The following is a 56,160-nucleotide window of genomic DNA, read 5'->3' on the forward strand; positions in this document are numbered from 1 at the left end:
AAGTCGATCGGCGGTCACATGCGCGAGGCCATGACGCGGCTTCGCCCGGGCGGTGGGTAGGATTTACCCTTTCGTCAGGGCATTGCTCACGAAGGCGACAAGATTGCGGACGTCGTCTTCAATCGGCTTGCCGCGTAAATAGTTGGACTTCATGCCCTCCATCGCCTGCATCACGATGGATGCGACGGCATGTGCGTCGACACCAAGAGGTTCGAGTGAGACCTCGCCAGTTCGCGCGGCTTCTTCAATCCCCTTGGCAATTACTCCGATCAGGGACTGACACCATTCTTCCTCGATATCGCTGGCAATCTCCTCGTTGACGCCGATTAGCTCCATGCCGTGCGGCGTGGCGTCGATCTTGCGATGCATGGAAAGTATGCTGACATCCAGTGCGTCGTAGAGACGCTCGGAAAATGGCTTGGCGCCGTGGAACGCCGAAATTGCCTCTGTCGCAGTAGATTCCAGGAGACTACGGCTCAGGCCCCGGAAGATCTCCGACTTGTTGCGGAATATCTGGTAAAGGGCCGGCCGCGACATGCCTGCAGCCCGAGCGATATCGTCCATCGACGTCTTGCGAAAACCGTAGTTGATGAACACGTCGAAGGCGGCCGAGAGAATCGTCCCGCGTTTGTCCGGTGAAGTTTGAAGCATCATGACTTGACGATATGACAGTTTTCGTTATTTTGTCAATTTGTCAGGTTGCCGATCCACAGAAGGTCGGACACCGCACGTTCCCGCAAGTCACCTTGAAATGAGCATGTCGATGAAACTGGTTGTCAATGGAGAGACGCTCGATCTGGATGTCGATCCGGAGATGCCGTTGCTCTGGGCTCTGCGCGACGTCGCGGGGGTCAAGGGCCCGAAATTCGGGTGCGGCGTGGCGGCCTGCGGTGCCTGCACCGTGGTGATTGACGGTATGGCCGTGCGGTCCTGCTCGTTACCGGTCGGTGACGTCGATGGGGACGTGCGGACGATCGATGGTCTGGTGAGAGACGGCAGAATGCATCCGGTGCAGAAGGCCTGGATGGACGAACAAGTTCCGCAGTGCGGCTACTGTCAAGCCGGCCAGATCATGAGCGCTGTTGCGCTGCTCGAGGAGATCCCCCATCCAAGCGACGCTGAAATCGACGATGCCATGCAGGGTAATCTCTGCCGTTGCGGGACCTATCCCCGCATTCGGTCGGCGATCAAGAAAGCCGCGGCCGCGATGCCGGTAACGCTGGACGCGGAGACCTGATCTTGGGCAAGATTCTTCGGCGAACGTTCCTGGTGGGCACCGGCGTCATCGCTGGCGGCCTTGCTGTGGGCTTTTACACGGGATTCCGTCCACATGAAAATCCACTGGAGGCCGGGTTGGCGGACGGCGAGTCGACGTTCAACCCGTTTGTTCGCATCGATGCCGGCGGGAAAATTCATGTGATCGTGCCGCGCGCTGAAATGGGGCAGGGCGTTACTACGACACTAGCCGCGTTAGTGGCCGAAGAACTGGGTGTAGGGTTGTCGGCAGTCGAGGTCGAGCACGGTCCCGCCGCCGGCGCTTATTATAACAGCGTCATGCTCGAAGAGAGCGGACCATATCCGGTTTTCGCCAAGACGCTTCTGGCTGAAACCACGCGTGCTCTGTCCGGGGCGACCGGCCGGTTACTCGGATTGCAGGTGACTGGCGGTTCCTCGTCGGTGCGCGACGCGTTCGAAAAGATGCGCCACGCTGGCGCCGTCGCGCGGTATCTTCTCCTACAGGCGGCATCCGAAGAGATGGGCGAGGCAGTACCGGACCTGTTAATCGAAGGGACCGAGGTCGTATCCGCCAGTGGCGAGCGCGTTTCGCTGGGCGTAATCGGACCGAAGGCGGCCCTGATCAAGCCACCGAGCGACCTGGCATTGAAGGATCCATCCGAATGGACCCTTCTCGGTAAGCCGCAGCAGCGCACCGACCTGCTCGCCAAGGTAACAGGGGCGCCGATCTTCGGCATCGATACCGATCTTCCAAACATGGTTTACGGCACGGTCAGAATGTCGCCTCGCTTGGGTGCCGGCATCCGATCTTTCGACATGGCAGCAGCGGAAGCAATGCCGGGCGTGATCAAGATCGTGCGGATGGACACCCAGACAGGCACGGGATTTGGCGTCATCGCGGAAAACACCTGGGCGGCTTTCCAGGCGGCGCGGGCGATCGACGTCGAATGGGAAGATGCGCCTTATCCGGACGATACGAACGCGATCATGGAGGTTTTCAGGGGGCGGCTGGACAGTGGCGCTGCGGGTTCGTCCTATCGGGATGATGGCGATGTTGAGGCCGCATTCGCTGACGCGCCGGCGGATTTGGTGCTGACAGCGGATTATGAGGTTCCCTATCTCGCGCATGCGGCGATGGAGCCCATGAATGCAACGGCATGGTTGCGAGACGGAAAGCTCGATATCTGGGCTCCGAACCAGGCGCCGACGGTTATCCAGACGGTTTGCGCCGGAATTGCCGGAATCGACGCCCAGGACGTCGCGGTCAATACAACCTACCTTGGAGGTGGCTTCGGACGCCGCGGTGAAGTCGATTTCTCGATCTATGCGACTTTGATGGCCATGAATTCCGACGGGCGGCCTGTCAAGGTGACGTGGACCCGCGAAGAAGATACCTCCCACGACACCTACAGGCCTGCGGCTGCAGGACGGTTTCGCGCGCGTGTCGACGCCGACGGCGCCGTTGAGGCCCTGGACATGCGAATTGCGACGCCCTCGATAATCAAGAGCGTCGGTCGACGCACGTTCCCGTCTTTGCCAACGGGCGGTCCGGAGCGGCTGCTGACCGAAGGCGCTTTCGACCAGCCGTATACAATTCCTAATTACCGGGTCACGGGCGTCGAAACCGAAATGCCGGTTCCGGTCGGTTTTTGGCGTTCGGTTGGCTATTCCTTCAACGGATATTTTCACGAGAGCTTTCTCGACGAAATCGCGGAGAAGACCGGACAGGATCCGATCGAGATGCGGATTAGGCTGATGAGCGCCCATCCCGAAGCGGTGATGGTGATGAAGAAGCTTGCCCAGATCTCGGGATGGGCGCGCCGCCTGCCGGACGGCCGGGCAAAGGGCGTGGCGTTCACGCTGTCTTTTGGTTCGTATGTCGGCGAGGTCGTGCAGGTGGCACAAACACCGAGCGGCATCCGGGTCGAAAAGGTCTGGGCCGTCGCGGATGTGGGCCGCGCTCTTGATCCCGGCATAGTGAAGTCCCAGATCGAATCGGGAATTGTCTTTGGGCTTTCCTCGGCCCTCGGTCAGGAGATTACCATCTCCGACGGAAGGGTAGAGCAACAGAATTTCTACGATTATGACGCAATGCGGATTCACCAGTGTCCGGAATTCGAGGTGGTAATACTGGAAAATGCGGAGACAATAGGGGGCGTGGGCGAGATAGGCACGCCGCCTTCGATTCCCGCGCTAGCGAATGCCATATACGCGCTGACTGGTGAGCGTATACGAACGATGCCCTTGGGCAATCACATCGCCTTTACCTGAAACGTAGATCCGATCCCGGCGATCGGCTCAACCTTGGGGAAAGATGATCGATTTCGCGATTTTTCGGAATCGCGCGGCCAATAGGCCAAAAATGTGAAACCTCATCGTGTCGCGCACACGCTGCAGTCACTCAAGCCGCCCGCACGGGCGATCGGAAAGCCGATGAAAGCAAATCGTTATGTCGCCATACTGGTGTTCCTCGGTTCGGCCGCATGGATTGCAACCGGAGAGTTTTCCTTCGTTGGCAGTGCCATAGGCAACGAGGAAGAGAAGCCTGTCGAGGTCACCGCTACGGCCGAACAGGCGGACGATGCGCTCGCGATCGTCGGCACAGCCGTCATTCCGCAGGTTGAGCACGCTCGATCGGTAAAGGTGTCCGGGGTAACCAGGGCCGACAAGGAGACCGTGCTCACATCGCGCACGGGCGGAGTAATCGGCGAGTTGAATGTCGAACAGGGTGATGCGGTGAAGAAGGGCGATGTGATTGCTAGAATCGCACCTGAAGGCCGCGATGCTGCTGTCCGAACAGCGGAGCAGCAACTGGAGCAGGCGAAAGCCGAGGCCGATGCCCGATTGCGCCTCGTGGAGCGGGGCACCCTGCCCAAATTGCAGGCTGATGCGGCAGTATCGGCTTTGCGGGCGGCCGAGAGCCAGGTCGAGGCGGCCAAGGCCGAACTGGAACGCCTCGAAGTGGTCGTTCCCTATGACGGCGTGATTGATGTCCTGCAGATTGAGGAGGGTGCTTCAGTGAACGGAGGCACCCCCGTCGCGACGCTTATCGCGCTAGATCCGATTGTCGGCATCGGCGAAGTCAATGAGGGCGATCTTGGCGTGGTCGAAGTCGGCGATGACGCGCAGTTGCGCCTGGTTACGGGTGAGACGGTTGCAGGCAAGGTGCGCTATGTCAGCCGTGTCGCGCAGAAAACGACGCGTACATTCACTGTGGAAGTCGAAGTTCCTAATCCGGATCTGGTGATCCCTGCGGGAATGACCGCGGAAGTCATTCTGCGGGGCCGGCCGGTGCTGGCAACTCCTGTTCCGCGGTCGGTTATCGCACTGAACGACGACGGAGAGCTGGGTATCCGGTCGGTCGATGATCGTGATCGGGTCGTGTTCCACCCGATCGACATCGTTGACGATTCCACAAGCGCACTGATCCTCGGTGGCATCCCCAAAGGTGCTCGCGTCATCGTGGCCGGCCAGAATTTCGTCGCGGATGGAGAGAAGGTCAAGGCTGTCGAAAGTGACCGGGAAACGATCGAGCGGCTGATTGAGGAAGCCAGGACGGGAGCGTTATAATCGTGATGAGTTTTCTCGACGTTGCGGTGAAGAATGCGCGGCTGACCGTTACCGCGCTGCTGTTCTTTCTTGTCGCTGGTGCTGTCGCCTATGTGAACATCCCAAAAGAGGCCGAGCCAGACATCCAGTTTCCGGTGATCTACGTCTCGCTGTCACTACAGGGTATTTCGCCGGAGGATTCCGAGCGCCTGCTTGTCCGGCCGGTCGAAACTCAGGTGAAGAGCATCAAGGGAATCGATAAAATCACGTCAAGCGCGTACCAGGGCGGTGGCAACGTATTAATCGAATTTGATCCGGACTCCGATCTTTCGACCGCGCTGGAAGACGTGCGCTCGAAGGTTTCGGACGCCAAGAGGCAGTTTCCCGCCGGTGCCGACGAACCGACGGTGAACGAAGTCAACATCTCCGAATTCCCAGTCTTGGTGGTCACGCTTTCCGGCAATGCGCCAGAGCGCCTTCTAACCCGCACGGCCAAAGATCTGCGTGACCGGATTGAGGAAGTGACCGGCGTGCTCGAGGGCAAGCTGCAGGGCTCGCGCGACGAGATGGTGGAAGTGATTATCGACCCGGTCAAGCTGTCCTCCTACGATCTGCAGCTCGACGCGCTGATTGGCGGCGTCGTTGCAAATAATCAGCTGGTTGCCGCCGGAACGCTGGAAGGTAGCGAAGGCAAATATGCGGTCAAGGTTCCCGCACTTATCGAAACCGTCGAAGATGTTGCCAATCTGCCGATTGCTGCCTCCGGTAATGCGGTTGTCCGTGCACGTGACCTCGCCTTGATCCGATCGACTTTCGAGGACGCCGAATCGATCGCCCGACTTAACGGAAATCCTGCCATCGCGATTGAAGTCTCGAAGCGCGCGGGTGCGAACCTGATCGAGACTGTCGATGCAGTGAAGGCGACCGCGGAAGCCTTTAAGCCGTTCCTCCCCGCCGGCGTTGAGGTGAGTTATAGCCAGGATAAGTCGACCGATATCCGCAACATGCTCGACGACCTGCAGAACTCGGTTCTGACGGCCGTTATTCTGGTGTTCATCGTTATTTTGTTCTTCCTCGGGTTCCGATCGTCGATTCTTATCGGAATGTCCATCCCGACGGCCTTCCTGATCGGCATTCTCGGCATCTCGCTCGCCGGGTTGACGGTCAACATTGTGGTGCTCTTCAGCCTGATCCTCGCCGTCGGAATGCTTGTTGATGACGCCATCATCGTGACAGAGTACGCCGAACGAAGGATGAGCGAGGGCATGAAGGCCGGCCCGGCCTTTTCGGAGGCGGCGCGCCGAATGTTCGGCCCGGTCGTCGTCTCGACGCTCACCCGTATTGCCGCTTTCTCGCCGCTCCTGTTCTGGCCGGGCATCGTGGGCGAGTTCATGCGCTATCTGCCGATTACCCTGATTGCCACGCTGACAGCCTCGATGGTGTATGCGCTTTTGTTTGCGCCGACGCTCGGATCGATCTTTGGCAAGGCGCATGTCGAAGAACGCCAACCGGATGGCCCCTACATGATGCTGGTCGGACGAGCCGTCCGACATCCGTTCGTCACGATGGGTTTCGTCATGACGCTGATGGCCGCGGTGATCTTTGCCTTCGCCAGCAACAACAAGGGCGTTGAGTTCTTCCCGAACGTCGAGCCGGAATATGGCCTCGTCTATGTTCATGCGCGGGGGAATTTGTCGCTTGAAGAGCAGGACGAGGCGGTTCGCCTGGTTGAAAGAAAGATGCTTCAGTGGCCTGGGGTCGAGACCGTCTATTCGCGGGTTGGAAGAACGCTTGGCGGCGGGGGTGGGTTCGGCGGCAGCGTCGACGAGGATGTCATCGGCACGATCCAGTATGAGTTCGTCGACTGGCGCGAGCGCAAGCCGGCGAGCGAGATTCTGACCGACTTGCGCGGGGCCTTGGCCGGTTTGCCAGGTATCGAGGCCGAAGTCTCGGTTCCGGATGCAGGGCCCCCACAGGGCAAGCCAATCCAGGTTGAATTGTCCGCCGACGACCCGTCGGGTCTTGACGATGCGGCAAAACAGGTAGCGAATTATCTGGCATCGATACCGGAAGTGATAGACCTTTCGGACGGCCTTCCCCCACCGTCAATCGACTGGGAATTAAGAGTCGACCGCACCGAAGCGGCCAAATACGGCATCGGACCGAACTCTGTTGGAACGGTCGTCCAGTTGGTGACAACCGGCTTGAAATTATCCGATTACCGTCCTGCGGGCGCCGACGATGCGGTTGACATCCGCCTTAGGCTGCCGGAAAACCGGCGAACCCTTTCAACGCTCGATCAATTGCGCATCGAGACGCCGCAAGGTGCGGTGCCGCTCGCCAATTTCGTGTCCCGCGAACCGGCGCGCAGCCTCGGAACCCTGACCCGCCTCGATGGCACGCGGACGATCACGGTTTCGGCTAACCTGGTCGAAGGCTCGCAGGATTCGGTTTTCCAGGCGAAAGTTGCGGACGCGATCCCAACTCTCGATCTGCCGGAAAACGTACGCTGGAAACTGGCGGGCTCAAATGAAGAAAGTGCCGAAGCATCGGCATTTCTGAGCCAGGCATTCGGCGTTGCGATCTTCCTGATCTTCGCGCTGCTGCTCGCCCAGTTCAACCGCTTCACCTATGTGTGGCTGGTGCTGACAGCGGTGGTGATGTCAACGGTGGGCGTGCTGCTGGGCCTCTTGGTTATGCAAATGCCGTTCTCGATCGTCATGACAGCAGTTGGCACGATCGCGCTCGCGGGCGTGGTGGTGAACAACAACATCGTCCTGATCGACACCTATGCCCATTTGCGCAATGAGGGCTGGGACAAGCTGGAGGCCGTGCTTGAAACCTGCCGTGAGCGTGTGCGGCCGGTGATGCTCACGGCTGTGACCGCCATTCTCGGCGTGCTGCCGATTGCTTTCGGGGTCAATCTCGCTTTGCTCGGACACGAGGTTACGATCGGCGCTCCGTCGACCCAGTGGTGGATTGCGCTATCCAGCGCGATCGTTTTCGGCCTCGCCTTCTCGACCTTGCTGACGCTTGTGGTCACACCAGCCGCGCTGATGGTCTTCACCCGGGATAACGAATGGATGGCCGACGAGCGGCCACTTCTTACCAAGCTGATTGGGCGCAGAACAAAGGTGGTGAAGAAGAGTACCAGCCCAGCGAAGGGCGAGCCGCAGACGGGGGTCGCTTCTCCGCGGCCGCCGCAAGTCGAGGACCCGTTCGAGGACTATCCCGAATATCCGAAGGCGGCGGAGTAGAATCAACAAGGCCGACGTTCAACGTCGGCCTTCCTTGTTACCCGCGCGGACGTTTTCTCACCGGACCGTCACCGGCGCGGTTTCTCTCAGGCCGCTTGCTTTTTGGGTTGGATCAGGCTGCGATTGACGAGCACCTCAGCGATCTGGACGGCATTAAGCGCCGCGCCCTTTCGCAAATTGTCGGACACAACCCAGATGTTGAGACCGTTCTCGACAGTCGCATCCTCGCGAATGCGGCTGATGAAGGTCGCATCCTCCCCGGCGCTCTCATAGGGGGTTATGTATCCGCCATCCTCGTGCTTGTCGATGACGAGACAACCCGGCGCCTCACGCAATATCTGGCGCGCCTCGTCTGCAGAAATCGGATTCTCGAACTCGATGTTGACCGATTCCGAATGACCGATGAAGACAGGCACGCGCACGGCGGTGCAGGTCACCTTGATCTTCGGATCGAGCATCTTCTTGGTCTCGGCCAATACCTTCCATTCTTCCTTGGTGTAACCGTCATCCATGAACACATCGATGTGCGGAATGACGTTGAAGGCGATGCGCTTCGGGAACTTCTTGTTTTCCAGCGTATCGGCGACGAACACCGCACGGGTCTGCTGGAACAGTTCGTCCATCGCATCCTTTCCCGCTCCGGAGACCGACTGGTACGTCGAGACGACGACACGCTTGATTCGGGCTCGGTCGTGGAGCGGCTTCAATGCGACGACGAGCTGCGCCGTCGAGCAGTTCGGATTGGCAATGATGTTTTTCCGTGTGAAACCCTCGATCGCGTCGGCGTTGACCTCGGGTACGATCAGCGGCACGTCGCTGTCGTAACGATAAGCCGACGAATTATCGATCACCACGCAGCCCTTGGCCGCGATCTTCGGCGACCATTCCTTGGAGACGGTTCCGCCAGCAGACATCAGGCAGATGTCGGCTTCCGCGAAGTCATAACTTTCCAGTGCGCGGACTTTCAGCGTTTTTTCGCCATACGATACCTCCTGGCCGATCGAACGGCGAGAGGCGAGCGGCACGATGGTGTCCGCCGGGAAGCCGCGTTCTTCAAGAATATTCAACATTTCGCGCCCGACATTGCCGGTTGCGCCCGCGATAGCGATGGTGAAGCCCATGGCTTGTCTTCCTGCTCTTCTCTCCCCGTCGCTTGGAAAGCACCACTCGTCCCGCCCCCGGGAGAGTGTGGGGCGGAGCGGTCAGTACGTCTTGGTGGTCTTCGACGATGCAGTGCTCATGGTGTCGGCGTTTTGCTGCAGACCGAGGCGAATGTCAATCGGACGCGCCAAGCGCGCGCTTGGTGCGTACCGGCTTCGCGGTTGCCGCTCATGCCGTGGCGTATGCCTTTACGATGGCGTCGCCCATCTGCGAGGTGGAGACCTTCGTACAGCCGTCCGACATGATATCGCCGGTGCGGAGGCCCTGGTCGAGGACATTCGAAATTGCCTTCTCGACCCGATCGGCAGTCTCGATATCGTTGAACGAGTAGCGCAGGCACATTGCGAATGACGCAATCATTGCGATCGGATTTGCGATGCCTTGTCCGGCAATGTCCGGAGCCGAGCCGTGCACCGGCTCGTAGAGCGCCTTGCGCTTGCCGGTCAAAGAATCGGGGGCGCCAAGCGAGGCCGAGGGCAGCATGCCGAGCGAACCGGTCAGCATGGCTGCGACATCGGACAGCATGTCGCCGAAGAGATTGTCGGTAACGATGACGTCGAACTGCTTGGGCCAGCGCACGAGCTGCATGCCGCCGGCATCCGCGAGCATGTGCGTCAGTTCGACATCGCTGAATTTTTCCTTGTGGGTCGCCGTGACGACCTCGTTCCAGAGGACGCCGGATTTCATGACATTGCGCTTTTCCATCGAGCACACCTTGTTGGAGCGTGTGCGCGCCAATTCGAAAGCGACACCGGATATCCGCTCGATCTCGAAGGTGTCATAGACTTGCGTATCGATGCCGCGTTTCTGACCGTTTCCGAGATCGATGATCTCCTTGGGCTCACCAAAATAAACGCCGCCCGTAAGCTCGCGAACGATCAGAATATCCAGGCCCTCGACCACGTCGGGTTTGAGCGAGGATGAGTCGGCAAGCGCGGGATAGCAGATCGCCGGACGCAGGTTGGCGAACAGGGCCATATCCTTGCGCAGCCGCAAGAGCCCCGCTTCAGGCCGGACCTCGTAGGGCACGCCGTCCCATTTCGGGCCGCCGACGGCTCCAAACAGCACGGCGTCTGCCGCCATCGCCTTCTTCATGTCATCGTCGGAGATCGCCTGGCCATGCGAATCATACGCCGATCCGCCGACCAGACCTTCATCGATGGAGAAACGTGCCTCCTCTACCTCATTCATGTGCGCGATCAATTTGCGCACCTCGGTCATTGCCTCGGGGCCGATGCCGTCGCCGGGCAGCAGGAAGAGAGAACGCGTTGTCATGAAAAGCACCCGTTATGTCTGATGTGGCTAGCGCAATAGATGCAGGCGCACGGGAATTCAACCGCTCTGTGGTATCGACAAGGCGACAACGCCCGGTCAGCGCCGAAGGGCCGTGACCTCGATTTCGATTCTCATTTCGGGCCGGACAAGGGACGCGACGATCATGGTGGCCGCCGGACGAATACCCGCGAAATACTCGCCGAGAATCGGGAATACGCTTTCTGCGTCGGCGGGGTCGGTAACGACGTAGTGGGCGCGGATAATGTCGGACCGCGCGAATCCGGCCTCGGCAAGTGCGGCGTCGATGGTCGCAAGACAATTGGCGGCTTGCGTCTCCACATCGCCCGGCATTTCCATTGTTTGATAATTATATCCCGTCGTGCCCGATACGAAGCACCATGGTTCCTGCACGACGGCGCGCGAGTATCCGGCCTGTTTCTCGAAAGGCGAGCCGGTAGAGACAAGCCTCCTGGTTGCCGTCAAGCCTTCTGCTCCTTCCGGGTCCTTGTCGCCATGCCGATCTTGTCGCGTTCCAGCATCAGCGCCGTCATCCTGCGCATAGCATCCCCAATGATTTCGCAGTGTTCCGGCGAGGAGACGGACATGACCTCGTCGATCAGATCGGACTGGATGGCAATGGCGCGTTTGGCCAGGGCCTTACCCTGGGCGGTCAGATGAAGCCGGAGGACCCGTCGGTCGGCCTGGTCCGGCCTGCGCTCGATCAGTCCGCGCTCCTCCATCTGCGGCAGCAGCATCGTCATGTTGGAGCGGCCGACCAGAAGCTTGTGCGCAAGGTCCTGCTGGCTGATGCCTTCCGAGCGCATCAGATTGACGATGATGTCGAGGTGAGGGGGCTTCAGATCAAGCGGTTTCAACTCCCGGGCCAGAGCCTGCTGGACAAGCTGGCAGGCGCGCGCCACAGCCACCCAGTTGCGAAAACGTGGGTTGTCCCACATCTGTACTTGCATTTCGTTCATAGTTGTACAATTCTGTTCAGTATTGAACATGAGGGATCTGAGCCGATGTTGCACGTCATAGATGTCATTGCAAAGCGGGCGGTCGGATTTTGTGGGCGTGTCTGGCCAAAGACCACCGCCAATTTCGCCTTCAGCGTTTTCACCAGAACCGCGCGAAGGAAAAACAGGAGATATCCCGGTGATATACCGGAAAACGCCGAGCAGGCAATGCTGCCGGTTCCCGGGGGCGTCGTCTCCACGTGGCTCCTCCCGGCAACGACGGCTTTTCGGGGCCGGGTGCTGTTGGTTCACGGCTGGAATTCCCGGTCGGCTCACCTGGTCCAGCTGGCGGCCGCTTTAACGAGCAGCGGAATGGAAGCTGTTCTTCTGGACTTGCCCGGCCATGGCGCTTCGAGCGGGCGGCATTTGCACATGGGCAAGGGGATCGAGGCTATCGATGCAGCCTGGCGGCACTATGGCGGGTTTAATGCCTTGGTCGGCCATTCTTTCGGAGGGGCGGTTGCGCTTAACGCTGCCGTCGGCGCTTTGATATGCGTACCGGCCCGCGTGCCCGAAACCCTTGTTATGCTGGCCGCGCCAAATTCCCTGCCGGCGTTCTTCCGCTGGTTCGGCCGGCAGATCGGACTTCCTCGGGCCGCACAGGAATCCTTCGAGCGTAAAGTGCTCCACATTCTGGGCCGGTCCATCGAAACGATCGTGGGCGCCGAGCAACTGAAAGAGTTCCACCGGCCCGTATTGCTTGTTCATGACATGGACGACAAGGACGTGCTCTATGCCGACGCGCTCAGAATGGCACGGGCGGGATCCCATGTGCGACTGCACACGACGAATGGGCTGGGCCACAGACGAATACTCAAGAGCGCGGATGTTCATCGTGTCGTGTGCGACCATCTGAGGGGCGCCGGCGCAGGCACAACACCGCTCGAATTAGCCGGGAACTGCGCGTAACTGACGTTATGCGGCCTTGAAGGCTATGACCGCGTTGGTCCCGCCGAAGGCAAAAGCGTTCGACAGGGCGACTGACACCGGGCGACGCCTCGCCTCATTGGGCGTTACGTCGAGATCGCAGTCGGGATCAGACTCCGTGTAGTTCACCGTGGGGGGTACGATACCGTAACGGATTGCATTTATGCAGGCGATCGCTTCCAGCGCCCCGGATGCCCCAAGGCAGTGGGCGTGCATCGACTTCGTGGAGGATAAAGAGAGCGCGTCGGCATGTTTGCCGAATACCGCCCGGATCGCCTCGGTCTCGATCTTGTCGTTCGCCTGAGTAGACGTGCCATGCGCATTGATGTAGTCGACATCCTCCGGCGAAAGCCCGGAATTCTCCAGGCAATCGCGCATGGCAGCAACCGGCCCCTCCAATGTCGGCGAAACAATGTCGCTCGCATCCGCGGAGAAACCCGATCCGGCGATTTCGGCAAGAATCGTCGCGCCGCGCGCGTTGGCATGTTCGAGGGTTTCGAGAACGAGGGCCCCCGCGCCGTCGCCAAGCACCAGCCCCTCACGATCGGCGGAAAACGGGCGGCAGCCAGTCTTGGCAAGGATGCGCATGGATTCCCACGCCTTCAGCACTCCGTAGGAAAGTGGTGCCTCCGACCCGCCTGCGACCACCGCGTCGGCGCGTCCGAGAACCAGAAGGTCGACTGCGCTCGCGATAGCGTGATTGGACGACGAACAGGCGGAGGTGACGCCGAAGACGGGGCCGGTGAGGCCATGGGCCATGCTTGTCTGCACCGAAGGCGAAGCAGGCATAGCCTTCGGGACGGTAAAGATATCAGTCCGCTTCTTGCCTTCGCGGAAGACCGAGCGATAGCTTTGTTCGACCGCGTCTCCGCCATATACGCCGGTTCCGATCACGGCACCTATACGCATTTCCGGCATTTGACCGGCGTCGAGACCGGCCTGACGCAACGCCTCGCCGGACGCGAGTACGGCGAGAAGTCCGAAGCGTCCCATCGTCGCAAGCTGACGCCTGTCGAGATCATGACCGGGGAGTTCCGCAATTTCGCCCGCAATGGAGACCTTGAGGTCGTCCTTATCGGGAATCGTCAAAGGGCCGATGCCGCAGGTGCCCTTCCGCATCGCGGCCCAGATCTCGTCGGTATTCTTGCCAAGGCAGCAAAGGCCACCCATTCCGGTAACGACGATGCGGGGACGAGTCATCAGGCGTTGTGGGTCACGAGTTCGGAGACCGCGTCGGCGACGTCGCCCACGGTCTTCAGCTTTTGCCAGGCCGCGGCGGCGTTGAGTTCGATCTCGATGTCGAATTCATCCTCGAGATCAAAGATAATTTCGGCAAGTTCAAGCGACTGGACATCGAGATCGGCAAGGACCGTCTCGGCCTTGATTGCGTCGGCATCGAGTTCCGCCTTCTCCGCAATGATGCGTTTTGTCGTATCCAGTACTGTGGTCATTGCGATGAAAGCTCCGTTGGCCGGTCGCCATGGCGATGGCCGGTCCCAGACGCTCCTTTTGCGACGAAGGTAAACACGCTGTCAATCAATCCGGGGCCTCGCCGGACAAGCATGTTCGCGAGCGCTTGCCGACGATTCAGGCCCAGGGGCGGTTCTCGTTCAATTGCTTTTCGAAGCGATCGATTTTGGCCGCCTTTTCCATCGTCAGGCCAATGTCGTCCAGTCCGTTCAGGAGGCAATGCTTCTTGAATGCATCGATTTCGAAGGTGACCACGCCGCCGTCAGGTCCGCGGATTTCCTGCGCCTCGAGATCGACGGTGAGCGTGGCGTTCGCCCCGCGCTCGGCGTCGTCCATCAGCTTGTCCAGATCCTCCTGGCCGACCACGATTGGCAGGATGCCGTTCTTGAAGCAATTGTTGTAAAATATGTCGGCGAAGCTGGTGGAGATCACGCAGCGGATGCCGAAATCGAGCAACGCCCAGGGCGCATGTTCGCGCGACGACCCGCAGCCGAAATTGTCTCCGGCGACGAGTACCCGGGCATTTCGGTAGGCGGGTTTGTTCAAGACAAAGTCCGGGTTCTCTGTACCATCTTCGTTGAGACGCATCTCGGCAAAGAGTCCGGCGGAAAGCCCGGTCCGCTTGATCGTCTTCAGGTAATCCTTGGGGATGATCATGTCGGTATCGACATTGATGATCGGGAGGGGCGCAGCAACGCCGCTCAGCGTGGTGAATTTGTCCATCGAGTCCGCTTTCCGCTTGGAATATGAGGCGGACTTAGCAAAGCATGGGCGAAAAATGAAGCGCTCTGAAGTCATATGATGTTGCGCTCGGCAAAGGGGCGCCGTTCCGCGACGCGGAATGGCGAAAACGCCGCGCAGTCTGTGGTACGGTACTCGCCGAAAAGCAGCAATTCGGCGAGCGCTTCTCCCCCGGCGGGTGCCTGCTGAACGCCATGGCCCGAAAATCCGGTAATTGCATATAGTCCTTCGACTTCGGCGAGGGGACCGATGAGGGCGTTCTGGTCGAAGGTGTTGTAGTCGTAGTGACCCGCCCAGGCGGATTGCAGCTTGAGCGTCTCGAAGGCGGGAATGCGCGCTGCCAGAAGTGGCCACAGGATTTCCTCGAAGATTGCCCACTCGGGTTCGAAATCATCGGGGTCGGCGCGGCGATCCATCTCGGCGCCAGGCGAAATTCCGGTGATATAACCCTCGCCTTCCGGCCGCACATATAATCCGCTCGGATCGACGGTGAGCGGCATATCCGCAAAACAATCCCTGGCCTTGAAAAAGAATACGGTTCGCTTGCGCGGCTCGACCGGAAGATTTGCGCCGGCGGACCTCGCCAGATCGCCTGAGTTCGCGCCGGCGGCGATGACGACCCGATCGAACGGCCGAACTCCCTCGGCAAGGCGCAGGCCCGTGACATGTTCGCTGCGCGTCTTGATCTCCAGAATCTCAGCGCGTTCGAATGTAACCTGCGGCGCCTCCCTAAGATCGGTATGCATGGCGGACAGGAGCGCCATTGCATCGAACCAGCCTTCGCCCGAGCAGCCGTAGGTCCCGGCGGCGATATCGCCGGTGTCGAGCCAGGTGAAGCGTTGCTTCAGTTCGGCTGGCAGGAGGAGCTCGATATCCGCACCGCATCGCCTCTGTATTTCGTGATTGCCCCGCAACGTGGCGAGGCCGGCTTGGGAGGCAAGGAGCAGATAGCCGTTCTCCCTGAACGAGAAATCGCACGCAGCAGCGAAAGACGTTTTTCTCCCCCTTATGAGCCGAAGCGTCCTCTGCGACAGGAGGATGTTTTCGGCGCGCGAAAACTGCTGGCGAAGACCCGAGGCGGACAGGGCGGTTGCGGCGCGCGCAAAGCCGGGGTCACGCTCAAAGACCGTGATCGGTCCCGGATACCCAAGCCGCACGAGATGCCACGCGGTTGCGGCGCCGGCGAGCGCGCCACCGACGATTGCTATACTGGAACGGTTCGGGTCGATCCTTTTCATTCCGGCGACGCTGGCCTGCGCCGGCTCAACGCGTCAAGCGGATTTGCAGCTTGTCGCCCCTGCCGCGTTCGTGGCAGAGAAAACCATGTCCGTGCGTCCTCTTCGTCTCCGCCGCTCCGTTCTCTTCGTGCCCGGCAGCAACGCCAAGGCCATGGCAAAGGTCAGGTCGCTTGCTTGCGACGCGCTCATCTTCGATCTGGAGGACGCGGTGGCGCCCGATGCCAAGGACGCCGCACGGGAAGCGCTGCGGGCGTATTTTCACGAGAACCCGGCGATACGGTCCGAGCGGATCATACGGATCAACTCCCTGTCGACGCGAGACGGGCCTGAAGACCTGCTCACGGCGCGCGCCTGCATGCCGGATGCGATCCTGATTCCGAAGGTCGACGTGCCAAGCGATGTGGCGGATGTCGCCGACATGCTGGCCGAGGCCGACGCCGGCGAGGAGCTCCGGCTCTGGGCGATGATCGAGACGCCGAAGGCAATTCTCAATGTGGCGGCGATCGCCGAACGGGGCGAGACGACGGGTTCGCGGCTGGATTGCCTGGTGGTCGGGCCAAATGATCTCGCGAAGGATCTGCGTATGCCCGGAAGTTCGCGCACGGCGCTGACGCCGATGCTGAGCGAGGTCGTGGTTGCGGCAAGGGCTTTTGGTCTGGATGTGCTTGATGGGGTCTTCAATGCTTTCAGGGATCCCGAAGGCCTAAGAGCCGAGTGTGACGACGGCGCGCGCATGGGTTTTGACGGCAAGACGCTGATTCACCCGGGCCAGATAACGGTGGCGAACGAGGCATTCGGCATGTCGGACGCCCGGATCGAGGAAGCTTCCGCCATCGTCGCGGCCTACGACCGGCCCGAAAACGTTACCGCCGGCGCCATCGCGCTTGACGGCCGGCTGGTGGAACGGTTGCATCTGGAAGAAGCGCGACGGACGCTGGCGCTGGCCGCAATGCAGGGCCGCAACGAGGAGTAGATAGCGATGCAGCTTTACCGCCTGCTCACCGGACCCGACGATTCGAGTTTCTGCCACAAGGTCAGTGAGGCGCTTGCGAAGGGCTGGACGCTGCATGGTTCGCCGGCTTACGCGTTCGACGCTGTGACGCATCAGCTGCGTTGCGCGCAGGCAGTGGTGAAATCCGTCGAGGGAAAGTCCTACGATCCCTCGATGAAGCTCGGCGAGCAGTAGGCATGGCGCGATTGCCACGGGTTTTATTGCGAGCAGCGATAACCGCGCTCCTGTTGACCGGGGCATCGCCCGCAGCTACCCAGCCACGATGCGGCCTGGCCCTGGTGTTGGCGATCGATGTTTCCGCCAGCGTGGATGCAACGGAATATAGCCTGCAGATGAATGGTCTCGCGGACGCGCTGCGCGCGGATATCGTTCGCGAAGCAATCATCGAGGCTGGCGGCATACAGGCGACCGCGTTCGAGTGGAGCGGCCGGAACCAGCAGATCGAGATCGCGCCATGGTCCTTTGTCGCCACCGATACCGACATTCTCGATTTCGCTTCCAGGATCGCGGCCCATGAGCGGCGTTTCGACGAGTTTCCGACAGCGCTCGGTTTTGCACTCGGGCATGCAGCGATTCGCCTGTCGCAGGCCCCTATCCAGTGCGAGCGGAGCGTCGTCGACGTCTCCGGCGACGGGGTGAACAATGACGGATACGAGCCGCCGCTTGCCTTCGCGAATTTCGATTTCGAGAATGTCACGGTCAACGGACTGGTGATCGCGGGCGAGCAACCCGACCCAGTCGCCTACTACCGATCCAAGGTTATCCATGGCCCAGGCGCTTTCGTCGAGGTTGCCGCCGATTTCGCGGACTACGAGGCGTCGATGAAGCGAAAGCTGCTGCGCGAAATCAACGGCGCCGCCCTGTCGATGGCACAATGAACGAAGCCGCGTAACCATCCGAGCAACAATGTCCGAAAACGCCTATGTCACGCTCGTCACCAATCACGATTATGCCGATGCGGCGATCGCGCTCGTGCGCTCGCTGGCGCTGACCGCAACCGATGCGGACATCGTGGTGATGCATACCGGGGCGGTGGCCGACAGCGATCTCGAACCCTTGAGGGCACTCGGCGCACTCTGCGTAGAGGCGGCCCTGCTCGACACCTCCCCCGCCTTCAATGCGCGGCATGGACGCGCCCGCCTGCACGCCAATGCGCCATTCACCAAGGGGGGAAAGCCCGCCTTCCATACGCCGCTCGACAATTTCGCCAAGCTGCGGCTGTGGCAACTCGATACCTACCGCAACTGCGTATTCATCGACGCCGATGCGATCGTGCTGCGCAACATCGACCGCTTGTTCGGCTATCCGGAATTCTCCGCCGCGCCGAACGTCTATGAAACCCTCGCCGATTTCCACCGGCTCAATTCCGGCGTATTCACCGCCAAACCGTCGCAGACGACATTCGCGTCGATGATGGAGCGTCTGGACCAGCCGGACATCTTCTGGAGGCGCACCGACCAGACGTTTCTCCAGTCGTTCTTTCCCGATTGGCACGGCCTGCCGGTGTTCGACAACATGCTGCAATATGTCTGGTTCAACATGCCGGAACTGTGGGACTGGAAGTCGGTGCGCGTCGTTCACTATCAGTATGAAAAGCCGTGGCAGGCCGATCATCCGAAGCGCGACCGCCTGCGGCCGCTGATCGATCTCTGGAATGCCTATCGAACGGGCGAGGATATTCCCGATATCGACGCGCTGGCCCATCCGGAACCCGGAAGTTGAAAACGGCACTGGTGAGCGGCGGGACGGGCTTTGCCGGACGCTTCATCGTAGAGGCCCTGCTTGCCGCGGGATACGCAGTCACGGTGACGGGGCGCACCTCCCCGGAAACCGGGTTCTTCTCCCAGCCGGTAAGGTGGATCGAAGCCGGTCTCGAGCCGGATCTACTTCCGGCCGGCATGTTCGACGGCGTCGACGCCTTCGTTCACGCCGCATTTCACCACGTGGCTGGAAAATACCGCGGCGGAGAAGGTGCAGATCCCGAGGCTTTCCGCCGGCTCAATGTCGGCGGATCGGTCGCGATGTTCGCGGCTGCAACGGCGTCTGGCGTCCAGCGCGCCGTCTTTCTTTCCAGTCGCGCCGTCTACGGCACCCAGCCACCCGGCGCGGTGCTCAAGGAAGACACTACAACTCGGCCCGACACGCTTTACGGACAGGTCAAATGCGAGGTCGAACTGGCGCTGCAGGAGCTCTCGAATTTCGCCTCCTTACCGGTTTCCCTGCGGGTCACGGGGGTCTACGGCCCCGCCGGACAAGGAAGGTTTCACAAATGGCGCGACCTTTTCGACGATTACCTGGCCGAAAGTCCGATCGCGCCGCGCGCCGCCACGGAAGTTCACGGCGAGGACATGGCGGCGGCCGTTCGCCTGATGCTGGAGGCGGATCCGGACGACATCCGGGCCGCAAGTCCCGGCCTCGTCTTCAATGTCTCCGACATTCTTCTCGACCGGCGCGACCTGCTCGGCGAATATGCGCGGCTGACGGGCTGCAAGGGCCCGCTGCCCGGCCACGCGGAGGCGCCGGGCTTCAATGCGATGGACTGCACGCGTCTGCGGGGCCTCGGCTGGCGGCCGCGCGGACATCTCGATCTGACCGGTCTCGTCTGAGCGCTTGCGCACGATGAACTGACGACGCTGATGGCGAAGGCGGGGCGCTTAACCGGCCGGATGGCCAGTGTGCCGTTGAAGCGTTTCCGGTCGGGTGACTTGCGGAAGCGCCCGCTTTGCCGCTTAGTGACGCCGAGAGCACCAGGCAGGCATGATGGAACACGTACTTACACCGGAAAATCTCGCAGAGCATCTGCGCATGGTTGTGGCCACCGGGAAGATCGGTGTGTGGGATCTCGACCTGACGACGGGCCATGCCTGGCGAAATGCCCGGCACGACGAGATATTCGGCTATGAGGAACAACTTCCGGAATGGACGTACGATCAGTTTCTCGAGCATGTCGTCGAGGCTGACCGCGAGCGCGTCGACGGATTGAACAAGGCGGCGATGGAGGCGGGGGAGCCCTGGTCCTTCGAATGCCGCATCGATACGAGCACGGGCGAGCGCCGCTGGATTTTCGCCCATGGCGAGCCGTTGCAGGACCACTCCGGCGCGACGATCAAGTTCATCGGCCATGTCATCGATATCACCAAGACCAAGGAAGCGGAGGAGCAGCTCAGGCTGGTGACGGACGAGTTGAACCACCGGGTGTCGAACTTCGCCAACATGCTGCTTTCGATCATCAAGCTTTCGGCCAAGGGCTCCCCGGCCGTTGAGGAATTTGCAGCAACGCTTGCGGACCGAATCAAAGTGCTGGCGCGCAACCAGGTCATTCGCCCGGACGAGCAGTCCGCCGGGGTCACGGCCGCACGGATTATCGAAGCGGAGATCAGCCCGTTCGTGACCGGCGAAGACCGGTTCGTGGCCGATTTCGACGAGGACATCCTCTTGCGGGAGAGGATGGCGCAGAACTTCTCATTGGTCGTGCACGAACTGCTCACAAACGCCTGCAAATACGGAGCCCTTTCCTCCAGCCAGGGGATGGTGGCGATCACCTTGAAACGCACCGAGAATCCGAGACGAGCGCGTTTCCGGTGGACGGAGACCGGAGGCCCGGAAGTCACAGAGTCCGGCATGCCCGGCTTCGGAACCAAACTCATTCGGACCGTGCTGGGCGGAGCCGTCGACATCGACTATTGCAAAACGGGATTTCGCTGCGAGTTCCTGGTCGACGTTCTTGCCTAGCATGCGGTGCGCGGCCCGTGTCACGCATTCTGCGATCAGGAGCGCCGGGCGCTCCGTCGGGGGGTTGTGCGAGGCGGCGAAGCCGGTGCCGCACCGTGACAGGCCGCCTCCCGCCAATGTTTCGTGCCGCCCAACCTTGACTCCCGCCCCCGTTTCCGCCATAGGCGCGCCCGAATAGCGAAGAGTTGAAACTCCGAGCCACCGACCGGGACGCCGCCAAACGGACGATCCCGGAGGTCAACACCCGGCAGCGCGATGCGCCCCCGGGTGCTTTCCGGCTTTGGGGTTTCGAACGCCTCCGCTGATGCCTACCTTTCGGGAGAGACCGAAAGTGGAGAGAAACGAATGTTTGAATCGCTTCAGGACCGCCTTGGTTCGATCCTGAATAATCTGACCGGGCGCGGCGCGCTGTCGGACAAGGACGTGTCGGCTGCGCTGCGCGAGGTGCGGCGCGCGCTGATCGAGGCCGATGTGGCGCTCGAGGTCGTGCGTGCGTTTACGGACCGCGTGCGCGAGCGGGCCGTGGGCGCCGACGTTCTCAAGAGCGTCAAGCCGGGCCAGATGGTCGTCAAGATCGTTCATGACGAACTGGTGGAGATGCTGGGCGCGGAAGGCGAGGTCATCGATCTCAATGCGCCGGCGCCCGTCGTCATCATGATGGCCGGCCTCCAGGGTTCGGGAAAGACGACGACAACAGGCAAGATCGCGAAGCGTCTGTCCGAGAAACAGGGCAAGAAGGTCCTGATGGCATCGCTCGACACCCGCCGTCCGGCTGCCCAGGAACAGCTCAAGCAACTCGGCGAGCAGACCGGCGTCGCTTCCCTGCCGATCATTGCCGGTCAGTCGCCAGTCGACATCGCCAGGCGCGCCGTTCAGGCGGGCAAGCTTGGTGGCCATGACGTGGTCATCCTCGACACCGCCGGCCGCACCCATATCGACGAGCCGCTGATGGTCGAGATGGTCGATATCCGCAAGGCGGCCAATCCGCACGAAGTGCTGCTGGTGGTCGACTCGCTGACCGGTCAGGATGCCGTCAATCTGGCCAAGAGCTTTGACGAGCGCATCTCCGTTACAGGTATCGTGCTGACCCGCATGGATGGCGACGGCCGCGGCGGCGCGGCGCTGTCCATGCGCGCTGTGACCGGCAAGCCGATCAAGCTGATCGGCACCGGCGAGAAGATGGATGCGCTGGAGGAATTTCATCCCAAGCGCATCGCCGACCGCATTCTCGGCATGGGCGACATCGTCTCGCTGGTCGAAAAGGCCGCCGAGAACATCGACGCGGAAAAGGCCGCGGCGATGGCCAAGAAGATGCAGGACGGCAAGTTCGACCTGAACGACCTCGCCGACCAGCTGCGCCAGATGCAGAAGATGGGCGGCATGGGCGGTATCATGGGCATGATGCCCGGTATGGGAAAGATGAAGGACCAGATGGCCGCCGCCGGCATGGACGACAAGATGTTCGGCCGTCAGATCGCTATCATCCAGTCGATGACGCCGAAGGAACGCGCCCACCCGGAACTGCTCAAGCACAGCCGCAAGAAGCGCATCGCCGCCGGCTCCGGCACCAACGCCGCCGAGATCAACAAGCTTTTGAAGATGCAGCGCCAGATGGCCGACATGATGAAGTCCATGAGAGGCAAGAAGGGCGGCGGCGTGATGGGCAAGATGATGGGCGGCCTGGCCGGCAAGATGGGTCTGCCGGGCGGCGGGATGGGCGGCATGCCCGATTTCGCCAACCTGGACCCGAAGCAGCTCGAGGCCCTGCAGAAGCAGGCACAGGCGGCCGGTCTCGGCGGTCCAGGCGCAGTGCCGAAACTGCCGGGCCTCGGTGGTCCGTCCCTGCCAGGCATGGGCACGGGCCCGGGCCTGCCCGGCCTGCCGAAGAAGAAGTGAGGCGCATGCGATGAACGTCACCGGCACCTCCGATCACGCGGCCGAATTGCTGAAGGATCTGCGCCGCTCGATCGACAATTTCGACGCGATCCTCATCCACACGCTTGCCGAGCGGTTCCGCTGCACGAAGGCCGTCGGCGAATTGAAGGCGTCGCACGGCCTGCCGGCGTCCGATCCGGAACGCGAAGCAAGACAGATCGAGCGGCTGCGGCAGCTCGCCCATGACGCCGATCTCGACCCCGATTTCGCCGAGACGTTCCTTGCCTTCATCGTCAGGGAAGTCATCCGTCATCACGAGGCGATCGCCGGTAGCGCGAGTGCAAGGAACGAGGGGGGCGAACAATGATCGCGGCGTTGCGCAGCGAGCGCCTCATCCTGCGGGCGTGGCGTCCGGAAGACTTTCCCGCCTACGCCGCCTTCGTGGCGGACGAAGCGCGCACACGCTTTATCGGCGGGCCGAAGGACGAATGGCAGGCATGGACCGCCTTCGCCTCGCTCTCCGGCGAATGGGTGCTGAACGGTTATGGCATTTTCGCGATCGAGATCATCGAAACCGGCGAGCTGGCCGGATATGCCGGGCTCTGGCAGCCGCATTACCTCGACGAGCCCGAACTCGCCTGGGGGCTCTTCGCCGGTTTTGAGGGCCGGGGAATTGCGACCGAGGCGGTCCTTACGGTGCGCGAATGGGCGGCCGACACCCTGGGACTGCCGCCGCTGATGAGCTTTGTCCATCCGCGCAACACGCGCTCGCACAAGCTGCTCGATCGGCTGGGTGCAACCCCTATGACACCAACGACCTTGCGGGACGAACCCCGTCTTAGATTCCGGCACATCTCGCCGGCGACTGAACGCCGTTATTGAAAGGAAACGAGAAATGGCACTGAAAATCCGTCTGGCCCGCGCGGGCTCCAAGAAACGTCCCTACTATCACGTCGTCATCGCCGACGTGCGTTCGCCGCGCGACGGCCGCTTCATCGAGCAGGTCGGCTCGTGGAACCCGATGCTTCCCAGGGACGGCGAGCGCGTCACACTGAACGAGGACCGCATCAAGCACTGGCTTGAAGTCGGCGCGCAGCCGACCGACCGCGTGGCCCGCTTCCTGGACGCCGCCGGCTTGGTGAAGCGCGAGGGGCGCAACAACCCGAAAAAGGCCGTTCCGGGCAAGGCCGCCCAGGAACGCGAAGCGATGAAGAAGCAGAAGGAAGAAGATGCCAAGGCCGCGGAGGAAGCGGCCACCGAGGAGAAGAAGGCGGCAGCCGAGGCACCTGCAGAGGAAGCACCGGCCGAAGAGACGCCCGCGGAAGCTCCTGCCGAAGAGGAAGCGGCTTCTGCGGAATAAGCGCCCTTACGCGCCAATATCATCAAGCGGGGCCGGGCGGCGAACGTCTTCCGGGCCCGCTTTTCTTTTGCCGGTTTTCGGGCAATCCTTCGTGCAAAGGCGCAGATTCGACTGCGTCGGGGAACGCCATTCAAGGAGCTTGCGGGCGGCCCATGGCGAAGACCGAGCGGGAAAAGATGGAGGCCGGCGAGTGGTATAGCTGCATCGATCCGGAACTCGAAAGCCTGCGGACCCGCGCTCGCGCGGCGATACACGAACACAACACCATGGCGCCCGGCCGGAGAGGAAACATCGGCCCGGCCCTCGCCGGACTCCTCGGCGCCGCGCCCGCGGACGTAGTGATCGAGACGCCGTTCCACTGCCCCTACGGCTTCAACATCTTTCTCGGGGCCGGTGTGTTTCTCAATGCCGGATGCATCATTCTCGATACCGCGAAGGTGAGGATGGGCGCGCGGACCATGCTCGGTCCGGGCGTGCAGATCTATTGCGCGGAACATCACCTCGATCCGGTCAAACGTCGGGAGGGCCTGGAGGTCGCAAGGCCGGTCACGATCGGCGAGGACGTCTGGATCGGCGGCGGCGCCATCGTGCTTCCGGGCGTTGCGATCGGCGACCGGTCGATCGTCGGCGCGGGAAGCGTGGTGACGAAAGACGTCGCCCCCGAAACCACGGTCGTGGGAAATCCGGCACGATATGTTTCCCGGCAGTGACGCCGGAAAAGTACGCCCGTGCGAGCACGAGCTCGTCAGATCAGCGTGCACGATCACCTCACGTTGTGCGCAATCGCCGGTAGCGCATTCGGCACGACCCCGCTATTAAGGTTGTGTTTTCGTTATTTCGCCATTTTACTGCGCGACTGAAGGGCGATTGTGTCGGCGGCGAAGCTGCCCGGCAAACAGGAGATTGTGATGCAGAAATCCGCGCTTGCCACGGTGGCATGTGTGATTGCGGCGGGCGTGTTCGTCAGCGGTTGTACAAGTTCCCGGTTCAACACGTTCAACACCCGTCCCGCGCCTGCGCCCGCGCCGATTGCAGCAGCGCCTTCCGGCACGGTGACCAGCGGTCAGCTACCGCCGCCCGTTCAACCCGACGCGGCGACGCAGACGGATTTTCCCACGCCTCCGGGCGAAGACGCGACGGTCGGCGTTGACGATAGCTCTACGGTCCAGGACAGCAGCGTTCAGCAGGTGGCTACGGCAGCGCCGGTGACCCGCGAATCGCTCGTTGGCGCTTGGAAAGTCACGACAGGGGGGTCGTCCTGCCAGATGTTCATGGCCCTGACGAAGTGGACCGGCGGATTCCGCGCGGCGTCACGCGGTTGTCCCGGAGATGCGGCGAGCGTCGCCGCCTGGGATGTGCAGGGCCAGCAGGTCGTGCTCAGCGATTCCAGCGGGAACAAGGTCGCCACGCTGTTTGCATCCGGCAACGGTCAGTTCAACGGACAGACGACTGGCGGAAGCGCGATATCGCTGTCGCGCTAGGCCGCTTCCCTCATGCCTGACAAGCTCTTTCCGGGCGATTCCGTCCGGGTGCGCTATGACGATCTCGTGGCGGAGGGGAAACTTGAGCCGGACACCGCCCAGGCCGCGCTGGCCAGCCGTTTCGACGCATTGAACGAGAAAATCGGCTCGCTCAGGCTGGCATCAAAATCGAGTTCGCTCGGCTGGCTGTTTGCCAAGCGCGCGCCGAAGCCCGATGCGGTCAAAGGACTCTATGTCCAGGGTGGCGTGGGTCGCGGCAAGACCATGTTGATGGACTTCTTCTACCGGGCCTGTCCGGCGCAGAGGAAACGCCGCGCCCATTTTCATGACTTCATGGCCGATGTTCATGACCGGATCGGCGCCTATCGCAGCGACCTGAAGAATGGCAGGGAAAAGGGCGACGATCCGATTCCGCCTGTCGCCCGCGCGATTGCAGCCGAAGCCCGCGTGCTGTGCTTCGACGAGTTTTCGGTGACCGACATCGCCGACGCGATGATCCTCTCGCGGCTTTTCGATGCGCTGTTCTCACAAGGAGTGATTCTGGTCGCGACTTCCAATGTCTTGCCCGAGGATCTCTACAAGGACGGTCTCAACCGGGGCCTTTTCCTGCCCTTCGTCGAGACCCTGAAGAAGCATGTCGATGTCGTCAGTCTCGACGCCGAACGCGACTACCGGCTCGACAAACTGTCGAACACCCGCCTCTACGTGACGCCGCTCGGCGGCGCCGCCGAGATGGCGATGGACGAGGCCTGGTATCTCCTCACCGGCGGCACCGGCGGCGGCGGCGACGTGATCGAGGTCAAGGGCAGGGAGATCGCCGTCCGCGAAGCGGCCAAGGGGGCCGCGCGCTTCACCTTCGCCGAACTCTGCGAGCAGCCTCTCGGCAGCCGCGACTATCTCGCGATCGCGCGTGCGTTCCATACGGTCTTCGTCGAGGACGTGCCGGTGATCCGCGACGGTCAGCGCAACGAGGTCAAGCGCTTCATCAATCTCGTCGACACGCTTTACGACAATTGCGTCCGTCTGGTCGTCTCGGCCGCGGCCGAGCCCCACGAACTCTACCAGGCGGATTCGGGCACCGAGGCGTTCGAATTCGAGCGCACGGTTTCCCGGCTTGTCGAAATGCGGTCCGAGGCCTGGGCCGCGCAGTGCGGTCGAGCCGCATGAGCGCGGACGCCGCCGGCGCGCGGAGCGGGTAGATCTCGTGACCCGGCACATCGCCACCGCCACTCTCGTCGTGCCGGATTACGACGAGGCGATAGGGTTCTATTGCGGCGCGCTCGGGTTCGAACTGCTGGAAGACACGGCCCTTCCGGACGGCAAGCGCTGGGTTCGCGTCGCGCCTGGTCCCTCCGGCGCGGCTCTGCTGCTTGCACGCGCCGACACTGACGAACAGCGCAATGCGATCGGCAACCAGACCGGCGGCAGGGTGTCGTTTTTTCTCCAGACCGATGACTTTGACCGCGACTGCGCCAGATATGCTGCGGCGGGCGTGGCGTTTCTGGAGGATCCGCGGCAGGAAGCCTACGGCAAGGTCGCGGTGTTCCGCGATCCGTTCGGCAACAAATGGGATCTGATCCAGCCCGCCTGAGGAGCGGCGGCAACGAGGAGGGTGCGGCAGGCGTGGAGTTGAGACCGGTCGACAAGGCGTTCGAGCTCCTGACGGATGATGCCGCGCGGTCGCTCGATCATCGAAAAGCCGCAATTTCGATTGCAAATTCTTACGTTTACGTAAGACCCAAATAGTCTAACCGATTGAAAATATTGATTACAAAATTTTCAGTTGATTTTTCAACGCGGGTAGGCCACGTCCAAGCGCCGAGATTTCACGGCGTTCCTTTAAGGAAGCTGCACGCAGTTCGCAATTTTATCTGAACGGAAACATCCCAATATGGCACGCAACAAGATTGCACTCATCGGTTCCGGCATGATCGGCGGAACCCTTGCCCACATGATCGGACTGAAGGAGCTTGGCGATGTCGTCATGTTCGACATCGCCGAGGGCATTCCGCAGGGCAAGGGCCTCGATATCGCGCAATCCGCGCCGGTCGACGGGTTCGACGCGACCTTCACGGGCGCCAATTCCTACGAGGCCATCAAGGGAGCTGATGTCTGCATCGTCACCGCCGGGGTGCCGCGCAAGCCGGGAATGAGCCGGGACGATCTTCTCGGCATCAACCTCAAGGTGATGGAGCAGGTCGGAGCGGGCATCAAGAAATACGCGACCGACGCCTTCGTCATCTGCATCACCAATCCGCTCGACGCCATGGTCTGGGCGCTGCAGCAGTTCTCCGGCCTGTCGAAGAACAAGGTGGTGGGCATGGCCGGCGTGCTCGACTCCTCGCGTTTCCGCCATTTCCTCGCCGACGAGTTCGACGTCTCCGTGGAGGACGTCACGGCATTCGTGCTCGGCGGCCATGGCGACACCATGGTGCCGCTGGCGCGCTACTCGACGGTGGCCGGCATTCCATTGCCGGATCTGATCAAGATGGGCTGGCTGTCGAAGGACCGCCTGGAGGAGATCATCCAGCGCACCCGCGACGGCGGCGCAGAAATCGTCGGCCTGCTGAAGAGCGGATCGGCCTATTACGCCCCGGCCGCGTCGGCGGTGTCGATGGCGGAAGCCTACCTGAAGGACAAGAAGCGCGTGCTGCCCTGCGCCGCGCATCTGGACGGCCAGTACGGCGTCAAGGACATGTATGTCGGTGTGCCCACGGTGATCGGCGCCGGCGGGGTCGAGCGTATCATCGAGATCGACCTCAACAAGACCGAACAGAAGATGTTCGACAAGTCGGTCGAGGCCGTCGCCGGGCTTTGCGAAGCCTGCCGCGGCATCGCGCCAAACCTGAACTAAGGGCCCGGGAGAGCATCCGCGTGGCAGCAAGCGCCAGAATGACCGGTCGCGGGGAGATTGTTCCAGCGGCCCTTTCAACTCGATCCATGACACCATCGAGGGGCGCGTGGCGGCGATCGGCGCGAAAGAGAGTTTTGCATAGGGCCTTCCGGGCGCTCCCCCGGAAGGAGAACGAACGCTTGAAGATCAACAGAGGCAATTGCCATGAACATCCATGAATACCAGGCCAAGCGGCTGCTGCACTCCTACGGCGCGCCCGTCGCCGGGGGCGTCGCGGTCTACTCTGCCGAACAAGCCGAGGAATGGGCGAAGAAGCTGCCCGGACCGCTCTATGTCGTCAAAAGCCAGATCCATGCGGGCGGCCGGGGCAAGGGCAAGTTCAAGGAACTGGGCGACGACGCCAAGGGCGGCGTCCGGCTGGCGAATTCCGTGGAGGAAGTGGTCGAGAACGCCCGGGAAATGCTCGGCAACACCCTCGTCACCAAACAGACCGGCCCCGCCGGCAAGCAGGTCAACCGGCTCTATATCGAGGACGGGGCGGACATCGACCGCGAACTGTACCTGTCGATCCTCGTCGACCGCACCGTCGGGCGTCCGGCCTTCGTCGTTTCGACGGAGGGCGGCATGGACATCGAGGCGGTCGCCGAGGAAACCCCGGATAAGATCGTCACGCTGCCGATCGATCCTGAAAAGGGCGTCACCGATGCCGACTCCAAGAAGCTCAACAGGGCACTGAAGCTGACCAAGGCCGCCGCCAAGGACGGGCTGAAGCTGTTCCCGATCCTCTACAAGGCGTTCACCGAGAAGGATATGAGCCTGCTCGAGATCAACCCGCTGATCGTCATGAAGGACGGTCATCTGCGCGTGCTCGATGCCAAGGTGTCGTTCGACGGCAACGCGCTGTTCCGCCACGACGACATCATGGCGCTGCGCGACAAGTCGGAGGAGGACGAAAAGGAAATCGAGGCGTCGAAGCACGATCTCGCCTATGTCGCCCTCGACGGCGACATCGGCTGCATGGTCAACGGCGCCGGCCTCGCCATGGCGACGATGGACATCATCAAGCTCTACGGCAAGGAGCCGGCGAACTTCCTCGATGTCGGCGGCGGCGCATCGAAGGAGAAGGTCACCGCGGCCTTCAAGATCATCACCGCCGACCCGAACGTCAAAGGCATCCTCGTCAACATCTTCGGCGGAATCATGCGTTGCGACGTGATCGCCGAGGGTGTCGTCGCGGCGGTCAAGGAGGTCGGCCTCAAGGTGCCGCTGGTCGTTCGCCTCGAAGGCACCAATGTCGAGAAGGGCAAGCAGATCATCAACGAATCCGAACTCAACGTGATCGCCGCCGACGACCTCGACGACGCGGCGCAGAAGATCGTCAAAGCGGTCGAGGGGAACTGAGTTTCATGTCCATTCTTGTAAACAAAGATACCAAGGTTCTCGTCCAGGGCCTGACCGGCAAGACCGGCACCTTTCACACCGAACAGGCGCTTGCCTATCACGGCACCCGGATGGTCGCAGGCATCCACCCGAAGAAGGGCGGCGAAACCTGGACGGCCGGAGAAGGCGCGGGCGAAGCGACCGGCAAGGAATTGCCGATCTTCGCCGCCGTCGGCGAGGCCAAGGAAGCGACCGGCGCCAACGCGTCGGTGATCTACGTTCCGCCGGCGGGCGCAGGCGCGGCGATCATCGAGGCTATCGACGCCGAGATCCCGCTGATCGTCTGCATCACCGAGGGCATTCCGGTGATGGACATGGTCAAGGTCAAGGCGCGGCTGGAAAAGTCGAAATCCCGCCTGATCGGCCCGAACTGCCCGGGCGTCCTGACGCCCGAGGAGTGCAAGATCGGCATCATGCCGGGCTCGATTTTCAAGAAGGGCAATGTCGGCATCCTGTCGCGTTCCGGCACGCTGACCTACGAGGCGGTCTTCCAGACAACCAATGAGGGTCTCGGGCAGACGACGGCGGTCGGCATCGGCGGCGATCCGGTCAAGGGCACCGAGTTTATCGATGTCCTCGAGATGTTCCTCGCCGACGACGAGACCAGGTCGATGATCATGATCGGCGAGATCGGCGGCTCGGCCGAGGAAGACGCCGCGCAGTTCCTCAAGGACGAGGCCAAGAAGGGCCGTTCGAAGCCGATCGTCGGCTTCATCGCCGGGCGCACAGCGCCTCCCGGTCGCACGATGGGCCATGCCGGGGCGGTGATTTCCGGCGGCAAGGGCGGCGCGGACGACAAGATCGCGGCGATGGAGGATGCGGGCATCCGCGTTTCCCCGTCGCCGGCCCAGCTCGGCAAGACGCTGGCCGAAGTCCTCAAGGGCTGACAAATTCAGGCGGGGGGCGGCACGTTCGCCCCCGGCCATAAAGCGGGAAAAGGCGGCGCAGACCGTCTCGGAAACACGGACGCCCAAAGGGCGCAACAACCCAAGGACGGACTATCGGTCCAGGCAAGGTGACGCAGATGGCACGCACCGATGATTTGAACGACATCTTTCTCGCGACCTCGTTCCTCTATGGCGGCAATGCCCACTATATCGAGGAGCTCTACGCGAACTATCAGGACGATCCGGCATCGGTGCCGGACGAGTGGCGGGAATTCTTCGGCGATCTGAAGGACGAGCCTGACGACGTCCGCAAGAACGCCAAGGGCCCTTCCTGGGAGCGTGACAACTGGCCGCTGATCCCGAACGGCGAACTTACCTCGGCGCTCGACGGCAACTGGGCCGAAGTCGAGGACCATATCGGTGCGAAGCTGAAGGAGAAGGCAGCCAAGGCGGGCGCGCCTGCATCCGGCCAGGACGTGCTGCGGGCCCAGCGCGATTCGGTTCGCGCCATCATGATGATCCGCGCCTACCGCATGCGCGGCCATCTGCACGCCAATCTCGATCCTCTCGGGCTTGCCGGCCCGAAGGAGGATTACAACGAGCTTCACCCCTCTACCTACGGCTTCACTGAAGCCGATTACGACCGGCAGATCTTCATCGACAACGTGCTCGGGCTGGAATACGCGACCATCCCGGAGATGCTCGACATCCTCAAGCGGACCTATTGCTCGACGATCGGCGTCGAGTTCATGCACATCTCCAATCCGGAGGAAAAGGCCTGGATCCAGCAGCGCATCGAGGGTCCGGACAAGGGTGTGGCTTTCACCGCCAACGGCAAGAAGGCGATCCTCCAGAAGCTGGTGGAAGCCGAGGGCTTCGAGCAGTTCATCGACGTCAAGTACAAGGGAACGAAGCGCTTCGGACTCGACGGCGGCGAATCGCTGATTCCGGCGCTGGAGCAAATCCTCAAGCGCGGCGGTGCGATGGGCCTTAAAGACGTGGTGCTGGGCATGGCCCACCGCGGACGTCTCAACGTGCTCAGCCAGGTGATGTCGAAGCCGCACCGCGCCATTTTCCACGAGTTCAAGGGCGGCTCCTTCGCGCCGGACGACGTCGAGGGCTCGGGCGACGTGAAGTACCACCTCGGCGCATCCGCCGATCGCGAATTCGACGGCAACAACGTTCACCTGTCGCTGACGGCCAATCCGTCGCATCTGGAAATCGTCGACCCGGTGGTCATGGGCAAGGCCCGCGCGAAGCAGGACCAGTATGCCGGAGGAACGCAGCGCCCGGAGATCGTCCCCCTCGAGGACCGCGCCAAGGTTCTGCCGCTGCTGATCCACGGCGATGCCGCCTTCGCCGGCCAGGGCGTCGTTGCGGAATGTCTCGGCCTGTCGGCGCTGCGCGGCCATCGTGTCGGCGGCACCCTGCACGTCATCATCAACAACCAGATCGGCTTCACCACCAATCCGCGTTTCTCGCGTTCCTCGCCCTATCCGTCGGATGTCGCGAAGATGATCGAGGCGCCGATCTTCCACTGCAACGGCGACGATCCCGAAGCGGTCGTCTACGCCGCCAAGGTGGCGACCGAATTCCGGATGCTGTTCCACAAGCCGGTCGTGATCGACATGTTCTGCTACCGCCGGTTCGGTCACAATGAGGGCGACGAGCCGGCATTTACCCAACCGATCATGTACAAGAAGATCCGCGCCCACCGTTCGACCGCGCAGATCTACTCGGACCAGCTGATTAGCGAGGGCCTGGTCACGATCGACGAATACGAGAAGATGAAGTCCGATTGGCGCGAGCATCTCGAGGTCGAGTTCGAGGCTGGCGATTCCTACAAGCCGAACAAGGCCGACTGGCTGGACGGCAAGTGGTCGGGTCTTTCCAAGGCTGACAACCAGGACGAGCGGAGGCCCGGAAAGACCGCCGTATCGATGAAGTTGCTGAAGGAAGTCGGCAAGAAGCTGACGGTCGTGCCCGAGGGTTACAACGCCCACAAGACAGTCAAGCGTTTCATGGACAACCGCGCCAAGATGATCGAGACCGGAGAAGGAATCGACTGGGCGACGGCCGAGGCGCTGGCGTTCGGATCACTCGTCCAGGAAGGCTACGGCGTCCGGCTGTCCGGTCAGGATTGCGAGCGCGGCACCTTCTCCCAGCGGCACTCCGTCCTGTACGATCAGAAGACCGAGGAACGCTACGTTCCGCTCAACAATATCGGCAAGGGGCAGGGCCGCTACGAGGTCATCAACTCGATGCTGTCCGAGGAAGCCGTCCTCGGGTTCGAATACGGCTACTCGCTTGCGGAGCCGAACGGCCTAACGCTCTGGGAAGCCCAGTTCGGCGATTTCGCCAACGGCGCACAAGTGGTCTTTGACCAGTTCATCTCGTCGGGCGAGCGCAAATGGCTGCGCATGAGCGGCCTCGTCTGCCTGCTGCCGCATGGCTATGAGGGCCAGGGTCCGGAGCACTCGTCCGCGCGCCTCGAGCGCTTCCTCCAGATGTGCGCCGAGGACAACATGCAGGTTGCCTATTGCTCGACGCCGGCGAACTATTTCCACATCCTCAGGCGCCAGCTGACTCGCGATTTCCGCAAACCGCTGATCCTGATGACGCCAAAATCGCTGTTGCGCCACAAGCGCGCGGTTTCGACGCTGAACGAGATGTCGGGCGAAAGCGCTTTCCACCGGCTGCTGTGGGACGACGCGGAGTACCGCAAGGACGAGGCGATCAAGCTCGTCACGGATTCCAAGATCCGCCGCGTGGTGATGTGCACGGGCAAGGTCTATTACGATCTCTACGAGGAGCGCGAGAAGCGCGGCATCAACGATGTCTACCTGCTGCGGCTGGAACAGCTCTATCCGTTCCCGGCGAAGGCTCTGATCACCGAATTGTCGCGGTTCAAGAATGCCGGGATGGTCTGGTGCCAGGAAGAACCCAAGAACATGGGTGCATGGGCGTTCATCGACCCCTATCTTGAGTGGGTGCTCGCGCATATCAACGCCAAGCATCAGCGCGTCCGCTATACCGGCCGCGCGGCGGCGGCTTCGCCGGCGACCGGCCTGATGTCGAAGCACAAGGAACAACTCGCGGCGTTTCTCGACGACGCGCTTTCATGATCATCCCGCATTTCCACGGCTGAACAGGTTGGAAGACTGAAACATGGCAAAAGAAATTCGCGTACCGACACTCGGCGAATCAGTCACTGAAGCGACGATCGGCCAATGGTTCAAGAAGGTTGGGGACAGCGTCAGCGACGGCGAGACCCTGGTCGAACTCGAGACCGACAAGGTCACGCTCGAAGTTCCGGCACCTGCTGCCGGAACGCTCGGCGAGATCGTCGCCAATGAAGGCGATACCGTCGAGGTTGATGGCCTTCTCGGCATGCTGAACGAAGGCGAAGGCGGTTCTGCCGGCGCGAGCGACAACGGCAAGGGGGAGCAGACCAAGCCTGCCGACCCGAAATCAGACATGCCGAAGACGGCCGAACCGGGACCGTCCGCCTCCGAGGTCGACACCAAGGCGATGGAAGAGGCGCGCAATGCCGTTCCGCCCGCCCCCTCGGCGGCCAAGATGCTGTCGGAAAACAACATCCGGAGCGAGCAGGTCTCCGGGTCCGGAAAACGCGGCCAGGTGCTCAAGGGCGACGTTCTCGCGGCGCTTTCGTCGGGCGCCGCCTCGTCGCCGGCCGAGGCGCCGAAAGCCGCCCGTGCGCCCGTCGCCGAACAGGATCAGGACCGCGAGGAACGCGTGCGCATGACCAAGCTGCGCCAGACCATCGCGCGGCGCCTGAAGGACGCCCAGAACACCGCCGCCATGCTGACCACCTACAACGAGGTGGACATGACCGCGGTGATGGAGCTTCGCAAGAAGTACAAGGAACTGTTCGAGAAGAAGCACGGGGTGAAACTCGGCTTTATGGGCTTTTTCACCAAGGCGGTTTGCCGCGCGCTAGAAGAAATCCCCGCGGTCAACGCCGAGATTGATGGCACCGACTTGGTATACAAGCACTTTTGCCATATAGGTGTGGCCGTCGGCACCGATAAGGGTCTCGTGGTTCCCGTTGTGCGGGACGCGGACCGCATGAGCATTGCCGAGATTGAGAAGGAAATCGGACGTCTGGGCAAGGCTGCGCGCGATGGCAAGCTCGCCATGGCCGACATGCAGGGCGGCACGTTCACGGTATCGAACGGCGGTGTCTATGGCTCGCTGATGTCCTCCCCGATCCTTAACGCGCCACAATCGGGCATCCTCGGTATGCACAAGATCCAGGAACGCCCGATGGCGATTGGTGGCCAAGTCGTGATCCGTCCGATGATGTATCTGGCGCTTTCCTATGATCACCGGGTCGTCGACGGTAAGGAGGCCGTCACATTCCTCGTGCGCGTCAAGGAAAGCCTTGAGGATCCGGAACGGCTCGTTCTAGATCTCTAGGGCCGTCCGGAAGGGACGAAGGCATGTGCCATGTGCGCCAGTGCCACCATGAATGTGGGTAGCGGTCCGGTTTCGGCCACGCGGTCGACGACGCTCAGCCCGCGGCGGGACGGGTCGCGTGACCCGGGAAGCCACAGCCCATGGCCATCATAGCGCTCAGTTCATTGCGCAGGTGGATCGGCGCCGCCGCCCGCCATCTCAAGCGCACGACCGCCATCCTTCTTGTGATGATCGTCGCCGGTGCAGCGATCTCGTTTTGGGCCAGATCCCGTATCGATGCGCTCTTGAGTATTGACGACGGCGCCGTGCTGGCCTTTTCGGTCTCGGATATCGAGGGCGACTGCGGCACGCCGTCAGTCTATGTCGTGCCCGAGTCCGAGGGCTCCGCCAGCCGCTACCGGTTGCTGGTGGATTTTCTCGGCGGTCCGAACAGGTTTCCGATGCTCGGCGGCGGCGATACGGTTCCCGTCCTGGCCCTTCCCGCCTCGCGCGCGCCCGGCGTGGGTCTGGGGCGTGGAATTCCCGAGACATGTGAACACGTCGCTATGACGATCACCGGAGATTTCAGTTCGTATCGTTTCGAAGATGATTTTCCCGGCGTCGGGAAAATACCCGCACGCAGCGCGCCGCACATGGCGCTCGAGGCTGGCGATGGTGGAAAGCTCAATTTTGCCTACCGCAAGCCCGACGCGCCGTCAGAAGCCGCTGCGCTTGCCGCCGTGACGCTATCTGGCGTCGAAGACCGCTGGCAGCAGGGATCTCGCCGCGTCGCGCTGATCAATGAAGGCGCGCGCGACATAAACGTCTTTGTGCACGAGGAGCCGGGCTTCCAGTTCGTCAACGAACAGAACGCGCTTGTCCGCCCGGTGGGCGTGCGGCGCGCCTTCGTCGATGCGCATCTGGGCCCGCGCGGCGGCAGCGCCGACGACAGCGTCGTGGTCTACTGGCGAAAGCCTACCTCCGAGATCGAACTGCAGCATGCTCTGGTCGGCATCTCCACGATCTTCGGCATCGGCGTATCATTGCTCGTTGAAGGTATGATAGTTCTCGTCATATCAATCGCATCGGCTGGCGGCGCGGGGTCCCGCCGTTCAGCGGCCACAAGGCAAAATCAGAACGAAACCACAGGGGAAAGTCAGGAAACCTCATGAGTAAATACGATGTTGTCGTGATCGGCTCGGGACCCGGCGGCTATGTGTGCGCGATTAAATGCGCCCAGTTGGGCCTCAAGACGGCGATTGTGGAAAAGCGCGCGACGCTCGGCGGAACCTGCCTCAACATCGGCTGCATTCCCTCCAAGGCGCTTCTGTACGCCTCCGAGATCTTCCACGAAGCTGAGCACAACCTGCCCGCGCTGGGCGTGAAGGTTGGCAAGCCTAAGCTCGACCTAAAGGCCATGTTGGCGCACAAGGACGAGACGGTAAAATCGAATGTCGATGGCGTGGCGTTCCTGATGAAGAAGAACAAGATCGACGTTCTGCATGGTGCTGGCAAGGTACTCGGCGAAGGCAAGCTCTCTGTCAACGACGGCGATGGCAAGACGGAAGAAATCGAGGCGAAGTACATCGTCATTGCAAGCGGCTCTGATGTCGCCGGGATTCCGGGTGTCGACGTCGAGTTCGACGAGAAGACCGTCGTGTCTTCGACCGGCGCGCTCGAACTGGAGAAGGTTCCCGAGCACATGATCGTCGTCGGGGGCGGCGTGATAGGGCTCGAACTCGGTTCGGTCTGGAAGCGGCTGGGCGCGAATGTCACCGTCGTTGAGTATCTAGACACCATTCTCGGCGGCATGGACAAAGACGTTTCAAAACAGTTCCAACGCATGCTCGCCAAGCAGGGCATCGAGTTCAAGCTGGGGGCCAAGGTAACCGGCGTGAAGAAGTCGGCGAAGGGCGGCGAGGTTACTTTCGAGCCCGTGAAGGGGGGCAACACCGAGTCGCTTACCGCCGACGTCGTGCTGGTGGCGACCGGGCGCAAGCCGTACACCGAGGGTCTCGGCCTCGAGCGGGCGGGTGTCGTCCTGGACAATCGCGGCCGGGTGGAGATCAACGAGCACTGGCAGACTTCGGTCACCGGAATCTATGCCATCGGCGATGTTGTGAGGGGTCCGATGCTCGCGCACAAGGCGGAAGACGAGGGAATGGCGGTGGCGGAAATTCTCGCAGGCCAGCACGGCCACGTGAACTACAACGTGATTCCCAACGTCGTCTACACCGAGCCGGAAGTCGCGTCCGTCGGCAAGACCGAGGAAGAACTCAAGGCGGACGGCGTCGAATACACCGTGGGCAAGTTCCCATTCACGGCGAACGGGCGTGCCCGCGCTATGCTGGCGACGGATGGTTTCGTGAAGATTCTCTCTGACAAGAATACGGACCGGGTGCTCGGCGTTCACATCGTCGGCAAAGGCGCCGGCGACCTGATCCATGAATCGGCCGTGTTGATGGAGTTCAGCGGCTCATCCGAAGATCTGGCGCGGACCTGTCACGCCCACCCGACCATGTCGGAGGCCGTGCGTGAAGCGGCGCTGGCGACCGCGTTCGGCAAGGCCATTCACATCTGATTTGCCAGAGATCCCGAGAGCGATACGGCACTCCCGGATCACCCTTTTTGCGATCAGGGAGTGCTGGTACGAACCAGGCCGGTTAAGCCGAAGAGCTTAGTTTGCCGGTGCGGGCGCTTCCGGCGCAGGTGCTTCGGGAGCGGGAGCGTCCGGGGCATCTATCGTGACGTTGACACTGTCGCCGCCTGAGAACGTCCCGGCGCTGAAAAGGTACCACGCGCCGAAGGCGAGAACGAGTACCAACAAGATGGCGACGAACCAGCCGGCGCCGCCGCCACTGGAAGTCACAACCGTGGTTTCGCGTGTTTCGTGATCGTGATTGGCCATCTTCCCGGCTCCTTCGATTGACGATGGCTGGAGAACGTGAAGAGGTGTCGTCGGGTTCCACCAGAAAATTTTCCTGGAAAACGGGGCTCGGCGCCGTGATCCCCCATGGACTGGCGGTCGAACGGGGGCGGGGCGCTATCCGGCGCCCCGGTCAGTCAGTTGTAGACCGGGGTGACCGTGAATCCGTCCTGCTCGAAAAGCGCTGGAAGACCTTTCTCGCCCGGCAGGTGTAACGCGCCTACCGCGATGAAGGCGCCGCCCCGCTCGACCAGATCGCGCGACCGGTCGACCATCGTCCTGTTGCGTACGTTGACGAGCGCCTCCTCAAACGCCGCGTATCCTTGGGCCACCTTCTTGCCTGCGTCACCGGCGTCGTCGATTTCGGGCGTCATTGCGCGCAGCAACGGCCAGATCGTCCCGGTCTTTCCGTCGACGTAGAGCTCGGTCATGGTCTCGAGAACGTCATCGACCGTCTCGCCGAGCGTGATCGTGTCGACGAGCCCGCGCACATGGAACTCGATCGGCAGCGACGCCATCGCGTCGAATTGTTCAACAAGTGTTTCCAGGCCCACCAGGGACTTGCCATCGCGCTCGGCATCTTCGGCCAGCTTCAGGTCGAGGAAGGATTCGCCTGCCTTCTTGCGATCGAGTTCGCAACGCGGCAAGGCAACCATTCCTGTGATCAACCACGGCTTCATCCGGTCGACCAGCGCGAGCTGGATACCCCGCGCGCTGAGTCCGTCCCGGAGGATTTCGCGCTGTTCGGCGGTGAGATAATCGGAGAGACGGTTCCCGTCGGTGAACATGGTCAGTTCGGGTCGCGAAAACAGCGCCAACTGCGCCTTGGCGGGATCGAGAATCTCGACGCTCTCGATGGCGACGGTGGATGCGGCCTTGAACGCCTCGCGGGCGTGGGGCGGCAGATCGATCACCCGCTTGTCGGTCAGGTGCATCGTCCCGAAAAGCCAGGAGGGCACCCCTTTGTCGTTCTCGACCCGAAAGAGGGTGGTATCGCCATTGACGACGTTGGCGGCCTCGGCCTCGATCTCGCGCAGCAGGCCGGGGTCGTTCTGCCGCATCGCCTCAAGCAGGTTTTTGCCGGTGCAAGCTTCGGCCGATTGCGCGGGCGCCGCCTGTACAGCGAACGCCAGCACCGCGAAAAACGACAGCGCGAAGAGAGCGTTGAGAGCCCCGAGAGCGGCCAGGGCCGCCGCTGAAATACGGTCGATTGATAGGGTTTGTGCTTTCATCGCGGCAGATTACCGCGAAACCGCGACGATTCCGTTAAGAAATCGTCACACATTCACGCCATCGGCCTGTCTTCTGGCCCTCGGATGCGCCCTCCGGAAGGCGTCGAGCAGCCGCGCCGTGTCGACCCCGGTGTATACCTGTGTCGTCGAAAGGCTCGCATGGCCGAGCAGTTCCTGAATGGTGCGCAGATCGCCGCCATTGCCGAGCAGATGGGTGGCAAATGAGTGGCGAAGTGCGTGGGGCGTCGCCGTGTCCGGCAGACCAAGCGCGCCGCGAAGCTGCCGCATGTCGCGCTGCAGCACGGCCGCCTGCAAGGCTCCTCCGCGCGCACCCCGAAACAATGGCCGGTCGTCGGACAGGTCGTAAGGGCAAAGCCCGCGATAGAGCGCCACGGCGTCGAAAACGACCGGCAGAAGCGGTACCATCCGGGTCTTGTTGCCCTTTCCCGTCACCGCCAGCGCTCGTTCGGAAGGGTCGTGCAGGTCGCCGCCTCTGAGCATCAATGCCTCGCCGATACGCAGGCCGCAGCCGTAAAGCAATGTCAGCACCGCGGCGTTGCGGGCCGCGATCCACGGTTCCTCGCTCAGTTGCTCCGCGCGGTCGACCACGCGCCGGGCATCGGCGACCGTCAGCGGCTTCGGCAAGGATTTGGGTTGTCTCGGGGCGCGCAGACCTTTCACGGCAGCGGCATTGGCGAGGCCCCGGTTTTCGAGGTCGCGAATGAAGGAGCGGATCGCGGCGACGCCGCGGCCGAGCGTGCGCGGTCCCGCGCCGGCGTTGCGCCGCCGGGTCAGAAACGCCCGGAAATCGAGCGTTTTGAGGTCGCGGACATCCTTCAGGCCGGGCGTTCCGCCCAAGTGCTGCGTCAGGAACAGCAGGAACTGGCGCGTGTCCCGTTCGTAGGCCTCGATCGTTTTCGCGGCAAGCCGGCGTTCGCCGGCAAGCTTCTCCAGCCACGCCTTGCGGGCCGCGGCAAGGTCGGGTTCGGCGAAGGCGATCAGCGCATCATCGGTCTGCATTCGCCCATCTTGCGCGTCGATTGGTTACCTTTCGCTTTCCGGTGCCCTTGGCGCAGGCCCGAAAAATCAGTATCCGAGCCTGTGATGACCAAGATTTCCGAAACAAAATCCGTACTTGTCGGCGTGATCGGAGCCCCGCACGGCGTCCGCGGCGAACTGCGGGTGAAAAGCCATACCGGCGATCCGCTGGCGCTTGGCAATTACGGTACGCTTCGCGACGCTGCCGGCCGCGCCTTCGACATCACCGAACTGCGTTCGTCGAAAAATGTGCTCGTGGTGCGCTTCGAGCAGGTGCGCGACCGCACGGCCGCCAAGGCTTTGAACGGGGTGGAACTCTTCGTCGACCGCAGCCAGCTTCCGGACGAAGAACTGGACGACGACGAGTTTTTCGTCGCGGATCTCGTCGGTCTCGCGGCCCATGGCGCTGACGGAGAGGCGATCGGCGAAGTGATCGCTGTTCACAATTTTGGCGCCGGCGACATTCTGGAAGTCGCACCGGCCGATGTTCGGGGCGGCTTCTCGCGCAAGCAGGCGTTTCTGGTCGAATTCTCCCGTCGCACTGTGCCCGACATCGACTTCGACACCCGCCGCCTCACGCTGCTGAAACCGGCGGAAATCGAGGCGCACGGTAAAGAAGAAGATAGCGGGGCGCAAAGGAAATGAGCTTCAAGGCCACTGTCCTGACGCTTTATCCGGACATGTTTCCAGGAACGCTTGGCCAAGCGCTCGCGGGCAAGGCACTGGCGACGGATACCTGGTCGCTGGAGACCGTGCAGATCCGCGATTTTGCAACTGACAGGCATCGCAGCGTCGATGATACGCCGGCTGGCGGCGGGGCGGGGATGGTGATGAGGGCTGATGTACTGGCCACCGCCCTGGATACCACGGTGGCCGCGGACGATCCCCGGCCGCGCCTGCTGATGAGCCCGCGCGGCAAGCCGCTGACACAGAAAATGGTGCGCGATTACGCAGCATCTGCGGGAATGTTGATTGTCTGCGGTCGTTTCGAAGGGGTCGACCAGCGCGTAATTGATGCGCGGGGGCTGGAGGAGGTCTCCATCGGCGACTACGTGCTGTCCGGCGGCGAAATCGCCGCGCAGGTGCTGCTCGACGCGGTCGTGCGGCTGCTTCCCGGCGTCATGGGCAATGAGACGTCCGGCCAGATGGAGAGTTTCGAGGCCGGGTGGCTCGAGCATCCCCACTATACCCGCCCGGCGGAATGGGAGGGCCGAGGAATCCCCGACGTGCTGACATCGGGCAATCACGCGAAAATCGCCGATTGGCGGCGCGCCGAGGCCGAGCGCCTCACCCGCGAACGGCGGCCCGATCTTCTTCCGCCTCGAAACACGCCGACGGGACGTGACAAAGGCTGAATTCTGCTGTATGGCAGCGCCGGAAATCAGGGCGGAAGCCTTGGACTCGACAGCAAATACGATCTCGTGAATACGCTCCGGCCCTGAAGGCCAGGCATGACGGTCAGGAAACTGGCAGCCCCTCGTGAGCGCTCTGGCGGTTCAAAAGAACAAGAGGAAACAAGACTATGACGGACATCATCCGCCAGATCGAGGCCGAACAGGCCGAGAAAATTCTTGAAAAGCGCAAGCTCCCTGAATTCTCGCCCGGCGACACGGTTCGCGTGCAGGTGCGCGTCACCGAAGGCAAACGCACCCGTCTACAGGCCTACGAGGGCGTCTGCATCGCGCGCTCGGGCGCTGGATTCAACGAGAATTTCACCGTGCGCAAGCTCTCCTACGGCGAAGGCGTGGAGCGCGTATTTCCGGTCTTCTCGCCGATGGTGGAAGCCGTCGAAGTGGTCCGCCGGGGCAAGGTGCGCCGCGCGAAACTGTATTACATGCGCGGCCTGACCGGCAAGAAGGCGCGCATCACCGAGAACACCAACGCGCGCTCGCGCAAGCTTAATGACGGGGAGCGTCAGAAGATTGCCGACGAGAAGGCCCGCCTCGAGGCCGAGAAGGTTGCCGCAGCACAGGCGCTCGCAGCAGAAAAGGCCGCAGAGGATGCCGCGAAGGCCGCCGAAGCGGAGACCGCCGCCGCAGAAGCGCCGGTCGACAACGCATAAATCATCCTGCCTCCGGCAGACAGGAAAAGGCGGGCTCTCTGGCCCGCCTTTTTGTTCGCCGTGTCCCTTGAAAAGGCACGCGAGAGTCTGCCACTCTGACCGCTTGCCAGCCGGGATCGTCCGTGCGGTCAACAAGGAGGCCAAAATGATTTCCCGACGCCTGATGCTCGGCGCTTGCGCCGCCGTTCTGCTCGCCCCCGTCGCGGCGGCTGCGCAGGACCTGCCCGATCTCGGCGGACGCACTGTCACCGTCGTTACTGAAAACGCCTATCCGCCCTTGCAGTTTATCGATCCGAAGACCGGCAATCAGATCGGCTGGGAATACGATGCGGTCGCGGAAATCGCCGACCGCCTGAACATGGAGGTCGAATATCAAAACACCTCGTGGGACGCGATGATACAGGCAGTGTCCGATGGCCAGTATGACATGGGAATGACCGGCATCACCATCAAGGAAGACCGCAAGGAGAAGGTCGACTTTTCCGACACCTACATGCGCTCTGAAATGTTCATGCTCGTTCGCGGCGACGAGGACCGGTTCACCGACGCCGCATCCTTTGCCGCGTTCGAGGACGGCCTCGTCGGCGCGCAAGCCGGCACGACACCGTTCTATGTCGCGGTATATGACGTTCTTGACGGTGACGAGGCCAACCCGCGCATCAAGCTGTTCGAGACCTTCGGGGCGAGCGTGCAGGCCCTGAAAACCGGTGATGTCGACCTCGTCCTGACGGACGGTACAGCAGGCAAGGGGTATGTCGAGGCATCCGATGGCGGGCTGAAACTTGTGGGGGACCCGCTCGGGACGGAGGATTTCGGCTTCATCTTCCCGAAGGGCTCGGATCTCGTTGAGCCGGTCAACGCCGTCATCGCGTCGATGAGAGCCGATGGCACGCTCGCCGCGCTGAATCAAAAATGGTTCCTCGACTACAAGCTCGGCGAGTGAAGCCTCACCCAGCGGCGGGAGTCCGGCTCTGGCGGAATTGAAGAACCCTGACAGAAATCGCCCCGCCAAAACTGACTTTCCCTGGTGGCTGGTAGCGATTGTCGCTATCGGCCTCCTGCTTGCCGCCTTGATTGCCGCCAGCGATCTCTATTCCCAGGTGTTCAACGCCGTCTCCAAAGGTGTGCGGATCACGATCTTCGTGACGCTAACCGGCTTTGCGCTGGCCTCGGTGCTGGGTCTCGCAATCGCGCTTATGGGCCTGTCCGGTTCCGTGGTGCTGCGCCAGATCGCGCGCTTTTATGTTGAGGTCATCCGGGGCATTCCGATCCTTGTTCTGCTGTTCTACATCGCCTTCGTCGGCGCGCCGGGCCTCGTCTGGCTAATCAATGCGGCGACCGCCCCGCTGCAGTCCGCCGGCGTGATGGAGGAAATGCTGGTGCGCGACCTATCGCTTCTTTGGCGGGCGATCCTTGCCCTGATGATCGGCTATTCCGCCTTTATCTCTGAGGTGTTCCGGGCCGGCATTCTTTCTGTCGACGAGGGGCAGGTCGAAGCGGCCGAGGCGCTCGGATTGTCGCCATGGCAGCGCTTCCGCCTGATCATCTTCCCGCAGGCGATCCGCACCATCCTGCCGCCCTTGGGCAACGATTTCGTGGCGATGGTCAAGGATTCCTCGCTGGTCTCCGTGCTCGGCGTCGCAGACATTACCCAGATGGGCAAGGTCTATGCGGCCGGCTCGTTCCGCTTTTTCGAGACCTATTCGATCGTCGCCTACATCTACCTCATCCTGACGATCGGATTGTCGCTTGCGCTGCGGAGGCTTGAGCGGCGGCTCCGCAAAGCCGGTGAACGCTGACCGAGGCTCAGGCCGCATGATCCCTTCCGCGGATCACATCAAGGTGTTTTGAGGTTGGCGGCGGCCATTCCCATATGAACGGTCGGGTGCCTGGGAACCGGAGAACCCGCTGAGCGTTTCTTCCGGACCCTGAAAGGAAACGCTCATGCTCAGATTCTTGCTTCTTGCCCTTCTTCTGCTGACGGTTGTGCCGGCCTTCGCCGACCACCGCTCGGGTGGTCGGCTTGACGCCATTACACAGGGCCGCCTCTATGACCGTATCCTTACTCCACGGATGAACCCGAGCTTCTCACTGGATGCGCGAGCGGAGCGGGACCTGTTGCGCGATCTGCGCAATGGACGGCTCGACACGAGCCGGATTCCCGAGGGAAGGCTGCGTTATTTCGAATACAGGCTCGAAAACAGCCGATAAGGAGCGGGTCCGCGGGCCTGCGCACGTTTCTCCGGAACACGACGGCCGCATGAGCGTTTCCGTCTTGCAATGTTGGAAACCGTGGATGCCCATTTCGCGACCGCCCTGCCATTCTGGGTGATTGCGGCGCGGCTGGTGGCCGCGATCGCTCTCGGCGGCGCGCTCGGCTTCGAGCGGGAGTGGCGCAAGCGCCCCGCGGGCCTGCGCACGCATATCCTCGTCAGCGTGGCGGCTGCGACCTTCGCCATCGTCTCCATTGAAATCCTGCGTCAGCCGATGTTCGATTCCGATTATGTCCGGGCTGATCCGATCCGGCTGGTCGAGGCGATCACCAGCGGCGTCGCGTTTCTGGCGGCCGGCTTCATCATCTTCGTCAGGGGCGAGGTGCACGGCGTGACGACGGGAGCCGGCATGTGGCTGGCCGCGGCGATCGGACTGGCTGCCGGGCTCGGTCTTTTCTCGGTCGCCGCGCTTGCCTGTTTCCTCGGCGTGTTCGTTCTGATCGCGATCCGGCGTTTCGAGGTGAAGATGAATCTCAAGGACGGGGGCTCTGGCGACCGCATTGCCGATGACGAGGCAAACGGCGAGCAGGCCGGCGAACGCCGCGCCCCGGCCGGCTCCGATCCTTGACGCATAATCGCGCCGGGTGCATATCGCGACCAACAAGTTCTGACATCTGGAGACCATGCCGCCATGGCCGCGCCGCGCACGCTTTACGACAAGATCTGGGACGACCACATGGTCGACAGCGCCGAGGACGGGACCTCGCTTCTGTATATCGACCGGCATCTCGTCCATGAGGTGACCAGCCCGCAGGCTTTCGAAGGCCTTCGCATGGAGGGTCGCAATGTGCGCGCACCTGAAAAGACGCTTGCCGTGGTCGACCACAATGTGCCGACGTCGCCAGACCGCCACCTCGGCATCAAGAACGAGGAAAGCCGGATTCAGGTGGAGGCGCTGGCGACCAACGCCGCCGATTTCGGCATCGAATACTATTCCGAGAACGACCGCCGTCAGGGCATCGTCCATATTGTCGGCCCGGAGCAAGGCTTCACCCTGCCCGGCATGACGATCGTCTGCGGCGACAGCCATACCTCGACGCATGGCGCCTTCGGCGCGCTCGCTCACGGTATCGGCACGTCCGAGGTCGAGCACGTCCTGGCGACGCAGACGCTGATCCAGCGCAAGGCCAAGAACATGCTGGTGCAGGTTGACGGCGAACTGCCGGAGGGCGTGACGGCCAAGGACATCATTCTCGCCATCATCGGCCAGATCGGCACGGCGGGCGGCACCGGGCACGTCATCGAATTCGCCGGCGAGGCGATCCGTTCGCTATCCATGGAAGGGCGCATGACCGTCTGCAACATGACGATCGAGGGCGGCGCGCGCGCCGGGCTGATCGCGCCGGACGAAACGACGTTCGCCTACATCAAGGACAAGCCGCGCGCCCCGAAGGGCGCGGCGTGGGATGCCGCGATGTCCTACTGGAAGACGCTGCATACCGACGAGGGCGCGCATTTCGACAAGGTGGTGAGGCTGGACGCGGCCGATCTGCCGCCGATAGTCTCGTGGGGGTCGTCGCCCGAAGATGTGGTTTCGATCGAGGGCGCGGTGCCCAATCCCGACGATATCGAGGATCCGACCAAACGTGCCTCCAAATGGCGGGCGCTCGACTACATGGGTCTCAAGCCCGGCACCAGGATGACCGATATAACGCTCGACCGGGTGTTCATCGGCTCCTGCACCAACGGGCGTATCGAGGATTTGCGCGAGGTGGCGAAGGTCGTCGAAGGCAAGACGGTGGCGGCCAATGTCGAGGCGATGATCGTGCCTGGATCGGGACTGGTGAAGGCGCAGGCCGAAGAGGAGGGTCTGGACGCGATTTTCAAGGCGGCCGGCTTCGACTGGCGCGAGCCGGGCTGCTCCATGTGTCTTGCCATGAACGACGACCGGCTGAAGCCGCATGAGCGCTGCGCGTCGACCTCGAACCGCAACTTCGAGGGCCGTCAGGGCTTCAAGGGCCGCACGCATCTGGTCTCGCCGGCCATGGCCGCGGCGGCGGCGATCGCGGGCCATTTCGTCGACGTGCGCAGACTAGAGCGTTTCCACTGAATATCGGAGCAGTTCGATGGAATGGATTTTTCGTCCTGGCAAGGAGAAGACCGCAGAGCGATGCCGTCGCATCGGTCGAGGATTTCGACGCTGTCAGGGCGAAAAAGACATCCAGGCCAGGAGGGTCATTGCATTGAAAGCACAACTGAAACTGCAACCGTTCGAACCTGGTTCCTTGCACGCCGGCTTTGTTGCGCACGGTCGGAGCCTGTCCCCGGGCTTGACCCGGGGAGTGCTCGCACCGTGTCGCCGCACGCGCCTTGCCATCGCACAAATCCCCGGCGTTCGAACGATTCAATATTCAGTGGAAACGCTCTAACCTGATCGAAGCGCCGAATTTCCGGCCGCGGGTGAGAACCTGCCGGTATTTTTGCCGACCGGGTCGAAGTTAACCTTGCGTCAAATACGCTCGTTTAAGGTCCCGTCATTGTTGTTCCCGCGCTTTTTGTGCCGCCGGGAAGGTGACGGGATGGGCGCGTGTCCGGACAATCTTTCTTTCAACTCGTCGGTCCGCTGATTTTCCTGGTGTTCGCCTTCGGATTTGCCATCCTGTGGCGCTCCTTCAGCGAACTCCGGTCTGCGGGCTTCTTCGCGGCGTCCTTCCTGTTTCGCGCATTCGGCTTTCTGGCCGATTTCTCAAGACCGGTGCTGCAGCCGAATCTGGCGATCCTGGCGACTCTCGGATTCTATTCGATGGCCGGCGTCGCGTTCTGCGTCGGAGTGTTCCGTCTTTATTCGGTCCCCTTTCCCGGGAAGCGGTTCGCCGCCTTCATGATCGCCGCGGGCAGCGCGGTGCTGTGGTTCCGTTTCGCCGACGACAATCTGGCCCTGCGCATTGCCCTGGTCCACGGCACTGCCGCCGTTATCCTCCTTTATCTTCCGATCGCGCTGCATCGCCGGATGACGCGCCCGGTTGACCGGTTCCTGCAGTTTCTGCTGGCCGCCAACGGGACGCAGTTCATCGTGCGGACCGCCGTAACCCTGTCGCTCGAGGGCGGCGGCCTGACCCTTTCGAGCCTTCCCGATTCCCTGACCGCCACGGCGTTCCGGCTTGCGATCTCGGTTTCCACCGTCGTGCTGGCCGCCACGCTTTTCGCCATCTACGCGATCGAGGTCGTGAACCGGCTTACAACCCATGGCGAGACCGACCCGCTAACGAGGCTACTCAATCGCCGGGGATTCGACGCCCGGACGGATGAGATTTCCCGGAGGTTGAAAACGGGCGGGCCGGGGCATTGGATGCTGATTGCGGACATCGACGGCTTCAAGTCGATCAACGATACGCACGGACACGATGTCGGTGACAGAATCATCACTCATTTTGCCCGAATTCTCGCAGGAACGGCCCGCGAGCGAGACGTTGTCGTGCGGTGGGGCGGTGACGAGTTCGTTGTCATCATCGCCAACAGCGATCTGCGAACCGCGCGCCTCTTTGCCGAGGCGGTGCGTCTCGTATTCGAGCAGGCCGAGCACAGCGGCATGGCGGGGCACCGCGTCACCGCGAGTTTCGGCATTGCGCAATGGCAGGAAGGCGAGGCCGTTCGCGACGTGTACAAACGCGCCGACGCCGCGCTCTACGAGGCCAAGTCGCACGGCCGAAACTGTGCGCGGACAGCGCCATTCAACATCACGCCAACACCAATGAAAGAAGTTGGAACGTGACGGGTTGCCCGCCATAATTGCCCGGCGTATCAAAAATTCCATGACGATGATTCGGGCATTCATTCTGGGAACGATCAGCCTCGCCGCAACCGCCTGCCAAACCTATGTGGGCAGCAGCGCCGCGTCCTATGCTCCGGTCCCGCGCCAGGCGAGCTACCGTTGTGGCGATGGCGTCGATCTGATGATCCGGCGCGACGGTTCCGCCATTACCGTGACGGACAGCCGCGGCATCGCCGCCAGCGTTCCGGCGAGCCCCCCCGGGCAAAGCACCCGTTTCGCCGAAGGGATCTACGCGCTCATACTGGAAGGCCGCAACGCGACCTGGTTCGTTTCCGGCCAGACGCCGGTCGAGTGCCGCCGCTGACCCCTTCGTGGAGGGCCGAATCGCCGCCGGCAACAATCCGTTCCGATCTTTGCGGTCCGCCGAACGCCTTGCAATCGATTGAAAATCGGCGGTGGTGTTGCATTGCACCCAATTCCCATTAATGGATGACGGCGCGCGCCGTCTGAACTTTGACGGCGGGCCTGCCGCGTCCTAGAACGCTGGCATGACACGTGACCATTTCGAGGGAGCAGCACGCCCGTGAGCGCTTCGCAATCCGCCTCCGGAAGCAGCCGACCGCTTTCACCCCACCTGCAAATCTACAAGCCGATCATCACGATGACGATGTCGATCGCGCACCGATTGACCGGCATCGCGCTCTATTTCGGGACGGTGCTGGTCGCCTGGTGGCTGATCGCCGCGGCGAGCGGGGCCGAATATTTCGCCTTCGTCAACGGGTTTTTCGGCTCGTGGTTCGGCATCCTCGTGATGTTCGGCTACACATGGGCGCTGATCCATCACATGCTGGGCGGCCTGCGCCATTTCGCCTGGGATTTCGGCTATCTCATCGAGAAACACACGGCAACCAGACTGGCCTACGCGACCATCATCGGGTCGGTCAGCCTGACGATCGCGATCTGGATCGTCGGCGCAATCGCGAAATAGGCAAGGCAGGCAAGGAACGAGAGAATATGTCCATCCTCACCCCTTACAAGCGCGCCCACGGCCTCGGTTCGGCGAAGGACGGAACCGCGCATTTCTGGCGGCAGCGCCTGACCGCCGTCGCCAACGTTCCGCTGCTGATCGCCTTTGTCTGGATCGTCGCCTCCAGCATCGGCGCACCATATGAGGAGGTCCGGGCGATGCTCGGCCATCCGCTCGTCGCTGTCGTCCTCCTGCTGGTCGTCGTCAACGGCTTCTATCACGCCAAGCTGGGCATGCAGGTTGTGATCGAGGATTACGTGCACGCAGAAGGGGCCAAGATCGCTCTTGTGCTGGCCAACGTGTTTTTTACATTCGCGATGGGCGCGTTCAGCGCCTTCGCAATTCTGAAATTGGGGTTCGCCGGCTGATTGCGGCCGTGCGCTGAATCCGTTCGGTGATTCCGGGGATACGAGACCGATGAACGTCCACGACACGAATGCAGAAGATGCGGGTACCGCGCCGGGCTCGACCGGGCAGGCCTATCGCTACGAAGATCACAAGTTCGATGTCGTCGTGGTCGGCGCCGGCGGGGCGGGATTGCGCGCCACGCTCGGCATGGCCGAACAGGGCCTGCGCACCGCCTGCATCACCAAGGTTTTCCCGACCCGCTCGCACACGGTCGCGGCACAGGGCGGCATCGCCGCCTCGCTCACCAACATGACGCCCGATTGCTGGCAGTGGCACATGTACGACACGGTCAAGGGATCGGACTGGCTGGGTGATGTCGATGCCATGCAGTATCTGGCCATGGAAGCGCCGAAGGCGGTCTACGAGCTGGAGCATTACGGCGTGCCGTTCAGCCGCACCGAGGACGGCAAGATCTACCAGCGCCCCTTCGGCGGGCACATGCAGAATTACGGCGAGGGCCCGCCCGTGCAGCGCACCTGCGCCGCCGCCGACCGCACCGGCCACGCCATCCTGCACACGCTCTACGGCCAGTCGGTGAAGAACAACGCCCAGTTCTTCATCGAGTATTTCGCGCTCGACCTGATCATGGACGATGACGGCCGGTGCACCGGCGTCGTCGCCTGGAACCTCGACGACGGCGTCATTCATCGCTTCTCGGCGAAGATGGTCGTGCTGGCGACGGGCGGCTATGGCCGCGCCTATTTCTCGGCGACCTCGGCGCACACCTGCACCGGCGACGGCAATGGCATGATCGCGCGTGCGGGCCTGCCGCTGCAGGACATGGAATTCGTGCAGTTTCACCCAACCGGCATCTACGGCGCGGGCTGCCTCATCACCGAAGGCGCGCGCGGCGAAGGCGGATATCTCGTCAACTCCGAGGGCGAGCGCTTCATGGAGCGCTATGCGCCGAGCGCCAAGGATCTGGCCTCGCGCGACGTCGTCTCGCGCTGCATGACGATGGAGATCCGCGAGGGGCGCGGTGTCGGCAAGGACAGCGACCACATCTTCCTGCATCTCGACCACCTCGACCCAGCGGTCCTCAACGAACGGCTGCCGGGTATTTCGGAATCGGCCAAGATCTTCGCCGGGGTCGACGTGACCAGGGAACCGATCCCGGTTCTGCCGACCGTCCACTACAACATGGGCGGCATCCCGACGAACTACTGGGGCGAGGTGCTGAACCCGACAGCCGACAATCCCGACGCGGTCGCGCCCGGCCTGATGGCCGTCGGCGAGGCCGGCTGTGCCTCGGTTCACGGCGCCAACCGCCTCGGCTCGAACTCGCTGATCGACCTGGTCGTCTTCGGACGCGCGGCGGCGATCCGCGCCGGCGAGGTGATCGACCGGGAAGCGCCGATCCCCGAGATCAACGAAACGGCTTGCGAAAAAATCATGGAGCGCTTCGACCGGCTGCGGCACGCCGACGGCGGTACGCCGACCGCCGAATTGCGGCTCAAAATGCAGAAGATCATGCAGGAAGACGCCGCCGTCTTCCGCACCCAGGAGACGCTGGAGAACGGCTGCCGGCGCATGGACGAGGCCTGGAAGGGCCTTGCCGATCTCAAGGTCACCGACCGCTCGATGATCTGGAACTCTGACCTCGTCGAGACGCTGGAACTGGAAAACCTGATGGCCAACGCCATCACCACCGTCCACGGCGCGGAAGCCCGCAAGGAGAGCCGCGGCGCCCATGCGCGCGAGGACTACAAGGACGGGCCTCTCGGCGGGCGCGACGACGAGAACTGGCGCAAGCACACGCTGGCCTGGGTCTCGGACGACGGCAAGGTCACGCTCGACTACCGCGGCGTGCACACCGACCTGATTGCCGAGGGCATCGAGCTCGACAAGATCAAACCCAAGGCGCGGGTGTACTGAGGACGAAATTCGATGGTCGAAATGACACTCCCCAAGAACTCGCAGATCACCGAGGGCAAGGTCTGGCCGAAGCCGGATGCCGCGAACATCCGCGAATACAAGATCTACCGCTGGAATCCCGATGACGGGAGCAATCCGCGCACCGACACCTATTACGTCGACATGGACGATTGCGGGCCGATGGTCCTCGATGGGCTGTTATGGATCAAGAACAATGTCGATCCGACCCTGACGCTGCGCCGCTCCTGCCGGGAGGGAATTTGCGGCTCGTGCGCGATGAACATCGACGGCACCAACACGCTCGCCTGCACGAAGGGTATGGACGAGGTGACGGGCACGGTGAAGGTTTATCCGCTGCCGCACCTGCCCGTGGTGAAAGACCTGGTGCCCGACTTGACGAACTTCTACGCGCAGCACGCCTCGATTCAGCCCTGGCTGGAGACGAAGACGCCGGCGCCGGAGAAGGAGTGGCGGCAAAGCCACGAGGATCGCGCCAGGCTCGACGGGCTCTACGAGTGTATCCTGTGTGCCTGCTGCTCGACCTCATGCCCGTCCTACTGGTGGAACGGCGACCGCTATCTCGGACCCGCCGCGCTGCTGCAGGCCTATCGCTGGCTGATCGACTCCAGAGACGAAGCGACGGGCGAGAGACTCGACCATCTGGAGGATCCGTTCCGGCTCTATCGCTGCCACACGATCATGAACTGCACGCAGGCCTGCCCGAAGGGTCTGAACCCGGCCAAGGCGATTGCCGAGATCAAGAAGATGATGGTCGAACGCCGTTACTGATACGTTTGCCAGAGGTTGAATTGCCCCCGGTTTGACCCCCGTCAAACCGGGGTTTTGCGTTTCGGCCTAACGATATCCCCGAAACAGGAATAAATCCGATGGCAGAAACCGACTGGATCGCATTCACCGACCAGACCAACAAGCGCATGGCGGCGCTCCGCAAGGCCATTCCGGAGCCCGCCAAGGGGTTTGGCGAGCTCGCCAAGGCAACGATCTCCGCAGGTGCGCTCGATTCGAAAACCAAGGAACTGATGGCGCTGGCGATCGGCATCACCGCGCGCTGCGACGGATGTCTCGCCTTTCACGCCAAGGCAGCGCTCAAATACGGCGCGTCGCGCGAGGAAGTTCTCGAGACCATCGCCGTGGCGCTCTATATGGGCGGCGGCCCGTCGATGATTTACGGAGCCGAGGCGCTCAGCGTGTATGACGCCTTTGTCGCCCAAGAGGCAGGTTGATCAGCTCGCGGCGGCGATGCGTTCCAGCGCCAGCGCTTCGGCGACCTCATTGGTCGTCATTCCGGTCGCCTCGGCGCGATGGAAAATGTCGGCAAGCGTCTCCGGAATGTGACGCAACCTTGCGAAGGCTGCTTCGGCCTCGTATCCGCCGGGCTCAAGTTCCGCCGCCACATTGATCAGGCCGCCGGAATTGATCACGTAGTCCGGCGCGTAGAGTATGCCGCTTTCCTTCAGAAGCACGGCGTCTTCCTCGCGCGCCAGCTGGTTGTTCGCCGATCCAGCGATGATTCCGGCCTTCAGTTCGGGGATCGAATTTCCATTGAGCATGCCGCCAAGGGCGCAGGGGGCGAATATGTCGGCGTCGGCCGCATGGATCGCGTCGGCGGCGCACTTCCTCGCGCCGAATTCGCTCGTGGCTTCTCCGGCCCGATCGGCGTCGATATCGGCGACGATCAGCGCTGCCCCGGCGGCGTGGAGCCTTTCGCAGAGCGCCCAGCCAACCGCTCCGAGGCCTTGGACGGCCACCTTGAGCCCGGTGAGGTCTTCGCTGCCGTGGCGGTGCTCCACGGCGGCCTTGAGGCCCAAAAACACGCCTTCGGCGGTTATCGGCGATGGGTTTCCGCCGCCGCCGGACGAGGTGCCGGACACGTTCGGCGTCCGCGCGCGCAGATAGTCGGCATCCGCGAGGGTCATGCCGACATCCTCGGCGGTCCAGAAGCGGTCTTTCAGCGCCAACAGCATCTCGGCATAGGCGTCCAAGAGCTCCGGCGTTTTCGCGGTCCGCGCATCGGCGACGATCAGCGCCTTGCCGCCGCCGAAGGGGAGGCCGGAGATCGCCGCCTTCAGGGTCATACCGCGCGATAGCCGCAACACATCTGTCAGCGCCGCGTCGAAGGTCTCGTGCGGCCAGATCCGCGTACCGCCCAGCGCCGGCCCGAGCCTGGTATTGTGGATCGCCACGATCGCCTTCAGGCCGCGGGAGGGGTCCTCGCCCAGGAAAATCTGTTCGTGACTGTCGAAGGCATCAATCCGTGCCGACTCGCATGTGATATCGCGGATCGACAGCGTACCGGTTCCGCCCGTTATTTCGGTGTGGCCCACTGATTGAAGCATGACGCATCCTCCTCGCGCTGCATGCCGAAATCATAGTCTTTTTAGCGGGTTATTTGCTGTCGAACTTCACGCGGCACTGTTTCAAACAGATGCTCAAAACGCCCTGACCGGGAAATTTTATTGCGGTCACGGCAATTTATGCTGCAACGCAAAGAGATCGTCCGCAATGCAGCGCAATCGCCTTTCAGACGAGGCTGGCGTCGAGCGAAACGGTTATCGAAGCGAGCGCCTGCGAGACGGGACACTCTTCCTTTGCCTTGGTGGCTAGCTCGGAGAACTTATCCGGCTCCATGCCCGGCACTTCGGCCTTCAGCACCAGCGCGCTGCCCTTGATGCCCTCACCCGGCTTGATCTCGACGGTTGCCGTGGCCTCGAGCTTCTCGGCCGGCGTGCCGTTCTCGGCAAGGAGATGCGAAAGCTGCATAGCGAAGCATCCCGCATGAGCCGCCGCCAGCAGCTCCTCGGGATTGGTGCCCGACTTGCCCTCCTCATCCTCGAAGCGTCCGCGGAAATCGTAGCGCTTGTCTTTAAGAACACCACTTTGCGTCGTCAGGTGCCCGCGGCCCCCCTGGAGATCGCCTTCCCATACGGCCGTCGCATTGCGTTTCATGATCTGTCCCTTCCCAAAGTGGCGTCTGCGTTCAAATTCGACAAATAACCTGAACCGCCCGCCGCAAATTTCAAGACTGCCCGCCGCAAATAGCAGGGCCTTGGGATGGGGTAATGCGCGCCACCGCTTGGTGGAACCTTCCTCGTTACGCGCCGTTGGCGTATGCAATAGAACGTGAACGACCAGGCCCGGAGCCGCTATTGCTTTCGAACTTTGCTGATACGAGCCGAATGCTGCTGCACCGGATCGAGACCCGCTGGGACCGTGCGCGTTTTGCACTCCGCAACCGCGTCGGAATGGCAAGCAAGCCGATCGTCGTTCCCTACCGCGGCTATGGCGATACGCGCGAATTGTGGTGCAAGGGGCGGGTGATCGAAAACAAGGGCATCATCGCCGCACCGCACTCCGATTCCATTCTAGAGAACATCTGGCAGACCCTGAAGCGCTATGATTCCGACGAAATTCCGGGAGCCGAGCTTTCTTGGCGCTTCGGAGAGATGAGCGGGTCCGTCGTCACCGACGAGGAAGGGTATTTCGACTTGACGTTTCATCCGGGAGGAGAGCTATCCCGGGGGGCGCCGTGGCAAAGACTTCGGGTGCACCTCCTCTCCGCGCGTGGACGCGATATGAATCCGATCGAGGCTGAGGTCTGCATTCGCACGCCGTCGAAAAACGCTGCAATCGGTGTTATTTCGGACATCGACGACACCATCGTCGAAACAGGCGCGTATGATTTCCTGAAGCATTGGCGTACGGTGGTCGCCAACTCGGCCGAGAGCCGCCAAGTGTTTCCGGGGGTTCCCTCACTCTACTCGGCGCTCGCTGCCGGTTCGGAAGGCCCGCAGACCAATCCCGTTTTCTACGTTTCATCGAGTCCCTGGAACCTGTTCGATCTCTTCGAGCGCTTCATGATCCTGCATGACATCCCTCTTGGGCCGATGCTGCTAAAGGATTTCGGCCTAACGGAGACGAAATGGTTAACCGGGGGCCATGACGGTCATAAGACCGCAATGATCGAGGCCATATTCGCCCGCTATCCGGACTTGTCTTTCGTGCTGGTCGGCGATTCCGGTCAGCGCGATGCGCTGATCTACGCGAAGATCGCGGAAAATCATCCCGGCCGGGTTGCCGCCGTCTTCATCCGCGAGGTCGCCGACACCGCCAAGGGTGATCATATGGTGCGCATGCGCGAGACGCTGGACCGCCTCGCAATCCCCTTCGCGACCGGTTCTCATCTGGGTGGGGCCGCCGAGATCGCCCATACGCAAGGCTGGATCAGTCAGGACCAGCTCAATGCGGTGCAGCGCTCGGTTTCCCGGGAACAGGCCAAAGAGTAAGCCCTTCACGAAAGCGTGTTCCGAGATGATTTGAAGCGCCACGCATTTGGCTATTCTCTTCGGAAGAACGCGCGATCCGGAGAATTACATGATCCGTTCAATGATTTCCGCCGCGATCCTGGCCATATCGGCGTTTTCCCCTCCCGCTCTCGCCGAAACCAAGGCGCTGGTTGTAGCCGGTGGCTGCTTTTGGTGCGTCGAAAGCGATTTCGATCACGTCAGGGGCGTCACCGGCACTACGTCCGGCTATGCCGGCGGCACGATGAAGAACCCGACATACCGCAATCATGGCAAGCACCGCGAAGTGGTCAGGATAGACTATGACGGCACTGTCACGGACTATCGGACGCTGGTTTCGACCTTCCTGCGCACT

At 62.1% G+C, this 56,160-nt stretch carries 58 protein-coding genes (2 of these 58 only partly in view); 44 read left to right on the plus strand and 14 right to left on the minus strand.

Going from position 1 to position 56,160, the window contains the following annotated elements; genetic code table 11:
• Positions 1 to 60 carry the 3' portion of a patatin-like phospholipase family protein gene (locus LC298_RS04135; protein ID WP_131564401.1) on the plus strand. It extends 1,059 nt beyond the left edge of the window, so 60 of the gene's 1,119 nt are visible here — the last part of the coding sequence; its start codon lies off the left edge, out of view; it ends in the stop codon at positions 58 to 60.
• Positions 61 to 63: 3 nt separating this feature from the next.
• Here the strand turns inward: LC298_RS04135 and LC298_RS04140 are convergent, their stop codons facing one another.
• Positions 64 to 651, minus strand: coding sequence for a TetR/AcrR family transcriptional regulator (locus LC298_RS04140; RefSeq protein WP_158284653.1), 588 nt, complete (start codon positions 649 to 651; stop codon positions 64 to 66).
• A gap of 112 nt (positions 652 to 763) precedes the next feature.
• Between LC298_RS04140 and LC298_RS04145 the strand changes: the two genes are divergently transcribed.
• The 4 genes from LC298_RS04145 (at position 764) to LC298_RS04160 (ending at position 8,042) form a co-directional block, all read left to right on the plus strand.
• A complete protein-coding gene (locus LC298_RS04145; protein ID WP_131564397.1) occupies positions 764 to 1,237 on the plus strand; it encodes a (2Fe-2S)-binding protein in 474 nt (157 codons plus the stop codon).
• 2 nt (positions 1,238 to 1,239) lie between these two features.
• Positions 1,240 to 3,507, plus strand: a complete 2,268-nt coding sequence (locus LC298_RS04150; RefSeq protein ID WP_131564395.1) for a xanthine dehydrogenase family protein molybdopterin-binding subunit — start codon at positions 1,240 to 1,242, stop codon at positions 3,505 to 3,507.
• Positions 3,508 to 3,669: 162 nt separating this feature from the next.
• A complete protein-coding gene (locus LC298_RS04155; protein ID WP_131564393.1) occupies positions 3,670 to 4,806 on the plus strand; it encodes an efflux RND transporter periplasmic adaptor subunit in 1,137 nt (378 codons plus the stop codon).
• A 5-nt stretch (positions 4,807 to 4,811) separates the two neighbouring features.
• On the plus strand, positions 4,812 to 8,042 hold the full coding sequence (locus LC298_RS04160) for an efflux RND transporter permease subunit (protein ID WP_131564391.1): 3,231 nt from the start codon (positions 4,812 to 4,814) through the stop codon (positions 8,040 to 8,042).
• 86 nt (positions 8,043 to 8,128) lie between these two features.
• Here the strand turns inward: LC298_RS04160 and LC298_RS04165 are convergent, their stop codons facing one another.
• The 4 genes from LC298_RS04165 to LC298_RS04180 all read right to left on the minus strand — a co-directional run bounded on the left by LC298_RS04165 (position 8,129) and on the right by LC298_RS04180 (position 11,455).
• Entirely contained in the window at positions 8,129 to 9,163 is a 1,035-nt protein-coding gene (locus tag LC298_RS04165) for an aspartate-semialdehyde dehydrogenase (protein WP_131564389.1), read from the minus strand.
• A 208-nt stretch (positions 9,164 to 9,371) separates the two neighbouring features.
• Positions 9,372 to 10,478, minus strand: a complete 1,107-nt coding sequence (gene leuB / locus LC298_RS04170; RefSeq protein WP_131564387.1) for a 3-isopropylmalate dehydrogenase — start codon at positions 10,476 to 10,478, stop codon at positions 9,372 to 9,374.
• Positions 10,479 to 10,574: 96 nt separating this feature from the next.
• Entirely contained in the window at positions 10,575 to 10,961 is a 387-nt protein-coding gene (locus LC298_RS04175; RefSeq protein ID WP_131564385.1) for a RidA family protein, read from the minus strand.
• Positions 10,958 to 11,455, minus strand: coding sequence for a MarR family winged helix-turn-helix transcriptional regulator (locus LC298_RS04180; RefSeq protein ID WP_199223160.1), 498 nt, complete (start codon positions 11,453 to 11,455; stop codon positions 10,958 to 10,960). Before LC298_RS04180 ends, LC298_RS04175 begins: the two co-directional genes overlap by 4 nt.
• A gap of 207 nt (positions 11,456 to 11,662) precedes the next feature.
• On the opposite strand from LC298_RS04180, the gene LC298_RS04185 reads away from it, so the two are divergent.
• Positions 11,663 to 12,403, plus strand: a complete 741-nt coding sequence (locus tag LC298_RS04185; protein ID WP_223385550.1) for an alpha/beta fold hydrolase — start codon at positions 11,663 to 11,665, stop codon at positions 12,401 to 12,403.
• Between the two features lie 6 nt (positions 12,404 to 12,409).
• On the opposite strand, the gene LC298_RS04190 is transcribed toward LC298_RS04185, so the two are convergent.
• The 4 genes from LC298_RS04190 to LC298_RS04205 form a co-directional block, all read right to left on the minus strand.
• Entirely contained in the window at positions 12,410 to 13,621 is a 1,212-nt protein-coding gene (locus LC298_RS04190; protein WP_131564379.1) for a beta-ketoacyl-[acyl-carrier-protein] synthase family protein, read from the minus strand.
• Entirely contained in the window at positions 13,621 to 13,872 is a 252-nt protein-coding gene (locus LC298_RS04195; protein WP_131564377.1) for a phosphopantetheine-binding protein, read from the minus strand. The genes LC298_RS04190 and LC298_RS04195 overlap by 1 nt, the downstream gene beginning before the upstream one ends.
• Before the next feature lie 136 nt (positions 13,873 to 14,008).
• On the minus strand, positions 14,009 to 14,614 hold the full coding sequence (gene leuD, locus LC298_RS04200) for a 3-isopropylmalate dehydratase small subunit (protein ID WP_131564375.1): 606 nt from the start codon (positions 14,612 to 14,614) through the stop codon (positions 14,009 to 14,011).
• Between the two features lie 71 nt (positions 14,615 to 14,685).
• Positions 14,686 to 15,870 carry an NAD(P)/FAD-dependent oxidoreductase gene (locus tag LC298_RS04205; RefSeq protein ID WP_131564373.1) on the minus strand — a complete coding sequence of 395 codons (1,185 nt, stop codon included), beginning with the start codon at positions 15,868 to 15,870 and terminating at the stop codon, positions 14,686 to 14,688.
• Between the two features lie 85 nt (positions 15,871 to 15,955).
• On the opposite strand from LC298_RS04205, the gene LC298_RS04210 reads away from it, so the two are divergent.
• The 21 genes from LC298_RS04210 (at position 15,956) to lpdA (ending at position 37,511) form a co-directional block, all read left to right on the plus strand.
• Positions 15,956 to 16,843 (plus strand): HpcH/HpaI aldolase/citrate lyase family protein, encoded by an 888-nt coding sequence (locus LC298_RS04210; RefSeq protein WP_131564371.1) that lies wholly within the window; start codon positions 15,956 to 15,958, stop codon positions 16,841 to 16,843.
• Positions 16,844 to 16,849: 6 nt separating this feature from the next.
• Positions 16,850 to 17,056, plus strand: coding sequence for a DUF1737 domain-containing protein (locus LC298_RS04215; RefSeq protein ID WP_131564369.1), 207 nt, complete (start codon positions 16,850 to 16,852; stop codon positions 17,054 to 17,056).
• A 2-nt stretch (positions 17,057 to 17,058) separates the two neighbouring features.
• A complete protein-coding gene (locus tag LC298_RS04220; protein ID WP_131564367.1) occupies positions 17,059 to 17,760 on the plus strand; it encodes a DUF1194 domain-containing protein in 702 nt (233 codons plus the stop codon).
• A 28-nt stretch (positions 17,761 to 17,788) separates the two neighbouring features.
• Positions 17,789 to 18,604, plus strand: coding sequence for a glycosyltransferase (locus tag LC298_RS04225; protein WP_131564365.1), 816 nt, complete (start codon positions 17,789 to 17,791; stop codon positions 18,602 to 18,604).
• Positions 18,601 to 19,488 (plus strand): NAD-dependent epimerase/dehydratase family protein, encoded by an 888-nt coding sequence (locus tag LC298_RS04230; protein WP_131564363.1) that lies wholly within the window; start codon positions 18,601 to 18,603, stop codon positions 19,486 to 19,488. The genes LC298_RS04225 and LC298_RS04230 overlap by 4 nt, the downstream gene beginning before the upstream one ends.
• Before the next feature lie 151 nt (positions 19,489 to 19,639).
• Positions 19,640 to 20,614 (plus strand): sensor histidine kinase, encoded by a 975-nt coding sequence (locus tag LC298_RS04235; RefSeq protein ID WP_131564361.1) that lies wholly within the window; start codon positions 19,640 to 19,642, stop codon positions 20,612 to 20,614.
• A 345-nt stretch (positions 20,615 to 20,959) separates the two neighbouring features.
• The gene (gene ffh, locus LC298_RS04240) at positions 20,960 to 22,510 is read left to right on the plus strand and encodes a signal recognition particle protein (protein ID WP_131564359.1); all 1,551 of its coding nucleotides are present in this window, start codon (positions 20,960 to 20,962) and stop codon (positions 22,508 to 22,510) included.
• Positions 22,511 to 22,520: 10 nt separating this feature from the next.
• Positions 22,521 to 22,856, plus strand: coding sequence for a chorismate mutase (locus tag LC298_RS04245; RefSeq protein ID WP_131564357.1), 336 nt, complete (start codon positions 22,521 to 22,523; stop codon positions 22,854 to 22,856).
• Complete coding sequence (locus tag LC298_RS04250) at positions 22,853 to 23,371, plus strand: GNAT family N-acetyltransferase (RefSeq protein ID WP_131564355.1); 519 nt, start codon at positions 22,853 to 22,855, stop codon at positions 23,369 to 23,371. Before LC298_RS04245 ends, LC298_RS04250 begins: the two co-directional genes overlap by 4 nt.
• A gap of 13 nt (positions 23,372 to 23,384) precedes the next feature.
• Positions 23,385 to 23,849, plus strand: a complete 465-nt coding sequence (rpsP, locus tag LC298_RS04255) for a 30S ribosomal protein S16 (protein WP_131564353.1) — start codon at positions 23,385 to 23,387, stop codon at positions 23,847 to 23,849.
• 152 nt (positions 23,850 to 24,001) lie between these two features.
• Positions 24,002 to 24,559 (plus strand): sugar O-acetyltransferase, encoded by a 558-nt coding sequence (locus LC298_RS04260; RefSeq protein ID WP_131564351.1) that lies wholly within the window; start codon positions 24,002 to 24,004, stop codon positions 24,557 to 24,559.
• 198 nt (positions 24,560 to 24,757) lie between these two features.
• Positions 24,758 to 25,330 (plus strand): protease inhibitor Inh/omp19 family protein, encoded by a 573-nt coding sequence (locus LC298_RS04265; RefSeq protein WP_131564349.1) that lies wholly within the window; start codon positions 24,758 to 24,760, stop codon positions 25,328 to 25,330.
• A gap of 12 nt (positions 25,331 to 25,342) precedes the next feature.
• Positions 25,343 to 26,497 carry a cell division protein ZapE gene (gene zapE / locus LC298_RS04270; protein WP_131564347.1) on the plus strand — a complete coding sequence of 385 codons (1,155 nt, stop codon included), beginning with the start codon at positions 25,343 to 25,345 and terminating at the stop codon, positions 26,495 to 26,497.
• A 37-nt stretch (positions 26,498 to 26,534) separates the two neighbouring features.
• Positions 26,535 to 26,921 carry a VOC family protein gene (locus LC298_RS04275; RefSeq protein ID WP_131564344.1) on the plus strand — a complete coding sequence of 129 codons (387 nt, stop codon included), beginning with the start codon at positions 26,535 to 26,537 and terminating at the stop codon, positions 26,919 to 26,921.
• Between the two features lie 300 nt (positions 26,922 to 27,221).
• Entirely contained in the window at positions 27,222 to 28,184 is a 963-nt protein-coding gene (gene mdh, locus LC298_RS04280; RefSeq protein WP_131564342.1) for a malate dehydrogenase, read from the plus strand.
• Positions 28,185 to 28,388: 204 nt separating this feature from the next.
• Complete coding sequence (gene sucC, locus LC298_RS04285; protein WP_131564340.1) at positions 28,389 to 29,585, plus strand: ADP-forming succinate--CoA ligase subunit beta; 1,197 nt, start codon at positions 28,389 to 28,391, stop codon at positions 29,583 to 29,585.
• Positions 29,586 to 29,590: 5 nt separating this feature from the next.
• Complete coding sequence (gene sucD, locus LC298_RS04290; RefSeq protein WP_131564338.1) at positions 29,591 to 30,511, plus strand: succinate--CoA ligase subunit alpha; 921 nt, start codon at positions 29,591 to 29,593, stop codon at positions 30,509 to 30,511.
• 137 nt (positions 30,512 to 30,648) lie between these two features.
• Entirely contained in the window at positions 30,649 to 33,636 is a 2,988-nt protein-coding gene (locus LC298_RS04295; RefSeq protein WP_131564336.1) for a 2-oxoglutarate dehydrogenase E1 component, read from the plus strand.
• A 43-nt stretch (positions 33,637 to 33,679) separates the two neighbouring features.
• Positions 33,680 to 34,951: a 2-oxoglutarate dehydrogenase complex dihydrolipoyllysine-residue succinyltransferase gene (gene odhB, locus LC298_RS04300; RefSeq protein ID WP_131564334.1), complete on the plus strand. Its 1,272-nt coding sequence runs from the start codon at positions 33,680 to 33,682 to the stop codon at positions 34,949 to 34,951.
• Between the two features lie 140 nt (positions 34,952 to 35,091).
• The gene (locus LC298_RS04305) at positions 35,092 to 36,102 is read left to right on the plus strand and encodes a hypothetical protein (RefSeq protein ID WP_131564332.1); all 1,011 of its coding nucleotides are present in this window, start codon (positions 35,092 to 35,094) and stop codon (positions 36,100 to 36,102) included.
• A complete protein-coding gene (gene lpdA / locus LC298_RS04310; protein ID WP_131564330.1) occupies positions 36,099 to 37,511 on the plus strand; it encodes a dihydrolipoyl dehydrogenase in 1,413 nt (470 codons plus the stop codon). The genes LC298_RS04305 and lpdA overlap by 4 nt, the downstream gene beginning before the upstream one ends.
• Positions 37,512 to 37,607: 96 nt before the next feature.
• Here lpdA and LC298_RS04315 read toward each other — a convergent pair whose 3' ends face one another.
• From LC298_RS04315 to LC298_RS04325, 3 genes are all read right to left on the minus strand, one after another.
• Positions 37,608 to 37,838: a hypothetical protein gene (locus LC298_RS04315; RefSeq protein ID WP_131564328.1), complete on the minus strand. Its 231-nt coding sequence runs from the start codon at positions 37,836 to 37,838 to the stop codon at positions 37,608 to 37,610.
• Between the two features lie 155 nt (positions 37,839 to 37,993).
• Complete coding sequence (locus tag LC298_RS04320) at positions 37,994 to 39,088, minus strand: TraB/GumN family protein (protein WP_131564326.1); 1,095 nt, start codon at positions 39,086 to 39,088, stop codon at positions 37,994 to 37,996.
• Between the two features lie 45 nt (positions 39,089 to 39,133).
• The gene (locus tag LC298_RS04325; protein WP_131564324.1) at positions 39,134 to 40,108 is read right to left on the minus strand and encodes a tyrosine recombinase XerC; all 975 of its coding nucleotides are present in this window, start codon (positions 40,106 to 40,108) and stop codon (positions 39,134 to 39,136) included.
• Positions 40,109 to 40,192: 84 nt separating this feature from the next.
• On the opposite strand from LC298_RS04325, the gene rimM reads away from it, so the two are divergent.
• From rimM to LC298_RS04400, 15 genes are all read left to right on the plus strand, one after another.
• Positions 40,193 to 40,771: a ribosome maturation factor RimM gene (gene rimM / locus LC298_RS04330; protein ID WP_131564322.1), complete on the plus strand. Its 579-nt coding sequence runs from the start codon at positions 40,193 to 40,195 to the stop codon at positions 40,769 to 40,771.
• Positions 40,768 to 41,481, plus strand: coding sequence for a tRNA (guanosine(37)-N1)-methyltransferase TrmD (trmD, locus tag LC298_RS04335; RefSeq protein WP_131564320.1), 714 nt, complete (start codon positions 40,768 to 40,770; stop codon positions 41,479 to 41,481). Before rimM ends, trmD begins: the two co-directional genes overlap by 4 nt.
• 167 nt (positions 41,482 to 41,648) lie before the next feature.
• Complete coding sequence (rplS, locus tag LC298_RS04340; protein WP_131564318.1) at positions 41,649 to 42,188, plus strand: 50S ribosomal protein L19; 540 nt, start codon at positions 41,649 to 41,651, stop codon at positions 42,186 to 42,188.
• A gap of 145 nt (positions 42,189 to 42,333) precedes the next feature.
• Positions 42,334 to 43,131, plus strand: coding sequence for a transporter substrate-binding domain-containing protein (locus LC298_RS04345; protein ID WP_131564316.1), 798 nt, complete (start codon positions 42,334 to 42,336; stop codon positions 43,129 to 43,131).
• Between the two features lie 37 nt (positions 43,132 to 43,168).
• Positions 43,169 to 43,987, plus strand: a complete 819-nt coding sequence (locus LC298_RS04350) for an amino acid ABC transporter permease (RefSeq protein ID WP_428977519.1) — start codon at positions 43,169 to 43,171, stop codon at positions 43,985 to 43,987.
• 145 nt (positions 43,988 to 44,132) lie between these two features.
• Positions 44,133 to 44,399 (plus strand): hypothetical protein, encoded by a 267-nt coding sequence (locus LC298_RS04355; RefSeq protein ID WP_131564312.1) that lies wholly within the window; start codon positions 44,133 to 44,135, stop codon positions 44,397 to 44,399.
• Between the two features lie 69 nt (positions 44,400 to 44,468).
• On the plus strand, positions 44,469 to 45,029 hold the full coding sequence (locus LC298_RS04360) for an MgtC/SapB family protein (RefSeq protein ID WP_131564310.1): 561 nt from the start codon (positions 44,469 to 44,471) through the stop codon (positions 45,027 to 45,029).
• A gap of 63 nt (positions 45,030 to 45,092) precedes the next feature.
• The gene (leuC, locus tag LC298_RS04365; protein ID WP_131564308.1) at positions 45,093 to 46,511 is read left to right on the plus strand and encodes a 3-isopropylmalate dehydratase large subunit; all 1,419 of its coding nucleotides are present in this window, start codon (positions 45,093 to 45,095) and stop codon (positions 46,509 to 46,511) included.
• 477 nt (positions 46,512 to 46,988) lie between these two features.
• The gene (locus LC298_RS18095) at positions 46,989 to 48,173 is read left to right on the plus strand and encodes a GGDEF domain-containing protein (RefSeq protein WP_131564306.1); all 1,185 of its coding nucleotides are present in this window, start codon (positions 46,989 to 46,991) and stop codon (positions 48,171 to 48,173) included.
• 40 nt (positions 48,174 to 48,213) lie between these two features.
• The gene (locus tag LC298_RS04375; RefSeq protein ID WP_131564304.1) at positions 48,214 to 48,537 is read left to right on the plus strand and encodes a hypothetical protein; all 324 of its coding nucleotides are present in this window, start codon (positions 48,214 to 48,216) and stop codon (positions 48,535 to 48,537) included.
• A 219-nt stretch (positions 48,538 to 48,756) separates the two neighbouring features.
• Positions 48,757 to 49,161 carry a succinate dehydrogenase, cytochrome b556 subunit gene (gene sdhC, locus LC298_RS04380; protein WP_131564302.1) on the plus strand — a complete coding sequence of 135 codons (405 nt, stop codon included), beginning with the start codon at positions 48,757 to 48,759 and terminating at the stop codon, positions 49,159 to 49,161.
• A 26-nt stretch (positions 49,162 to 49,187) separates the two neighbouring features.
• A complete protein-coding gene (sdhD, locus tag LC298_RS04385) occupies positions 49,188 to 49,568 on the plus strand; it encodes a succinate dehydrogenase, hydrophobic membrane anchor protein (RefSeq protein WP_131564300.1) in 381 nt (126 codons plus the stop codon).
• A gap of 49 nt (positions 49,569 to 49,617) precedes the next feature.
• Positions 49,618 to 51,483: a succinate dehydrogenase flavoprotein subunit gene (gene sdhA, locus LC298_RS04390; RefSeq protein WP_131564298.1), complete on the plus strand. Its 1,866-nt coding sequence runs from the start codon at positions 49,618 to 49,620 to the stop codon at positions 51,481 to 51,483.
• Between the two features lie 12 nt (positions 51,484 to 51,495).
• Positions 51,496 to 52,272 carry a succinate dehydrogenase iron-sulfur subunit gene (locus LC298_RS04395; RefSeq protein ID WP_131564296.1) on the plus strand — a complete coding sequence of 259 codons (777 nt, stop codon included), beginning with the start codon at positions 51,496 to 51,498 and terminating at the stop codon, positions 52,270 to 52,272.
• A gap of 98 nt (positions 52,273 to 52,370) precedes the next feature.
• Positions 52,371 to 52,727 (plus strand): carboxymuconolactone decarboxylase family protein, encoded by a 357-nt coding sequence (locus LC298_RS04400; RefSeq protein WP_131564294.1) that lies wholly within the window; start codon positions 52,371 to 52,373, stop codon positions 52,725 to 52,727.
• Here the strand turns inward: LC298_RS04400 and LC298_RS04405 are convergent, their stop codons facing one another.
• Together LC298_RS04405 and LC298_RS04410 are read right to left on the minus strand one after the other, a co-directional pair.
• Entirely contained in the window at positions 52,728 to 53,840 is a 1,113-nt protein-coding gene (locus LC298_RS04405) for a Leu/Phe/Val dehydrogenase (RefSeq protein WP_131564292.1), read from the minus strand.
• 184 nt (positions 53,841 to 54,024) lie between these two features.
• Entirely contained in the window at positions 54,025 to 54,450 is a 426-nt protein-coding gene (locus LC298_RS04410) for an OsmC family protein (protein ID WP_131564290.1), read from the minus strand.
• Positions 54,451 to 54,650: 200 nt separating this feature from the next.
• Between LC298_RS04410 and LC298_RS04415 the strand changes: the two genes are divergently transcribed.
• Together LC298_RS04415 and msrA are read left to right on the plus strand one after the other, a co-directional pair.
• Positions 54,651 to 55,787 (plus strand): App1 family protein phosphatidate phosphatase, encoded by a 1,137-nt coding sequence (locus LC298_RS04415; RefSeq protein ID WP_158284651.1) that lies wholly within the window; start codon positions 54,651 to 54,653, stop codon positions 55,785 to 55,787.
• Positions 55,788 to 55,875: 88 nt separating this feature from the next.
• Positions 55,876 to 56,160, plus strand: partial view of a peptide-methionine (S)-S-oxide reductase MsrA gene (gene msrA / locus LC298_RS04420; protein WP_131564286.1) — the 5' portion only. It continues 354 nt past the right edge of the window; only the first 285 of its 639 coding nucleotides appear in the window; its start codon is at positions 55,876 to 55,878; its stop codon lies off the right edge, out of view.

Source organism: Oricola cellulosilytica (assembly GCF_019966575.1).
In the GTDB taxonomy this organism is placed as follows: domain Bacteria; phylum Pseudomonadota; class Alphaproteobacteria; order Rhizobiales; family Rhizobiaceae; genus Oricola; species Oricola cellulosilytica.

Bases quoted from the DNA above. Each gene is read 5' to 3' on its own strand.
- LC298_RS04140 (WP_158284653.1), bottom strand. From the start codon at position 651: ATGCTTCAAACTTCACCGGACAAACGCGGGACGATTCTCTCGGCCGCC.
- LC298_RS04145 (WP_131564397.1), top strand. From the start codon at position 764: ATGAAACTGGTTGTCAATGGAGAGACGCTCGATCTGGATGTCGATCCG.
- LC298_RS04155 (WP_131564393.1), top strand. From the start codon at position 3,670: ATGAAAGCAAATCGTTATGTCGCCATACTGGTGTTCCTCGGTTCGGCC.
- LC298_RS04160 (WP_131564391.1), top strand. From the start codon at position 4,812: ATGAGTTTTCTCGACGTTGCGGTGAAGAATGCGCGGCTGACCGTTACC.
- LC298_RS04165 (WP_131564389.1), bottom strand. From the start codon at position 9,163: ATGGGCTTCACCATCGCTATCGCGGGCGCAACCGGCAATGTCGGGCGC.
- leuB (WP_131564387.1), bottom strand. From the start codon at position 10,478: ATGACAACGCGTTCTCTCTTCCTGCTGCCCGGCGACGGCATCGGCCCC.
- LC298_RS04180 (WP_199223160.1), bottom strand. From the start codon at position 11,455: ATGAACGAAATGCAAGTACAGATGTGGGACAACCCACGTTTTCGCAAC.
- LC298_RS04185 (WP_223385550.1), top strand. From the start codon at position 11,663: ATGCTGCCGGTTCCCGGGGGCGTCGTCTCCACGTGGCTCCTCCCGGCA.
- LC298_RS04190 (WP_131564379.1), bottom strand. From the start codon at position 13,621: ATGACTCGTCCCCGCATCGTCGTTACCGGAATGGGTGGCCTTTGCTGC.
- LC298_RS04195 (WP_131564377.1), bottom strand. From the start codon at position 13,872: ATGACCACAGTACTGGATACGACAAAACGCATCATTGCGGAGAAGGCG.
- leuD (WP_131564375.1), bottom strand. From the start codon at position 14,614: ATGGACAAATTCACCACGCTGAGCGGCGTTGCTGCGCCCCTCCCGATC.
- LC298_RS04205 (WP_131564373.1), bottom strand. From the start codon at position 15,870: ATGAAAAGGATCGACCCGAACCGTTCCAGTATAGCAATCGTCGGTGGC.
- LC298_RS04210 (WP_131564371.1), top strand. From the start codon at position 15,956: ATGTCCGTGCGTCCTCTTCGTCTCCGCCGCTCCGTTCTCTTCGTGCCC.
- LC298_RS04215 (WP_131564369.1), top strand. From the start codon at position 16,850: ATGCAGCTTTACCGCCTGCTCACCGGACCCGACGATTCGAGTTTCTGC.
- LC298_RS04220 (WP_131564367.1), top strand. From the start codon at position 17,059: ATGGCGCGATTGCCACGGGTTTTATTGCGAGCAGCGATAACCGCGCTC.
- LC298_RS04225 (WP_131564365.1), top strand. From the start codon at position 17,789: ATGTCCGAAAACGCCTATGTCACGCTCGTCACCAATCACGATTATGCC.
- LC298_RS04235 (WP_131564361.1), top strand. From the start codon at position 19,640: ATGATGGAACACGTACTTACACCGGAAAATCTCGCAGAGCATCTGCGC.
- ffh (WP_131564359.1), top strand. From the start codon at position 20,960: ATGTTTGAATCGCTTCAGGACCGCCTTGGTTCGATCCTGAATAATCTG.
- LC298_RS04245 (WP_131564357.1), top strand. From the start codon at position 22,521: ATGAACGTCACCGGCACCTCCGATCACGCGGCCGAATTGCTGAAGGAT.
- LC298_RS04250 (WP_131564355.1), top strand. From the start codon at position 22,853: ATGATCGCGGCGTTGCGCAGCGAGCGCCTCATCCTGCGGGCGTGGCGT.
- rpsP (WP_131564353.1), top strand. From the start codon at position 23,385: ATGGCACTGAAAATCCGTCTGGCCCGCGCGGGCTCCAAGAAACGTCCC.
- LC298_RS04260 (WP_131564351.1), top strand. From the start codon at position 24,002: ATGGCGAAGACCGAGCGGGAAAAGATGGAGGCCGGCGAGTGGTATAGC.
- LC298_RS04265 (WP_131564349.1), top strand. From the start codon at position 24,758: ATGCAGAAATCCGCGCTTGCCACGGTGGCATGTGTGATTGCGGCGGGC.
- zapE (WP_131564347.1), top strand. From the start codon at position 25,343: ATGCCTGACAAGCTCTTTCCGGGCGATTCCGTCCGGGTGCGCTATGAC.
- mdh (WP_131564342.1), top strand. From the start codon at position 27,222: ATGGCACGCAACAAGATTGCACTCATCGGTTCCGGCATGATCGGCGGA.
- sucC (WP_131564340.1), top strand. From the start codon at position 28,389: ATGAACATCCATGAATACCAGGCCAAGCGGCTGCTGCACTCCTACGGC.
- sucD (WP_131564338.1), top strand. From the start codon at position 29,591: ATGTCCATTCTTGTAAACAAAGATACCAAGGTTCTCGTCCAGGGCCTG.
- LC298_RS04295 (WP_131564336.1), top strand. From the start codon at position 30,649: ATGGCACGCACCGATGATTTGAACGACATCTTTCTCGCGACCTCGTTC.
- odhB (WP_131564334.1), top strand. From the start codon at position 33,680: ATGGCAAAAGAAATTCGCGTACCGACACTCGGCGAATCAGTCACTGAA.
- LC298_RS04305 (WP_131564332.1), top strand. From the start codon at position 35,092: ATGGCCATCATAGCGCTCAGTTCATTGCGCAGGTGGATCGGCGCCGCC.
- lpdA (WP_131564330.1), top strand. From the start codon at position 36,099: ATGAGTAAATACGATGTTGTCGTGATCGGCTCGGGACCCGGCGGCTAT.
- LC298_RS04315 (WP_131564328.1), bottom strand. From the start codon at position 37,838: ATGGCCAATCACGATCACGAAACACGCGAAACCACGGTTGTGACTTCC.
- LC298_RS04320 (WP_131564326.1), bottom strand. From the start codon at position 39,088: ATGAAAGCACAAACCCTATCAATCGACCGTATTTCAGCGGCGGCCCTG.
- LC298_RS04325 (WP_131564324.1), bottom strand. From the start codon at position 40,108: ATGCAGACCGATGATGCGCTGATCGCCTTCGCCGAACCCGACCTTGCC.
- rimM (WP_131564322.1), top strand. From the start codon at position 40,193: ATGACCAAGATTTCCGAAACAAAATCCGTACTTGTCGGCGTGATCGGA.
- trmD (WP_131564320.1), top strand. From the start codon at position 40,768: ATGAGCTTCAAGGCCACTGTCCTGACGCTTTATCCGGACATGTTTCCA.
- rplS (WP_131564318.1), top strand. From the start codon at position 41,649: ATGACGGACATCATCCGCCAGATCGAGGCCGAACAGGCCGAGAAAATT.
- LC298_RS04345 (WP_131564316.1), top strand. From the start codon at position 42,334: ATGATTTCCCGACGCCTGATGCTCGGCGCTTGCGCCGCCGTTCTGCTC.
- LC298_RS04355 (WP_131564312.1), top strand. From the start codon at position 44,133: ATGCTCAGATTCTTGCTTCTTGCCCTTCTTCTGCTGACGGTTGTGCCG.
- LC298_RS04360 (WP_131564310.1), top strand. From the start codon at position 44,469: ATGTTGGAAACCGTGGATGCCCATTTCGCGACCGCCCTGCCATTCTGG.
- leuC (WP_131564308.1), top strand. From the start codon at position 45,093: ATGGCCGCGCCGCGCACGCTTTACGACAAGATCTGGGACGACCACATG.
- LC298_RS04375 (WP_131564304.1), top strand. From the start codon at position 48,214: ATGACGATGATTCGGGCATTCATTCTGGGAACGATCAGCCTCGCCGCA.
- sdhD (WP_131564300.1), top strand. From the start codon at position 49,188: ATGTCCATCCTCACCCCTTACAAGCGCGCCCACGGCCTCGGTTCGGCG.
- sdhA (WP_131564298.1), top strand. From the start codon at position 49,618: ATGAACGTCCACGACACGAATGCAGAAGATGCGGGTACCGCGCCGGGC.
- LC298_RS04395 (WP_131564296.1), top strand. From the start codon at position 51,496: ATGGTCGAAATGACACTCCCCAAGAACTCGCAGATCACCGAGGGCAAG.
- LC298_RS04400 (WP_131564294.1), top strand. From the start codon at position 52,371: ATGGCAGAAACCGACTGGATCGCATTCACCGACCAGACCAACAAGCGC.
- LC298_RS04405 (WP_131564292.1), bottom strand. From the start codon at position 53,840: ATGCTTCAATCAGTGGGCCACACCGAAATAACGGGCGGAACCGGTACG.
- LC298_RS04410 (WP_131564290.1), bottom strand. From the start codon at position 54,450: ATGAAACGCAATGCGACGGCCGTATGGGAAGGCGATCTCCAGGGGGGC.